Origin of the sequence: Pseudomonas jilinensis, from assembly GCF_003586265.1 — a bacterium.
Lineage (GTDB): Bacteria > Pseudomonadota > Gammaproteobacteria > Pseudomonadales > Pseudomonadaceae > Halopseudomonas > Halopseudomonas phragmitis.
This window is the reverse complement of record NZ_QJSA01000001.1, coordinates 288357-346027: the sequence shown is the minus strand read 5'-3', so window position 1 is coordinate 346027 and position 57671 is coordinate 288357. Positions and strand designations below refer to the sequence as shown.

The following is a 57671-nucleotide window of genomic DNA, read 5'->3' as shown; positions in this document are numbered from 1 at the left end:
CCGGCCAGCGACACCAAAAGACCGATGATCACCATGGTCATGGAGTCACTGGCCTGCTGGCGTTCCAGCTCACCCTGCAGACTCAGCAAATCACTCATCACCGCATCCAGCGGCAGGGTAATCAGATAGACCCAACGCGCATCCGTACCAGCAAAACGGATCGGCATGATCAGCTCGATATGCCCTCCCGCTTCATCAACCTCATAAATCAGGCTGTCGCCGAGACGAGCCAGGTTGGCAAGCTCATTGGCATCGAGAATGCGTTCGGCCGGGTCACCCGGCTGTGCATCATTGCCGGTATAGGCTACAAGGCGCTGATTAGTGCTGATCAATGCCTGTTTACCGCTACCGTTGTAGAGGCTGGCATTGCTTTGCTCGAGCATCCTCTGAATAAAGTTCAGCGACAAGTCAGCACCAACAATTCCCATGAACTCGCCATCGACCATGATCGGCACATTGAACGATGACAACAGCTGCATCTGCCCAGACATTTCATAAGCGGCCGGATCAATCACGCAGGGACGCAAGGTTTCCTTCGGGCACAGGTAATATTCACCTTCCCTGACCCCGGTTGGCAGCAGGTTAGTGCTTTCCAGTTCGGTCAATGCTTCCAGCACCAGGTTGCCGCTGTCATCACGGTACCACCAGGGCATGAATCGCCCTGAACCCTCATACCCATCCGTCGTGACCCCTTCATAGTATTCGTCCAGGTCATCCAGCGAGTTCGGTTCCCAGGCTACATACAGACTCAGCAGGTCAGAGTTGACTTCGAGCAGCTTACGCGTGACCCGATTCATTTCCTCGCGACTCATCATCAGACTGGGCAGGGCGTCATCCTGAACTTCACCCAGCATCTGGTTGAGCGTCGCCAACTGCCCGGTAACCACCAGCGGATACTCCAGGCGCCGGCGAATGCGCTCACTCTCCCCTTCGGCTATCCCTGCCAAACGCTCTTCGACCAATCCTTCCAGCAACTGCTGGCTATGCGCCTGGACAAATTCCTGGCTGCGGTCGGAGGCATACAATGTGTACAGCGTCATGGCACCCACGGCGACAAACAGACTGGCACCGGCCAGCACCGCAATGGATAACTGAATGGACTTGAACTTCATCGTCGACCCTCAATATTTCACCCCATACAGGGCTTATCGGCGGGGCGCAAAAAATCTTCAGGATTTTCCCCACCGTCAGGAATACTTTGGCCAGGCGACATGTCAAAGGATAAAATTCAGTTAAGGAATCTTTGAAAAACGTAGCCGAGGCAGGCAAGACAAGGCAAAAATAGCCGAAAGAGCGCAGTTTACGTGCTGTAAATGAGCATCTTGAGGCCATTTTTAACGCAGTATGGCCAACGCAGGTAGTTTTTCAGATGTTCCGAAATTCATGAAAGGAATCCACCCATGAGTATCCGTGCACTAATTCTGGGCCTGCCGCTAATCTGGCTGGCCGGTTGTGAAACTGTACAAACCACCGATGGCGGTGCCGTTGGTGTACAGCGCCAGCAGTACATGTTCAGCGCCCTGTCGAGCGCTCAGGTCGACCAAATGGCCGCCGAGTCCTATGCCAAGATGCTCGAAGAAGCCAGAGAAAAGAAAGTCCTCAATACCGATACCGCCATGCTTAACAGGCTACGCCGCATTTCCAACGACCTGATCCCACAGACCCGGCACTTCCGCGCCGATGCGCCGAACTGGAACTGGGAGGTCAACCTGATCAAGAACGACCAGCTCAACGCCAGCTGCATGCCCGGCGGCAAGATCATCTTCTATACCGGCATCGTTGAGAAACTGAACCTGACCGACGATGAAATTGCCCAGATCATGGGCCACGAAATTGCCCACGCCCTGCGTGAACATGGCCGCGAAGCCATCTCCCGCGCCTACGTAACTCAGACCGGCACCCAGGTCGCTACTGCCCTGCTGGGGCTGGGCGAAGTCAGCCGCCAGGCCGCCGACGCCGCCGTACAATATGGCCTGACCCTGCCCAACAGCCGCGGCAACGAAACCGAAGCCGACCTGATCGGCCTGGAACTGGCCGCCCGGGCTGGCTACAACCCGCAAGCCGCAGTCACTCTGTGGCAGAAGATGGCCAGCGCCTCACAAGGCCAGCCACCGGCCTTCCTCAGCACTCACCCGTCACACTCGGGGCGGATTCAGAACCTGCAGAACGCGATTCCACGCGTGCAGCCGTTGTACGAAGCCGCCAAGCGCTAAGGCACCCTCCTTGGTTGCCACAACACTTTCTCGCGGTGTCGTGGCAACCAAGCAAACCTCCTGCCTTACCAACCGCCCCAACGCCTGAGCTGCAACCCCAGCCATACTCCCAGCACGCAGAACAACGCAAACACCCAACCGGACACGGCGCCAGCCATGATGCCGGACAGCAGCGTGCCGACCGTACAGCCCAACGCCAGCATTGCCCCATACCCCAGCATGACCCCACCCAAGAGCCCGCGTAGCGCTTCTCCCAATCGTGGCCAGCGGGGCTGCCAATCGCCACTGAGCAGTGCCACGACCCAGGCACCCAACACCAGCCCAGCCACAAACACCCCGTTATTGGACAGCAGCGCCTGCTTGACCACTGTCGCGCATCCGGCAAACCCGTCCAATCCCAATAGCCGCTCCGGCAGCAGGCCCAGCCCGCTGGCCGCCGTGCGCGACAAACTGCCCAACTCGGCCGTCACCCCCAACGGCGCCACCCGCAGGTAACTGACCACCGCCAGCATGCCAATCAGAATGCCGCCGATATGCACAGGCCAACGCCGACGCCATAGCGCCTGCCCCAGACTCACTGGCGGCTCAGGCTCGGCGGGGCGCCCCAAGCGTGCCAGCAGCCAGGCCAGGGCCGCGAGCAAACTCAACTGCAGCAGCAATGAACCGCCATACCCCAGCCGCCCAGGCAGCCAGATGACCGGCCCCTGCTCAATGGCCAGCAGATACAACCGGTTCCAGCTCATAAACCCCAGAGCAAACCCCAGCAACGCACCGAACAGGGCAAAGGGCGCCACCGGCGAACCCTCACCCAAACGATACAGATGGGCGCTAATGCACGAACCAGACACAGCCATACCCAGGCCGAACACCAGCGCACCCAGCGCCAGTACCCAGCTCAAGGGACCGATATGGGCATCCGGCGGCAAGCGACCGGATAGAGGATCAGGTACAAAAGTGCCGAACAGCGCGTGATAACCGAGCGTACCAACTACCAACGCAGTCACTAGCCCCAGCAGGCCACGGGCATCGCCCTGTTCGAAGAAGTCACGGGTAATACAGAAAAAGCAGAATCGCGAGCGCTGTAACAAGACCCCGAACAACGCCCCGCTCAGCAGCGAGAAACTCAATGCCCGCCCAGCTGGAGTCGGAGTGGCCAGCAGCCAGGCCCAGAGCAATACCCCAAAGACCACCAGCGCAGCCGCCACCAGTGACAACCATGACGACCGCTGCACCGCCTCCGTCCGCAGCATAGGCATCCCCCGCCCCAGGCCGCAGCCAGGAGGAGCTACGGCGAACCTTTGGAACCTTTTAGCGGGCGGTGGGAATCAACGCCCACCGCCACAGCCTCGGCAGGGGCTATTTGCCGCCCCAGACGGTACCGGCCAGATTCACCACCGGCACCCCTACGGTGTTTCCATACTCGGTCCAGGAACCATCGTAGTTACGTACCTCATAGCCGAGGATCTTGCTCAGGGCAAACCAGGTATGACTGGAACGCTCACCAATCCGGCAGTAGGTGATGACCGGCTCGCTGCCATCGATACCCACCGCGGCATAGACCTTGCGCAGCTCATCGGCAGATTTGAAGGTGCCATCGGCGGCCACCGCCTCACCCCAAGGCACATTCACTGCCCCGGGAATATGCCCGGCGCGCACCGCCAGTTCCTGGACACCCGGCGGAGCGAAAATCCGGCCGCTGTACTCGTCGGGCGAACGAATATCCACCAGTTTGGCCTGATCACTACCATCGACCACCGCCATCACATCACTGAGCCGCGCACGAATCATTTCATTGCGCTCACCCAGGGTGATATTGCCCGGAGCATAACTGGCCACCCGGTTGGTCATGGGCCGGCTCTCATCCTCCCATTTCGCCCGGCCACCATCGAGCAGCTTGACGTTCGGCACGGCGTATACGTCGAAGATCCAGGCACCCCAGGCCGCAAACCAGTTGTTGGTGTCACCATAGAGAATCACTGTGGTGCCATCGGAAATGCCGGCCTCACGCAGCAGCTTCTGAAAATTTTCCGCCGATGCAATATCACGCTGAACCGGATCAACCAGATCGGTATGCCAGACGAAGTTCACCGCACCAGGAATATGGGCTCGCTCGAACTGGCCGGGGTTGACGCTGACCTCCACGATTCGGAGGTCAGGATTATCGAGGTTTTCCTCCAGCCAGGCGGTGCTGACCAGCACATCCGCCGCTCCGGCCAAAACCCGGCTGGCCTGAAACACCACAAACACCGTCCCCAACAGGACGGCAAACAGGGATTTGCAACGCATGACATGGCCTCCACGTGGACCTTGGCATATTCAAGCCTAGCCTGTCCCAGGCCCCACGTGGCGCCGACCCCAGATTATTTACCGATAAGCATATAACCGCAGATCAGGAAGCCAACCCCAACCAGAACACCAGCAAGCCCAGCAGCGCCGCACCGGCCAGAGTTTCCATCACCCCGCGCTTGAAGTGCAAAAGCGCCAGGGCCGCCAGAGCCGCAATCACGGCCGAAGCCCAATCGAAGCGCCCGTCAAAACCCTGCGGCCAGAGCACGTGGTAACCGAAGAACAGCGCCAGATTGAGAATCACCCCAACCACCGCAGCCGTAATCCCGGTCAGCGGTGCCGTAAACTTCAGCTCGTTATGAGTCGACTCGACCAGCGGTCCGCCGCCTAGAATGAACAGGAAAGACGGCAGGAAAGTGAACCAGGTAACCAAGGTCGCCGCCAGGGCACCGGCAAGAAACGCCTGCTCCGGGCCGAACAACTCCAGAACATAGCCACCGACAAAAGCGACAAAAGCCACCACCATGATCAGCGGCCCAGGGGTGCTTTCACCCAGCGCCAGACCATCGATCATCTGGGTTGGGGTGACCCAGCCATGACCGGTCACCGCCCCCTGGTAGACATAGGGCAACACCGCATAGGCGCCACCAAAGGTTAACAGTGCCGCCTTGGTGAAGAACCAGCCCATCTGGGTCAAGTGACCCTGCCAGCCATACAACGCCACCAGCAACGCCATCGGCAGCAGCCACAACACCCCGCCTACCAGCAACAGACGCGTCAACCGCCACCAGCTAAAGCGCGCATGCTCTGGCGGCGGCGTGTCATCATCGATCAAGGCCGGGCCATAGTGCTTGTCCGCGGCCCCATGACCGCCACCCAACTGGAAGTAGCGTGGTGCCAGCCAGCCACCCAGAGCCCCCAATACCCCGGCACCGATCACGATCAGCGGAAATGGCAGCCGGAGGAAAAAGATCGCCACAAAGGCCGCTGCGGCAATCGCCCACAACCAACGATTCTTCAACGCCCGTCCGCCAATCCGCCAGGCGGCCTGAAACACGACAGCCGTTACCGCTGGCTTGATGCCATAGAAAATCCCGGCCACCAGCGGCACATCGCCGAACGCCAGATAAACCCAACCCAACGTAATCAGAATGAACAACGACGGCAGCACGAACAGCACACCGGCAACAATCCCACCCCAGGTCCGATGCAACAGCCAGCCGATATAGATCGCCAGTTGCTGTGCCTCAGGGCCCGGCAGCAACATGCAATAGTTCAGGGCATGGAGAAAACGCCGCTCCGACAGCCAGCGGCGCTTCTCCACCAGCTCTTCGTGCATGATCGCGATCTGGCCGGCAGGGCCACCGAAACTGATGAAACCCAACTTCAACCAGAACACAAAAGCCTGATAAAAACTCACCGGCACCACTGCCCGCCCCCCAACAGCTGCATCATGCTCTGCCGTCACTTGCCTTACTCCAGACCATTGAACCGGGGCTAACTATGCCACACAACTGCTACGCGCTTGTGGCTGACACTTGGTCAATCACCAAAGTCGCGGCACACTGGTAACCACAAGCTGTTGTCCAAATGCAGGCAAGCGGCCTTGGAACTTCTGATAAAAGGACTTCATCATGCAAACACACCTTCGCGCCTACCTGACACTAGTTCTCCTGCTGCCATTGGCGGCTTGCGCCGAAAGCGGCCCACAGATCGGCTGCGAGGCCAAACAAACTGAACTGCAACAGCAGATCCGCGATGCGCGGGATCGTGATCAGCAGGGCCGGCTCAAAGGACTTGAACGCGCCTTGTCCGCCGTACAGGAACACTGCACCGATGCTGGACTGCTAGCCGAGGCCCGCGACAAGCTGCAAGAGTCCGAAGCAGAAGTAGCCGAACGCCAGCAAGACCTGCAGCACGCTCGTACCAATGGCGACAGCGACGACATCCGCAAGCGTGAGCGCAAACTCGAGGAAGCCTTGCAGGAGCGGGAACAGCACCGTGCAGAGCTGGAGCAACTTGAGCGGCTGATCAATGCTCACTAACCGCGCTACAGCGGACACCGCCGGCAATGAGCCCTACGGGCTCTCGATGACCTGAACATGCTTGAGCGACAGTGCAGCCATGATCGCCAGCCCTGTCGCACTGACACCACCGGCCATGGCGGTGATATTTATCCCGACAGTGAAAGCCACCTGCGCCTGCTCAAGAAAAGACGCCGGCAACTGACTGGCAACCGCAGTCGCAGCCCATAAGCTGTCGGCCATCGCTGCTGCCGCCTCTGCTGATAATTCAGAAGACATTGGAGTACCTATGTTCGCGCGGTAGACCAGTGTCGCCAGGCTGCCAAGAATAGCGACCCCCAGAGCGACACCCAGCTCTTGCACCATTTCCGACATGGCTGAGGCAGAGCCCGCCTTGGCAGCCGGCGCCGCGCTGACAACAAGATCAGTCCCCAGCGCGGCCATCACCCCCAGCCCCAGATAAACCAGTGAAAACCCTGTTACGGCAATAACCAAGCCAGACGCCGAGATATCGATTTGGCTGAGCAAAAAATAACCCAAGGCAGACAGCAATAACGCACCAGCAACCACGAAGCCGGGTCGAATGTAGCGTGCAATCAACGGGGCCGCGATACCAGCGCTTACCATTGCCAGAGCCGGAGGCCCCATCCACAGGCCCGCCGCCAAGGGGGAAAGGCCCGAGACAAGTTGCAGATATTGAGTGATCAACAGCATTACACCCGACACCCCGATCAACCCAACGAGCAGCACAAGAAGCGCCGCGCTGAAGGTCCGACTGGCAAAAAGCCTAAGGTCGAGCAGCGGCTCATCAAGATGATGTTGGCGCCGGATAAACAAAAACAAAACGGCAATACCAATACCCAGCACAAGGATTGGCACAAGCGCCACACCAGCTTTGGCCAGTTCCTTGATACCGTATATCAGTGCAAAGATGGCCCCAAGCGACAGCACGACACTGTAAAGATCAAGGCGCCCGCCATGAGATGCCCGGTATTCAGGTAGTAGCAGTGGTGCGGCCACAAGCAGAACCCCAGTCACCGGAACAGCGACAAGAAATGCCGCGCCCCACCAAAAGTGGTCTAGCAGAACGCCACCGACTACAGGCCCAGCGGCCATTCCCAAAGCAAACATGGTCGCCCAGACACCGATGGCAAGTCCTCGCTGACTGGGTTGCTTGAACATGTTGCTTATGAGTGCCAGGGTCGAAGGCATCAACGTAGCCCCGGCCACTCCCAGTGCTGCACGAGCAACAATCAGCATTGCTGCATTGGTGGCGAATGCTGCTACGACCGATGCCACTGCGAAAGCAGCAGCACCGATCATCAACAGACGCCGGCGCCCTATGCGATCCCCCAAGGTGCCCATGGTTATCAGGAAGCCGGCTATCATGAAGCCGTAGATATCCATGATCCACAGAGCCTGCGTGTTGCTGGGTTGCAGATCCAATGCCAGAACAGGCAGTGCCAGGTACAGCAAGGTGACGTCAAGCCCCAGTAGCATGGTGGGCAATGCCAGAACAGCTAGACCACACCACTCCTTTAACCCTGCTGCCGGTTCCGCCCCCGGAAACAGTTGCTTTGCGTAGTCAGTCATGTCACCCCTCACTATTCAATGAAGGTGACAATATTGGAACCCCTGTTATAGGGTTACAATATATCCATTTATCCTATTACCTGGAACACTACATTGACTCAACACAACCTATCTCGGGCGCGTAGCGAGCTCAGCGACTTTCTACTTCAGCACCGTGCCAAGCTAACACCAGCGGATGTCGGACTACCGACAACCGGGCGGCGACGCACACCCGGCTTAAGACGAGAGGAAGTTGCCGCGCTGGCAGGCGTGGGACTGACCTGGTACACCTGGTTCGAGCAGGGTCGAGATATCAACGTTTCTGAATCATTCCTGTTGAGCTTGGCCAAAGCCCTCAAGCTTGACGATGCAGAATGCTGTCATCTGTTCATGCTGGCTCACCGTCGACCACCACCCACCGAAGGTTGCCAGTGGTTAGAAGTACCTCCTCTAATTCAAACGATGATGGACGATTTAGAGATCAGACCAGCCTATGTCATGAATCTGCGCTGGGACGTAATCGCTTGGAATCAAATTGCCGATGAGTTGTTCGGTTTTAGCCACCTGGACCAACACGAACGCAATATTCTACGAATGGTATTTGCCAACCCAGCGCTGCGGAAAAGACTCCCTGCATGGCAAGAGGACGCCCAGCAGATTCTGGCGCTGTTTCGCTGTGATCTGGCCACAGCACCACAAGACCCTGCAATGCTGACTCTGATCGAAGACCTGAAAGTACTCTCAGCTGATTTTCGCCGCTGGTGGAAAAAGCCAGAGCCCGTATCCTACCGACGAGGGATAGCTTCGATCCTGGACTTTGAAGACAAGCGTCTGGACTTCATCCACGAAACGCTGATCGTAGATGAGCACAGGCACCTGAAGATGATTGCCTACTTTGCTCAAAAAGCACCGCAAATGACGACTCCAGAAATTTGAAATGCCTTCAAAACAACAAGGACAAGCAAATGATAGAGCACGCCTTCCATAAAAGCCGCCTTCTGGTCCTGGTTGCCGTCGCCGCAGCGGCGCTTTCTGCAGTGCTGCTGTACTTTGCCAGCCTGAGCGCTTTGACGCATATATTCATCGAGCTGTTCCAGGACATGCCAAGAAGCTCTGACGACGGCAAGATACTGGCGGTAAAGCTGCTTAAAGTGCTGGATCTGCTGCTGATTGCCATTTCATTCCAGATTATTGCCGTTGGTCTCTATCGGCTCTTCATCACGCCGGTCCACAAGGAGCAAAGCGCCTTTCTCAGCGCTCTGAACATCAAGAACTTTCACGACCTGAAAACTACCATCATCCAGGTTTCCGTAGTCATCATGGTGATTCTGTTCCTTGAACAGGCCGTAGAACACGGCGCTACACTAATGACTCTGTACTTCGGCGCAGCTGTGGCACTAGTGATCTTCGCCGCCATTTATGCCTCGAAAAACATGGAATGAATCAGGGCCGCACACATGTCCCGCACAACCCGCCTGTTTGAACTGATGCAGTTGCTGCGCCGCCATCGCCGACCAGTCAGCGGCCAGGCGTTAGCCCGTGAACTGCAAGTATCACTGCGCACCCTGTACCGCGACATCGCCGAGTTGAAAGCCATTGGGGCACAGATCGACGGCGAGCCGGGGCTGGGGTATGTGCTCAAACCGGATTTCATGTTGCCGCCACTGATGTTCTCCGGTGAGGAGGTCGAAGCGCTGACGCTGGGTCTTAAGTGGGTCGAACAGCGGGCTGATGAACAATTGGCCAGCGCCGCAACTGAAGTATTGGCCAAGGTGTCGGCAGTGTTGCCACGCGCATTGAATGCCCGGCTTGATGATGACGCACTGCTGGTCGGACCAGGTTGGGACAGGCCGCAGACCGTGGCGCTTACGGTCCTGCGTCAGGCTATCAGCGAAGAACGCAAGCTACAGCTCCACTACCGCGACGAGGCCGGCAACCCCTCACAACGGTTGATCTGGCCGATCAGCCTAGTGTTCTTTGAATCGACCCGGGTATTGGCCGCCTGGTGCGAGCTGCGGCAGGATTTTCGCCACTTCCGGACCGACCGGATCGAGGCTGCCAGACTGCTGCCGGAACACTATCCGCGCCGCCGCCATGCCCTGCGCCAGGAATGGTTAGCGACTCTGGACCATACTGACTCCTGCCCCGAAGCACACTGCTGACAAAATCTGTCAGCACCTCGCACTAAGCTGGGCCTTCTTTCAACGGAACGCTGGAGTGCAACATGGAACAGGACATCATTTTTTACACCAACCCCTACTCGCGTGGCGGCATCGTGCACTGGATGCTGGAAGAGCTGGGCATGCCATATCAGATCGAATATCTGGCATACGGAAAATCGATGAAGGCCCCGGAATATCTGGTCATCAACCCCATGGGCAAGGTCCCGGCGATCAAGCACGGTGAGGTTGTGGTGACCGAAGCCGCGGCAATCTGCGCCTATCTGGCCGACGCTTTCCCTGAGGCGCATCTGGCACCGGCGCTGTCTGAGCGTGGCGATTATTACCGCTGGCTGTTCTTCGTCGCCGGACCACTGGAGGCCAGCTTCGGACTGCGCACCTGCGGCATCGAGATGACCCCCGAACAGCAAATGCAACTGGGTTGTGGCCTACCTGAGCAGGTGCTGGATGTGTTGGCCGATGCCGTGCGCGGGCGCCAGTACATTGCCGGCGAGCGGTTTTCAGCGGCGGATGTGTATGTCGGTTCGCATATCGGCTGGGGCATGCAGTTTGGCACCATCGATAAACGCCCGGAGTTCGTGACTTACTGGCAAGGCCTTGAACAACGACCAGCTCATCGGCGCAGCATGGAACAGATTGAAGCGGCCATGGCCCGTTTTCCGTTCCCCGGGGCCTAGATTTGGGCAAGAAGATCAGCATACAGCGCGAGCGAATGCTCGCGCTGTATGGGATCATTCAGTTGAGGATGCGGGTGCCAGCCTGACCGTCGAGAATCGCTAAGGCATCTTCCAGGCGGCCAATGCCACTGAGGCCACCGCTAACGGCGAAATCGGCGGCTGCGGTCAGCTTCGGTCCCATCGAGCCGGCCGGCAGCTCCAGGGTGCGAGCCTGCTCAACGCTCAGGCAGTCAATCGCGGCCGCGCTGGGAGTACCGAAGCCCCGGTAAATGGCATCGACATCGGTCAGCAGCAATAACGCATCGGCCTCAAGCTGCTGGGCCAGCAAGGCGCTGGCGGCATCTTTGTCGATAACAGCCTCCACCCCCACGGTGCTACCGTCATCACGGCGCAACACCGGAATCCCGCCACCACCGGCACAGATCACCACCACGCCCTTGTCCAGCAACAGGCGAATGACCCGCATATCGGGGATTTCCAACGGTTTGGGTGACGGCACTACCCGGCGCCACTTGTCTCCATCCTGGGCGATATGCCAGCCTGCGGCCTTGGCCCGGGTCTCTGCCTCCTCACGCTCATACACCGGACCAACGAACTTGGTCGGCTTTTCGAACGCCGGGTCATGTTGATCCACCACAACCTGGGTCAACAGGGTAGCGACCGGGCGATCGTGGTTCAGAGCGTTTTCCAGCTCCTGCTCGATGATATAGCCAATCATTCCCTCGGTTTCCGCCCCCAGCACATCCAGCGGATAAGCCTCATCCGGCTTGTAGGCTGCGCCCTGCAGGGCCAACAGACCAACCTGCGGGCCATTGCCATGGGTCACAACCAGATCATGCCCGGCCCGCACGACCGCCGCCAATGACTTGGCGGCGATCTGGACGTTGGCCCGCTGGGTACTGGCGGTCAGCGGTTCACCACGTTTTAGCAGGGCATTGCCGCCCAAGGCGGCGACGACCAGCACGTCAGGCCCCCAAGGTGGCGACTAGCACCGCCTTGATCGTGTGCATGCGATTTTCCGCCTGGTCGAACACGATCGAAGCGGGACTTTCGAATACCTCCTCAGTCACTTCCATGGCGTCGAGACCGAACTTCTCCTGGATCTCTTTACCAACGGCTGTTTCGGTATTGTGAAAGGCCGGCAGGCAGTGCATGAAGCGCACCTGCGGGTTGCCGGTTTTGGCCATCAGTTCAGCGTTAACCTGGTAGGGCAGCAGCAACTTGATCCGCTCGGCCCACTTTTCCTCCGGCTCACCCATCGAAACCCAGACATCGGTGTAGACAAAATCGACCCCGGCCACGGCGCTGTCAACATCCTCGGTAATGGTGATCCGTGCACCAGTGGTGCGAGCAATTTCCTGAGCCTCCTGCTGGATCTCGGCTTGTGGCCAGCAGGCTCTGGGTGCACACAGGCGCACATCCATCCCCATCTTGGCGCCACCAATCAACAGGCTGTCCCCCATGTTGTTGGCAGCATCACCGATAAACACATAGGAGACCTCGCGCAGCGGCTTTTCGATGTTTTCCTGCATGGTCAGGAAGTCCGCGAGAATCTGGGTCGGGTGGAACTCATTGGTCAGGCCGTTGTAAACCGGTACCCCAGCGTACTGTGCCAGCTCTTCGACGATATTCTGACCAAAGCCACGGTACTCAATGGCGTCATACACACGCCCAAGCACTCTGGCAGTATCCTTGACCGACTCCTTGTGACCGATATGGGTACCGGTGGGCCCCAGGTAGGTCACCCTGGCCCCCTGGTCAAACGCCGCCACCTCGAAGCCGACCCGAGTCCGGGTCGAATCCTTCTCGAAGATCAGAGCAATGTCCTTGCCCTGCAGCAGCGGCATTTCGGTACCAGCATACTTGGCCGCTTTCAGGTCAGCGGCCAGCTTGAGCAGAAAGGCAATTTCCCGCGGGCTAAAGTCACGCAGGGTGAGAAAATGCCGATTTTTCAGATTGAAAGCCATCGTGGTGCTCCTTGCTGTCAGATAGCGTCGCGAATGGTTGGGCAGCTCATGCAGCGGCCACCACCTCTACCCCGGCCCAACTCTGCACCAGGAATGCTAAGCACTTCGATGCCTGCAGCCTCCAGCGCAGCGTTGGTGTCGTCATTACGGTCGTAACCAATCACCACGCCCGGGCTCAGCGCCAGAACATTGTTGCCATCGTTCCATTGTTCGCGTTCACGCTCGGCGGGATTGTCACCCCCGGTCGGCACTACCACCAACGAGTCATAACCGAGCACATCGGCCACAACATCGAACATCGGCCGCGGATCCTGGCTGAACGACAGATGCTTGCCGCCTGCACCCGGGCGCAGGTCATAGCAGACCATCTGATCGGCCATTTCCTTGAAGCTGGTAACCACATTGCCACCGCAGAAGGTAAATACCGTATCCAGATGCATCGCCGAGCGGGTCTTGGGGATCTGACAGGCAACCACCCGGTTGACCGTCCCCTTGGCAAACAGCGCGCTGGCCAACTGCCCAATCGCCTGTGGCGAGGTACGCTCACCCATGCCCACCAGCACCGCGCCATTGCCGACCGGCATGATGTCGCCCCCTTCCAGAGTGGCCAGGGCATGATCCTTAAGTGGATCACCCCACAGTACCTCGACCTTGCCAGCAAACTTGGGATGGAACTGGTAGATCGCCGCCATCAGCAGGGTTTCCGGCTTGCGGGCCGCCCAATACATCGGGTTCAGGGTCACACCACCGTAGATCCAGGCGCTGTTGTCACGGGTGAACAGAAAGTTCGGCAGCGGCGGCAGTACAAAACCATAGGGCCCCAGATGGTTGCCGAACAGCCCGGTTGGGTCGAACGGCAGATCGTTGACCTGTAGACCACCAATCAGAAACTCGGCCAGCCGTTGGCCTGGCAGTTCGTCCATCCAGGCGCGCAGGTCGGAGACCATGCCGACGCCAACATGATTCCAATTGATTCGATTATCAAGAATCCAGGCTCGCGCCTCTTCGATATCGAGGGTTTCGCCCAGTAGTTCATTGACGTCCAGCACTTCGACCCCTCGGGCTCGCATCAGGCTGGCGAAAACATCATGGTCCTTCTGCGCCTGTTTGACCCAGAAAACGTCGTCAAACAGCAGCGCATCACAATTGCTGGGCGTCAGTCGGCGGTGGGCCAACCCCGGGCGGCAAACGATGACCTGCCGCAGCACACCGGTTTCCGAATGGACACCTAGAGTAGGTTCTGTCATGTGAAAATTCCTTTTTTCAGTGAATTACAGGAAGGCGCCGATGCTGATTACCACGCTGATGAAGATGGTCAGAATCAGCAGCAGCGGCCAGATGAACACCAGCCACTTGTCATAGGACACCCTCCCTATCGCCAGGCCACCGATCACCACCGCGAACGTCGGATTGATCAGGTTCACCAGGCCATTGGCCGATTGATAGGCTGTCACCACCAGGTCGCGGCTGACGTTGGCAAAATCCGCCAACGGCGCCAGGATCGGCATCGACAGTACGGCAAGACCGGACGAGGACGGCACGAAGAAGCTCATGCCCACTTCGATCCAGAAGATCAGATTGATGAACCCCAGAGCCGACATGCCACCCAGCGTGGTTTCGGCGCTGTGCAGAATCGAGTCAGCGATCATGCCCTGCTCCATGATCACCACAATGCCCCGGGCCAGACCAACCACCAAGGCCACCCCGAGCAAATCGCGGGCACCATCGACAAAACAACTGGTCAGACGTTTTTCTCCCAGCCGGGCCACCAGACCAACGACTATTGCCGCACCTAGGAACAACGCGCCCATATTGGCCATCCACCAGTCCTGGGATGACACGCCCCAGACCATCGCCACAAAGGTCAGGACGAAGATCACCAGCACCAGTTTCTGGGTGAGGCTCAGAGTGAAATCGTCGATCTCATCATGCCCCTGCAAAAACAGCTTGCGGTGAGCTTCGCGCTGGCGCGCCACGATGGATTTTGACGGATCGTTCTTGACCCTCTGGGCATAGCGCATCACATAGGCGCAGCAGATCAGCAAGCCGCCGATCAACAGCACCAGGCGCAGCACCATACCGTCAGTAAAGGGGATACCGGCGGCATTGGATGCGATCACAGTCGCAAACGGGTTGATGGTTGAGCCCAGCACCCCGATCCCGGCGCCAATCAGGATGATCGCAACCCCGGTAACCGCGTCATAGCCGGCAGCAATGATGATCGGGATCAGAATGGCATAAAACGCCAGGGTTTCTTCGGCCATGCCATAGGTCGTGCCCCCCAAGGCGAACAGGAGCATCAGGATAGGAATCATCCAGATCTCTCGGCCCTCCAGTTTGTGCATGGCACTGCGGATCGCTGTGTCGATTGCTCCGGTGGCATTGACCACCCCGAGAAAACCGCCGAGAAACAGTACGAACAAGGCCACATCGATGGCGTTGGCGGCATAACTGTCCGGATCATAGAACCCTGCCGTCGGCGCCATCAGCACCTCGACAAAGCCCTGCGGGTTGGGTTCGACCACCTCAAAGGTGCCCGGTACGGCTACCTCTCGGCCAATCTCCTCGTTCATCACCCGTTCGTATTGTCCTGCGGGAATGATCCAGGTTAGTGCTGCGACCAGAATGATCAGCAAAAACAGAATGCTGTAAGCCGTGGGGAAACGGCTAGCCAGATCTTCTTCGAGATTTTGCGCGGACGCGCTGTCATCAGCCATAAGAGTTCTCCTATTCGTGGTGCCTCACGAAGGCTACTCCTGGGACTGCCAAGCCTGCGGTGCACCCACGAGGACAAGCCAGAGCCGGGCGCACTGTCTCAGCATAGAACAGCTCCTATGGCTGACAACTGATCTGAGTCAATTACAACCCCTCTTGAGGACAGTGCTTAACCCACACTGCAAAACAGTCGTTTTAGCCCTGTGATCGGCGCAACCAGCTTCATCACCAATATCACCGGTGCTCACTCAATGCTGGCATAATGCTGGGCGTTGACCCATTGAAGACCATAACCCCAAGCAAGGAGCTGTCATGTCCCAACTGCAAGAAAAACTCGGCCCCGCCGTCATTCAAGCGCTGATTGTCTGCGTCGTGCGCTTTTTCACCATTCCCTGGTCAATCTGGAAAGGTGCTGCCCTGCGTCTGGCTGAACGCCGCCAGGCAGCCGGCAATCCGGACGACGCCAGCAGTAAATCGGAATTTCCGGTATTTGACTGGATTCGCGCAGCCTGGGATGGTCTGATCTTCCTATCCTGGTTCGTCGGCGCAGTAGTTGCAGTGATTACCCTGTTCGGCGTGATGTTCCGGGTTGGCTTCTTCAGCGGCATCGGTAGCGCCATCGGAGTAGTGGTGTATTTCTACTTCGCCGTGATCCTGATGTCGTTCTTCAAGGAAAGTCTGATCCTGCTGCTGGCAATCGCCATGAACGTCGAGAAGCTGGCAAACAAGTCTGCAGCCCAGGCTCCAGCCGCTGTCGCGGCCCCAGAGCCGTCGCAGCAAACTCCATAACGCCATCCTGCGGGCACTGAAATATCAGTGCCCGCCTCTAGTCGCATCCATGGCCAAACCCAAGAATCCGCGCAAAGCATCCCGGCGCGCATCGACACCACGCATTCCACGCAACCTGCTGGAGAGTCTCGCTCTCAAGCTGGCTCAGGAACCGCTAGGCAACCGGATTATCATCCTGCCGTTCTTGCCAACCTGCATTTATCCGGCATCCTTCGTTCTTTATGGCAAAGCAGCGGGTTATCTCGGACTGGTTCTGGCAGCATTGTGCTTTCTGTATGCGGTATTCCAGACCGAACGCTTCATCAACCAGGTCACCGACGGCCACAATGCCAACAGCATCAGTGCCTTGCTCGTTAAACACCTGCTGTTGGCAACCTGTGCACTGGTGGTGGCTATAACCATTGAACAATTACTGAAAATTGGAACCGTCTAACCGCTGAATGCCAGCCAGCCGGCATACAGGCCCATCACCAGGAAGGCGCTGGCTGCAACGATCCGAATCAGCTTGAACGGCAGGCGCCCGGCCATCACATTACCCATGAATACTACCGGCACGTTAGCCAGCAGCATGCCCAGCGTGGTACCCAGCACCACCCAGACATAGGCATCGAACTGCGCCGCCAGCACCACAGTAGCCACCTGGGTCTTGTCACCCATTTCGGCCAGAAAGAACGCCACCAGGGTTGCCATGAACGCGCCATAGCGACTGATCGGCGGGGTATCTTCGTCATCGAGCTTATCGGGAATCAGGGTCCAGCCAGCCACGGCGATGAAACTCACAGCCAGGATCAAGTGCAGCCAGAAGTCACTCAGCAACACGCTGACCCATTGGCCAACGGCGCCGGCCAGTGCGTGGTTGAGAACAGTGGCAATCAGAATGCCCCAGACAATCGGCCAGGGCCGACGAAAACGGGCAGCCAGCAGCAGCGCCAGCAGTTGGGTTTTGTCGCCGATCTCTGCCAGCGTGACAATACCGGTTGAAACGAAGAAGGCTTCCACGGAATTTCCAGAGAGGGCGGGGTTACGATTCCATTGACACACGACTACCCCCGCCCTCGGCTGGTGGTCATGTGTCAAAGGTCTCGTCAAACCCCTGGGAACCTCTGAAAACTACCTGCGTTGCCTCAGCGGCGTTAAAAACAGGCTCAAAATGCTCATTTACAGTCTGTAAACTGCGCTTTTTCGCCTGTTTTTTCCTTGCTGTGGCTGCCTCGCCTACGTTTTCAGAGCTACCCAGTCACACGCGGTGACGGCGGGTCGCAGGTGCCATGATCTGCGGATCAATTATGTTGACACCTGCCTCATGAGAGAGACTACTCCCCTAAGACGGGCGCAACTTTAGCAAGTCATTGCAGTAGCTGCAACTGGGCTCAACCCGGCGCCACAGCAGAATACACTTTGAAGCGGCTGTTCTCGCGCAACACCCGGCACGGGCCAATATGCGACTCGATCTGCGGAGGATAACGCAAAAAGCCATTGGCAACGATGCGCAGCTCACCGCCAGGCAGCAGATGGCGGGTCACCTGATTGAAGAAGCGCTCGGCAATCCCGGTATCCTGACGGATCCCGGTATGGAACGGCGGATTGCTGATCACTGCATGATAGCGCCCGTGCACCTCACTGAGCCCATCGGAGGGGTATACCTCGGCCTCGACGCCGTTGCGCGCCAAACTCTGAGCGGCGCAGTACAGGGCCAGGGCATCGGTATCTACCAGTTCAAACCGGCACTCAGGGTTGCGCCGCGCCAGGGCGATCGACAGCACACCACTGCCGCAGCCAAAATCCAGCACCTTACCGACCGGCAACGGGGCGGGCTCCTCCAGCAGCAATTCACTGCCCTCGTCCAGCCGACCGTGACTGAACACACCGGGCAGGCTCAGCAGCTCAATCTGCTGGTCCGCCAGCTCGACCGTGAACGACTGCTGCCAGTCGGCCAGAGCAAAGGGCGCCGCCGGTGCGTCCAGCTGCACCCGCCAGAGCTGGCAGTGCCGGGCTGAGTCGAGCTTTTCCGGTTGGCTGCCAAACTGGCCAAGCAGTTTATCCGCACGGCTGACTCCGCCCTTTTTCTCCCCAACCAGATACAGCGGCTGACCGGAAGCCAGCAACGGAGCGATCTGGGCAAGAGCGTACTCCGCGCGCTCAATAGCCTTGGGCATAACCAAAATGGCAGCGTCGAGCTGTCCGACCTCTGGACATAGATGACTAAAGCTTAAGCAGGCCTCATCCAGGCGCCCCTTGAGCCCCAGCCAAGCGGCATAATCCCAGGTCCAGACCTGCCAGTCAGCTTCCAGGCTGGCGGTCAGACCGTCAGCCTGCGGATTGACCAGCAACACCCGCTTGCCGGCAAACAGCTCGGCACTGCGTTCGATGATCTGACTGGTGTTGTCCATGCACAGCTCCTGGCAGCGGGGTGGGCTGGCGATTGTACGGATTCGGGCCTGGGGGTGCCAGTTTGCGGCGGCTTACACCCAAGGTTTACACCCTGGGCTTGGCCCGCCGGGTCGGTTCGGCCTGCAGCGGATCATCGGGCCAGTAGTGTTTGGGGTAGCGGCCCTTCATGTCCTTCTTCACCTCGGCATAGCTGCCACGCCAGAATCCGGCCAGATCCTGGGTTACCTGCACCGGCCGTTGCGCCGGCGACAGTAGATGCAGCTTGAGCGCCAGCCGCCCGGCGGCAATACGCGGCGTATCGGCGCTGCCGAACAACTCCTGCAAACGCACCGCCAGCACTGGTGGATGTTCACTGTAATCGATACGGATTCGCGAGCCGGTCGGCACGGTCCAGTGGGTCGGCGCTTGCTCCTCCAGTCGCTGCGGCAATGGCCAGGGCAGCAGCGTGGCGAGAATGTTGTGCAGATCCAGATTGGCGAAGTGGCTGAGTCGGCTAACCCTGTCCAGATACGGCGCCAGCCAGTCTTCCAGACTGTCGAGCAGGGCCTGGTCGGACAGGTCAGGCCAGTCACTCGACTGCCCCGCCTCCAGATCCAGCTGGCGCAGCAGGGCAATGCGCGCCTGCCATTGGCGCAGTGCCGGGGTCCAGGGCAGCAGCACCAGGCCCTGCTTGCGCACCACCGCGCACAGGGCACGGTTGCGCTGGGCCGGATCGATACTGGTGAGCGGCTCGCGACTAACCACCAGGGCACCCAGTTTGCATTGGCGCTCGGCAACCAGCGTTTCAGTGCGAGCATCCCAGGCCAGGGTATCTTCGCTGTCAAGCAGCTCGGCCAGATGGCTGTGGATCAGCACCTCATCCAGCGCAGCGGCTAGGAAAATCCGCGCACTGCGCTGACTGGCATGTCCGCCCAGGCTGGCCACCACCAGCCAGCGTTGCTGTTGCAGCGAGTCGACCTGAGCAAAGGCGGCGGAACGGCCGTTGGCCAGCCGATAGTCGCTGCCGGACTCCCCACGACGCTGGGCGATCCGGTCAGGATAGGCCAGCGCCAGCAACAGCCCCTGCCAATGTTCATGCTCTGGCTCGCTGACCACTTCCGCACTGGGCTGACGCTCAATCAGCCGCTGCCATTGCTCGGCCAGTTGCCGGGCCCGTTGCAGTGCACCACGATCAACCGAGGGCTCGGCTTTGGGATCATCAAACAGCATCAGGCGCCGGGCAATATCGGCATCCTCAACCCCGCGTAACAGATCACGTTCACCAATCAATGCCGCCAACCGACAGGCCAGACGCCCAAGCCCCAGAGCCTGACCACGCAGTAGCATGTGCGCCAGACGTGGATGCATCGGCAGTTCGGCCATCGCCCGGCCATGCTCGCTCAACTGCCAGCCGCGCTCATCCCGGCTCAAGGCACCGAGGCGCTGCAACAGTTCGCGGCCCTGCTGCAATGCGGCCACTGGCGGTGGGTCCAGCCAGTCCAGGTCATCGGCTTGCTGCACACCCCACTGCGCCAGTTGCAGGGCCAGCGGCGCCAGATCGGCCTGGCGCATTTCCGGCTCGGTCTGGGCCGCCAGTTGCTCATGCTGGGTGGCTGACCACAGCCGGTAACATACCCCCGGCTGCAAACGCCCGGCGCGCCCGGCACGCTGCTCGGCCGCAGCCCGTGAGACCCGCCGGGTGTGCAGTCGGGTCATGCCGCTAACCGGGTCAAAGGCGGCCTCACGTGACAGGCCAGCATCCACCACCACCCGAATGCCCTCAATGGTCAGACTGGTTTCGGCAATCCGGGTCGCCAACACCACCTTGCGCTGACCGGACTCGGCCGGGCTGATGGCCCGACGCTGCTCGGTAAAATCCAGCTCGCCATACAGCGGCGTTAGCTGAATGTCGTCACGCCCCTGCAACGCCTCACTCAGTTGCGCCTGAACCCGGCGGATTTCCGCCGTGCCGGGCAGAAAAACCAGCAAGCTGCCAGACTCATCAGCCAACGCCTGTAACACCGTTTGCACCACCCGCGGCTCAATGAACTCGCTGGGCCGGAAGGCGGCGCCATAACGCACCTCAACCGGATACTGACGGCCCTCGCTGCGCACCAGCGGCGCCTGATCGAGCAACGCACAAATCGCCTCGGCATCCAGCGTTGCGGACATCACCAGCAGTTTCAGCGGCGGCTGATCACGCAGGTATTGCTGGGTCTGGCGACACAGCGCCAGACCCAGATCGGCATCCAGACTGCGCTCATGGAATTCATCGAAAATCACCAGCCCAACACCGGGCAGCTCCGGATCGGCCTGCAACAGCCGTTGCAGAATTCCCTCGGTCACCACCTCGATGCGGGTCGCCTGACTGACCCGTGTTTCCAGACGGATGCGGTAACCCACGGTCTGCCCGACCGGCTCGCCAAGCAATTGCGCCAGCCGTTCGGCCGCGGCCCGCGCGGCCAGGCGCCGGGGCTCAAGCAGAATGATTTTCTGCCCGGCCAACCAGTCAGCGTCCAGCAAAGCCAATGGCACCAGAGTAGTTTTGCCAGCCCCGGGTGGCGCTTGCAGCACAGCACAGGGCGCAGCAGCCAAGGTCTGCTTCAACTCGGGTATCACGGCGCTGACAGGGAGATCATGCATGCGCTACTGCCATCTGTTGGACAAAGTCAGGCATTATACTGACCATCGATCCAGCCTTGTTCAACGGAAGTCATCATGAATTTGAAACCCCTCGCCAGCATCATCCTGACCGCTACCCTGACCAGCCAACTGGCTGCCTGCGGCACCGTGTTCTACCCCGAACGCCGTGGCCAGATCAGTGGTGAGATCGATAGCGGCGTCGCCATTCTCAACGGCATTGGCCTGCTGTTCTATATCATTCCCGGACTGATCGCCTTCGCCGTGGATTTCGCCACCGGTGCGATTTACCTGCCCGACGCCCGCTACTCGCTGGCTCCGGAGCGGCTGAACCAGGCCGTTGATGAGCACGGCCAGGTCGACGCACAAAAGCTGCAGGCGATTTTGTACCAGGATTTGGGCATTGAACTGCCGTTGGAACAGGCCCAGCGCCTGAGCGCTCCCAGCACCCAGCAGTTGGCACTCCTCGGTTTGCCGCCCAGGGCCTGATGAACAACCGGCATCTAACTACCGAGCAACGCGCCCGGTTACTCAAACTAGCCACTTACGCGTCAGTGTCGGTGGCCTTGCTGCTGATCCTGCTCAAGACCTCGGTCTGGCTGATGTCGGGCTCGGTGAGTCTGCTGGCCTCGCTGATCGACTCGCTGATGGATGCCGGCGCCTCGCTGATCAACCTGTTTGCCGTGCGCTACGCGCTCAAGCCAGCCGATCATGATCACCGGTTCGGCCACGGCAAGGCAGAGGCACTGGCGGCCCTGGCGCAAGCGGCATTCATCACCGGCTCGGCAGTATTGGTAATGCTGCAAGGAATTGATCGGCTGCTCAACCCCAGGGGGCTGGAAGCAGCCTGGCTGGGCGTGGCAGTAATGCTGTTTTCGATCGCCGCAACCATGGGGCTGCTACTGATCCAGCGCCATGTGATCCGCCGTACCGGCTCCACCGCGATCAAGGCCGATGCCCTGCACTACCGTTCAGACCTGCTGCTCAATGCCAGCATCATCGTCGCACTACTGCTGGCCCATTATGGGATCGCCCGGGCCGACGCTCTGTTCGGGCTGGTGATCGCGTTATATATCGGATACGGCGCGCTGCGTATCGGCTGGGATGCAATCCAGATTTTGATGGACCACGAACTACCGGATTCCGTGCGCAACGAAGCCCTGGCACTTGCCCGTGCGATTCCCGGGGTGGTTGATGTGCACGACCTGCGCACTCGCCAATCTGGCCAGCAGTGGTTCATGCAGATGCATGTCGAGTTGCCCTCCAACCTTAGCCTGGCCCAGGCCCATGAGTTGGGCGAGCAGGTACGGCTGACAATCACAAAGCGCTTTCCCCAGGCCGAAGTACTAGTGCACAAGGACCCGGTCTAGTCTTTACAGGGCTGCACGAAAAAGGCCGACTCGCAAGAATCGGCCTTTTTCGGGGGTGTCCTCAGCTATCCTGATCGGCTAGTGCCTGACTCCCGAGCCTTGTGAGCGGGGTAACCGGCTGGTGCTGCACCTGGTAAGGTGTTTCACCCCGGACCACCTTGTGAGTGGGCCGGCTGGACGACCGGTCTCGGCGTTCAATCGATGTGTTTATGCTACGGCGATCGCTCCGACATTTCTTGCCTAAAATTGCACGAAACCACTATCATTCAGCAATACTCGACTACAAAATACACATTTTAAGCAATCAAGGCGCAGCAATGACTGAACACACGCTGGATCGCTACGATCTGAAGATCCTAGCCGAACTGCAACACGATGCCCGAATCAGCAATCAAGAGCTGGCCGAGCGCATCGGCCTGTCACCCTCGCCCTGCTCACGCCGGGTCAAACAACTGGAAGACGCCGGTTATATCAACCGCCAGGTCGCCTTGCTCGACCCGCGCAAGCTGGGCCTGACCCTGACCGCCTTCGTGATGATCGGCATGGACCGGCATACTCCGGAGCGCTTTGCCGGCTTCGAGCAGGTGATCAAGGACTGCCCGGAGGTGCTGGACTGCTGCCTCGTCACCGGGATGGAAGCCGACTACCACCTGCGGGTAGTAGTGCCTGACATGGAGCATTACCAGCAGTTTCTGCTCGGCAAGCTGACCCGTATCGAAGGGGTATCCAGCGTGCGCTCGAGTTTTGTCCTCAATCAGGTGGTGGCCTCTACCGAGCTGCCCCTCAAACATCTTGGGCGACACTGAGTCGCTGCGACGACCTGTCGCGCTCAGTCGGCCCACGCACCTGTATAATGGCCGCGCAGTCAATCTTTCTGGAGTCATCGCTTGGATTACGAACAGTTTGAAGCCATCGCCATGCCCGTGATGATCTTCGGCCTGGTAGCCTTCATGGGGTTTATCGTCTGGGATCTGGCCAAGCAGTCCAAGGCTGGACGTTACGGCACCATGGTGCTGTTCTTTGCCCTGGGCCTGGGCGTAGCCGCCTTTGTGATCAAAGAAGTGGTTATTGCCGTTATCGGCTGAAAAACTACCTGCGTTGGCAATACGGCGTTAAAAACAGCCTCAAAATGCTCATTTACACTATGTAAACTGCGCTTTTTCGGCTGTTTTTGCCTTGTCTTGCCAGCCTCGCCTACGTTTTTTCAGCGGTTCCTTAAGGACTGAACTGGCCAGTTCGACCAGCACTCTGACCGAAATCCCTCCTGCATCAAAGTCTGAATCCTGATTCACTACACCCATAATATGAACCAGGATTCAGACTATGGCCTACCGAGTGACCGAAGCCCGCCTGGAGCGAGACCAGGCTCAGCGTGAGCACATACTCGATTGCGCACTCCAGCAGGTCGCCGAGGGCGGCTTCGCCAGTCTGAGCATGACCGGTCTGGCCAGCGCTGCTGGTATCGCCACCGGTAGTCTGTACCGGCATTTTTCCGGCAAGGGTGCACTGGCTGCAGAAGTATTTACCCGCGCTACCCGTATTGAGTTTGAAACCCTGAAAAGTCAGTTCATGGGTACCGGCAGCGCCGAACAACGGTTGCGTCGAGGACTGGCCCAGTTTGCTGCCCGTGCCTGGCACAGCCGCCAACTGGCCTTTGCCCTGATTGCCGAACCGGTCGAAGCGGAAGTGGACACCCAGCGCCTGCGCTTTCGCGAAGCCTATGCCGAGATCTACTGCAAGCTAATCCGCGAAGGCAGTGCCGACGGCAGCTTTCAGGTCGACAACATTCCCCTGACCGCCGCCTGTCTGGTCGGTGCCGTGGCCGAAGCCCTGGTCGGCCCCCTCTCGCCCCAGGCACGCGCAGCCCGCGCCAGTGGCCTCCCCAGCGAAAGCCTGGAAAGCGTCACCCGGGCCATCATACGTTTCAGTCTGCGCGCCCTGGGCGCCAAGGAGATCAACGCATGAACCTGCACACCTATGCCGAAACCCATGAAGTCACCAACCAGGTGCCGCCGCTGGATGGCATCAACCTCTATCGCAGCGACCTGCCCTTGCAGGAGTGGGTACGACGCTTTAAGGGCGACTGGGCCGATGCCGAACTCAGCGCCTATGGCGAGTTGGCCGGCGGTCCCTTGATGCAGGCCGGATTCCTGGCCAACGAAAACAAACCGCAGTTCAAGAGCCACGACCGCTATGGTCACCGCATTGATCTGGTCGAGTTTCATCCGGCTTATCATGAACTGATGGGCGCGGCGATTGCCGCCGGCATCCCCTCGGCGCCCTGGACCGACCCGCGCGCTGGCGCTCAGGTGGCCCGGGCAGCAACCATGTACCTGCACAATCAGGCGGAATCCGGCACCAGTTGCCCGCTGACCATGACCTACGCCTGCGTCCCGGCCATCAAACTACAGCCGGACGTTGCCGAGCAATGGCTGCCGAAGATCCTGTCGCGCCAATACGACCCACGCAACCTGCCGATTGAGCAGAAAACCGGCGCCACTATCGGCATGGCCATGACCGAGAAACAGGGCGGTACCGATGTACGTGCCAACACTACCCGGGCCTACCCGGTTGGCGTCGGCGGCCCTGGCCAGTCCTACGAACTGGTCGGGCACAAATGGTTCTGCTCGGCGCCGATGTGTGATGCCTTCCTGACTCTGGCCTATACCGACAAGGGACTATCCTGCTTCCTGCTGCCACGCCACCGCCCGGATGGCAGCCGCAACCAGTTCTATATCCAGCGCCTGAAGAACAAGCTGGGCAATTGGGCCAATGCCTCCAGCGAAATCGAATACCGTGGTGCCCTGGCCTGGATGATCGGTGAGGAAGGTCGCGGGGTACCAACTATCATCGAAATGGTCTCGTTGACTCGCTTTGACTGCATGATCGGTTCCAGCTCGCTGATGCGCCAAGCCCTGACCCAAGCCACCCACCACTGCGCCCACCGCAAGGTCGGCGGCCGGGTGCTGGCCGAGCAGCCGTTAATGCAGAACGTACTGGCCGATCTGGCGCTGGAAAGCGAGGCAGCGCTAGCCCTGACCCTGCGCATGGGCAAGGCGCTGGACAACGCCCATGACGAGCAGGAAGACAAGTTCGCCCGGCTGGTCACCGCTATCGGCAAGTACTGGATCTGTAAGCGGGCCCCGGCCATGATCAACGAGGCTCAGGAATGCCTGGGCGGCGCCGGTTACGTGGAAGACACCATACTGCCCAGGCTGTACCGCGAAGCGCCAGTCAACTCGATCTGGGAAGGCTCGGGCAACGTCCAGTGCCTGGATGTGCTGCGCGCGCTGTCCAAGGAGGCCGGCGTACTTGATGCTCTATTCGCCGAACTGGGCGAAGGCCATGGTGACGCCCGCCTGGCAGCGCATATCCAGCGCCTGCAAACCGACTTCCGCAATACCGATGACATCCAGTACCGCGCCCGCCAGTTGACCGAGGACGTGGCCGTAGCGTTGCAGGCCAAGCTGCTGTTGGAGGCTGGCAACACCACGGTCTCCGACGCCTTCATCGCCAGTCGCCTGGATGGCCACGGCCGGGTCTACGGCACCCTGCCCCGCGGCCTTGATGTGGAGGCTTTGGTGGCTCGCGCAACGCCCAATGCAGGATGAAGCAACCGGCCCTGGCTGTACCAGGGCCGGCCCACAGCAATCGACAAGCACCCAGCAACACCAAACTACAAAAACAATGAGGTATGCCCCTCCATGCAGATCGCTGAACTGCTGGCCGTCAACGCCCGCAAATATCCTGACCATGAAGCCATCATCACCCCTGACAGCCGACATACCTGGCGGCAATTGCATCAACAGAGCCTGAAACTGGCAGGCTACCTGCAGCAGCATTACAACATTAACCCAGGCGACAGAGTCGCTCTGTTCATGACCAACAGTTACCCATGGGTATTGAGCTATTTCGCGGTGATCAACCTCGGCGCCATTCTGGTCCCGATCAACGCGCGGCTGAGAGGCGAAGAACTCGGATACATTCTCGGTGACTGCCAGGCCAGACTGCTGCTAAGCAGTGAACAACAGGCGTCAATCCTGGCCAGCAGCACCGCTCGCTGCCCCACCCTGCTGCTGGATACAGCGGACAGTATGCTGAGCTCGACCCGCGACGATTTTAAGCCGCCAGCGATACAGCCCCAGGACGCTTGCACCTTGCTCTACACATCAGGAACCACCGGTCGCCCCAAAGGCGTACTGTTTAACCACCTCAACATATTGACTGTGGCGACCACCACTGTGGTGGAAATGGGGGTAAATCACGACAGCCGGTTACTGCATATGATGCCGCTGACCCATTCGGCTCCGGTGCATGTGTTCCTGCTTGGCGGTACTCTGGTCGGCGCCTGTCACGTCGTTCTCAGTGAATTTCGCCCTGACCTGCTGCTGGACTGGGTTGAACGTGAGCGCATCACCCACTTCTTTGGCGCCCCGGTAGCTTTTCTGCTGACCGCCGCACAACCGGATATAGGTCAACGTGATCTGAGCTCCATGCAGGCCTGGATTTATGGGGGCGCGCCACTCTCCAGCGAACAGATCGGCAAGGTCAGCCAGGCTTTTGGTTCCAATCAGTTCTACTGTGTCTATGGCCTGACTGAAGCCGGCCCCAGCGGTACCTTGCTCGACCCCATGGAACACAGTGAAAAAGCCGGATCGATTGGCAAGCGTGGCGCCCTGCACACCGAGATCCGTCTGGTCGATGAACAGTTGAAAGATATAACCGACGACAGGGTTGGCGAAATTCTCATCCGCAGTGAAGCCATGATGCAGGGCTACTGGAACAACCCACAGGCGACCGCCGACTGCCTGACCGAGGATGGCTGGCTGCACAGTGGCGATCTGGCCCGGCGTGATGCCGAGGGCTATCTTTGGGTCGTCGGACGCAAGAAAGACCTGATCATATCAGGCGGTGTGAACATCTATCCGCGAGAGATTGAGGCACTGCTTGAGCAGCACCCCGCGATAGTGGAAGTGGCGGTGATCGGCGTTCCTCACGAGCAATGGGGTGAGACCGTCAAGGCCTGTGTAGTACTGCGCCAGCCGCTGACAAACCTGGCCGGCGAACTGCGCCACTACCTTGAGTCGCGCCTTGCCGACTACAAGATCCCGCACCTTTACCAGCTGTGTGAAGCCTTGCCACGCAACGCCAATGGCAAGGTCATGAAACACAAGCTCAGTTGAACGCACCTGGCGAGCCAGCTACCAGCACAAGAGGAACTAAAAATGAATGAACATCAACAGCCCAGCGCACGCCAGCGCGCCATCGTTGAAGCCGGTTTCGCCAGGGCCAACTTCATCGGTGACCTGGGGATTCGCATGACTGACTGCGGCGTGGGCTGGGTGGAAGCGGCAGTCGATATTCTGCCACGGCACGCCCAGCAAAATGGTTTCGTTCACGCCGGATTGCAAACGACGCTAGCCGACCACAGCGCCGGCGCTGCTGCCGGTATGCTGGCCCCTGAGGGCCACACCGTGCTGACACTGGAGTTCAAAGTGAATCTGCTGCGCCCGGCCCTGTGTGACAGGTTGCTATGCCGTGCCGAGGTACTCAAGGCGGGTCGGCAGGTCAGTGTTGTCGAGGCAGAAGTATTCGCCATGATCGGCGGCGAGAAACGCCTGTTCAGTAAGGCCACGGTGACCATGGCGGTGGTGGAAATTCCCACCTGAGACACGGCGGGTTGCCGCGAGCGGACACGGGCACTAGCATAAACAGCCATCCCTCGTCTGCAGGCCCTTACATGCCCAGAAAGCCCGCCCCGGCAGCATCGCGCCGTCCATCACACCCGCGCCGTCAGCGCACGCCAGCACCGGACCAGCCACGTTTGATCGCGCTGAACAAACCATTCGATGTGCTGACCCAGTTCACTGATGGCCAGGGCCGCGCCACCCTCAAAGACTTCATCGACATTCCCGGCGTGTACGCCGCCGGACGCCTGGATCGCGACAGCGAAGGGTTGTTGCTGCTGACCAACGATGGCCGCCTGCAGGCCCGGATCACAGACCCCAAACACAAACTGGCCAAGACCTACTGGGTCCAGGTCGAGGGCCTGCCCAGTACCGAGCAGTTGGCTCAACTGCGTGCTGGTCCGCTACTCAACGACGGCCCGACCCGCCCGGCCGAAGTGGAACTGATCGCCGAGCCAGTACTTTGGCCGCGCAACCCGCCGGTACGTTTTCGCAAGACAGTGCCGACCAGTTGGCTGGCGATCACCATCCGTGAGGGACGCAACCGCCAGGTGCGGCGCATGACCGCCGCTGTTGGGCTGCCGACTCTGCGGCTGGTCAGAGTGAAGATCGGCGAATGGGAGCTGGGCGGACTGCAGCCGGGAGAATGGCGCGAGATTGGCTGAACGTTAGTAGTCTATCCCCAGCCGGCGGAACACAAAGCCCAACAGCCAGATCGGACCGATCAGCAGAAACTGCACATCCTTGAAGAACGACGGTTTCTTGCCTTCGATATGGTGACCAATGAACTGGCCCACCCAGGCCAGCACGAAGATTGCCAGACACGGCCAGAACACGTAGGTCATCATGCTCAGAATCAGCAACATGACCAGACTGAGCACCAGCATCACCAGAGCAATGCGCCAGGACAGCATCACATAGAACACCAGCGCCACGCCCACCACCAGCATCGAGACCCAGGGATGAATAGCCCACAACATGCCCAGCACGCTGAAAGTAATCAGCGGTACGCAAATCCAGTGAAACAGCTTGTTGACCGGGTTCTGGTGACTTTCCGCATATTCGTCGAACCATTGATCGATAGGTTTCATCATCGGCCTGCACCTGTCCTGAGCATTGTTATTGTGGCTGTAATAAAGCGACAATCCTGCCATATAGCCGATCAGCGCCAATGGCCCTGACAGCCAGGCGACTGACCTGCAGTTCTATCCACCTTGATGATAAGCTTAGCCCATGACCACACCAATGCCCTCTCGACCCGTTGTTCTCTGCCTGTCCGGCCACGACCCCAGCGGCGGTGCCGGCCTGCAGGCCGATATCGAAGCGTTGCTGGCCCAGGGTTGCCATGCCGCCCCGACCGTGACCGCGCTGACCGTGCAGGATACCGTCGATGTCAGTGACTTCCGGGTGCTGGACCGTGAATGGGTCCTGGCCCAGGCTCGCAAGGTGATCGCCGACCTGCCGATTGCCGCAGTCAAGCTCGGCATGCTCGGCTCGGTCGACATGGTCGAGACTGTACTCGAACTGATGCAGCAACTACCGGGAGCGCCCCTGGTCTGCGATCCGGTACTGCGTGCCGGTGGTGGTGGCTCGCTCGGCAAGGATGATGTCGGCTATGCACTGCGCGAACGGCTATTCCCGATAGCCGCCATTGCCACTCCCAACCTGCCCGAAGCACGCATTCTTGCCGAATTGCCAGAAGGCAGCGCCGATGAGTGCGCCGAACGGCTGCTGCCGCATATCAGCCACCTGCTGATCACCGGCGGGCATGGCGACGAAAGCGAAGTACATAACCGACTCTACTGCGCCGACGGTAGCCGCCATGACTTCACCTGCCAGCGCCTGCCCGGCAACTACCATGGCTCCGGCTGCACCATGGCCAGCGCCCTGGCCGGCCGCCTGGCCCTGGGTGAAGGGCTGGTCAGCGCGGTCCGTTCGGCGCTCGACTACACCTGGCGCACCCTGCGCGATGCCGAGCAACCCGGCCACGGCCAGTATGTGCCACGCCGCCTGCCACTGGATGCCTGCTGATGGAGAACCAGCAATGAGCCTGCGCGGCCTGTACGCCATCACCGACAGCAAATTGCTGGCCGACGGCAAGCTGCTGCCCTGGGTTGACGCAGCCCTGGCCGGCGGCGCCCGACTGCTACAGTATCGCGACAAATCCACCGACAGTGCCCGCCGACTCGACGAAGCCACTCAACTGAAAAGCCTGTGCAGCTATTACGGTGCTGAGCTGATCATCAACGATGACCTGGCCCTGGCGACCGAACTGGGCGTCGGCCTGCACCTTGGCCGCGACGACGGTTCACTGCGCGAGGCTCGTCAGCAGTTGGGACGTGACGCGATCATTGGCGCCACCTGCCACGCCAGCCTCGACTTTGCAGAACAAGCGGCCGCAGCCGGCGCCAGCTACCTGGCCTTCGGGCGTTTTTTCCAATCAGTGACCAAGCCCGGTGCTCCGGCGGCCACCCCGGTGCTGCTGGAGCAGGCACGCAAGCGCTATAGCCTGCCACTGGTCGCCATTGGCGGCGTGACTTTGCACAATGGCCCACAACTGATCAGCGCCGGTGCCGACCTGCTGGCGGTGGTCAACGGCCTGTTCGGCGCCGATACCACCGCTGAAGTCGAGCGTCGCGCGCGCGGCTTTACCGAATTATTTTCCAGTCTTTGAATCCTGAGAGAGTACTCATGTCCCGTTCCGAAATCCTCTTTGCCAACGCCCAGAAACACATCCCCGGCGGCGTCAATTCGCCGGTTCGCGCGTTCAAGAGCGTCGGCGGTACCCCGCTGTTCTTCAAACATGCCCAAGGCGCCTATGTGATCGACGAAGACGACAAGCGCTACGTTGACTACGTCGGCTCCTGGGGCCCGATGATCCTCGGCCACAGCCATCCGGACGTACTCGACGCCGTGCGCCGCCAGCTTGACCACGGCCTGTCCTATGGCGCACCGACCGCACTGGAAACCGAGATGGCCGAACTGGTCTGTTCGCTGGTGCCGTCGATGGATATGGTCCGCATGGTCAGCTCCGGCACCGAGGCCACCATGAGCGCAATCCGCCTGGCCCGCGGCTACACCGGTCGCGACAGCATCATCAAGTTCGAGGGCTGCTACCACGGCCACTCTGACAGCCTGCTGGTCAAGGCCGGCTCTGGCGCCCTGACCCAGGGCGTGCCGAACTCTGCTGGCGTGCCGGCAGCCTTCGCCAAACACACCCTGACCCTGCCATTCAACGATATCAATGCAGTGGCTGAGTGCCTGACCCAAGTTGGTAACGAGGTCGCCTGCATCATCGTCGAGCCGGTGGCCGGCAACATGAACTGCGTACCGCCAGCACCCGGTTTCCTGGAAGGCCTGCGCGAACTGTGCGACAAGCATGGCGTAGTGCTAATTTTCGACGAAGTAATGACCGGTTTCCGCGTAGCCCTGGGTGGCGCTCAGGCACACTATGAGGTCACCCCGGACCTGACCACCTTCGGCAAGATCATCGGCGGCGGCATGCCGGTCGGCTGTTTCGGTGGTAAGCGCGCAATCATGGAACATATCGCTCCGCTCGGCCCGGTCTATCAGGCCGGCACCCTGTCGGGCAATCCGCTGGCCATGGCTGCCGGCCTGACCACCCTCAAGCTGATCAGCCGCCCGGGCTTTCACAGCGAGCTTGCCGACTACACCACGCGCCTGCTCGACGGCCTGCAACAGCGCGCCGATGCCGCCGGCATCCCGTTCGTCACCACCCAGGCCGGCGGCATGTTCGGCCTGTACTTCAGCGGTGCCGACGATATCGTCACCTTCGCTGATGTGATGGCCAGTGACGCCGAACGCTTCAAACGCTTCTTCCATCTGATGCTGGACGCTGGCGTATACCTGGCGCCTAGCGCCTTCGAAGCCGGCTTTACCTCGATCGCCCATGGCGATACCGAGCTCAAATTGACCCTGGACGCCGCCGAGAAGGCCTTCGCCGCCCTATGATCGCTATCAGCTATCTGCTCCTGACCCTGTTCCTCGCCGGCCTTAGCCTGTGGCTCTGGCCACGCCGGGTCGGACGGCATACCGGTGCACGGGGTGCATTGAACGCCGGCCTGGTCGCATTGCTGCTGGCGGCGCTCAGCAGCCTGCTGCTGACGCTCGGCCAGTGGGGAGCCAGTGGCACGGCAATGGCCGACGCCCAGCGGATCTTCGGCCTGGCCGCGCAGCACCTCAGCCTGCCGCTACTGGGACTGGTCAGTGTCTATCTGGCTCGGGGACTACGCTGGAAGCCGATGATCTGGGGCCAGGTCATTCTGGGCCTGATGGCCTGCTTCGAGCTGTCGCGCTATCTCGGCTGGCAACCCGGCTACCACTGGCTGGTCAACCTGCTCGGTGCTGCCGGCCTGCTGGCCAGCGCGGTACTGTACCTGGGCCGCGACAAGCGTATCGCCGGACTCTGCCTGATCGCTCCGGTCAGCCTGATCGCTCCTGCCCTACTCAGCCAGCAATTGCCATTGACCGCCCTGCTCAGCGCCGAGGCCAGCGCCAGTTGGCTGCTGCCAGGCTTCGTCGCTGCCGCACTGGCGGTTGGCCTGCTGGCCGAACAGGCGCACAATAGCGACAACGCGTGTCCCAGCAACGACTCGACAACGGCACCTCGGTGATGACAGCTTCCATACGCCCCCTGCTAATCCCCCTTGGTTTCGGTCTGCTGCTGCCAGCCCTGGCTCTGGCCGAATCCGGCAATCCACTACTGATCAGCACCGAAGAGCGCTGCGCGCTCAATCGGGTGGACGATGACAGTCTGCCGCTGGCGATTGAGCAGTGCACGGCGCTGGCCAAAGCCGGCGACGCCCAGGCCCAATTCGAGATGGGCGAGTTGTACAACAGCGGCGAACGTCTGGAGCGCGACGTGGAAATGGCGCTGGAATGGTATGAAGAAGCCTCGATCCAAGGCCATCCCACAGCCCAGTATCGACTTGGCCTGATGCACTATCAGGGCGAGGGGGTACCGCGCAACCTGCCCCAGGCCTTCATCATTCTGAAAATGGCGGCAGTCAACGGCGAAGATACTGCAATGGATGCCAGCGACCGGATTGCCGAAGAGATGGGACCGGAAGAGCTGGCGGTAGCCAATCAGGTACTCAGCACTCTGTTTCGAAACTACCTGGCCCAATTGCGTGAAGAGCAACTCAATCGCGCACTGGTACCCGAGCCCAGCCCGGCCCTGGGCCCGGAAACGCCGGTAACACCGGCCGACCCCGAACCGCTGGAATAGACGGAGAAGAGCGCTCAGCCCTGGGTCGGGCCTGGCGGCAGCGGAAACGGCATAACGTTGCCGCCCTTGGCTTCACTGATCTTGGCCTGACCGACACGCTCGACTTCGTCGATGCGCACGATCGCCTGAACCGGGATGAAGCTGCGCTTGACGCCTTCGAACTGGGTCTTGAGCTTCTCTTCGCCGGGATCGACCAGCACGCCAGAGCGCTCACCGAACACCAGTTCCTCGATCTCCATGAAACCCCAGAGCTCGCTCTGGAAGATTTGCCGGGCATAGAGTTCGAAAACCTGGCCCTGATTATTGAAAATCACCCGAAAGATCGGCTGTTTGTCTTTGCTCATGAGGATTGCGGACACGCTAATGATGAAGTGCGGGCGCGGATCATAGCATACCGTGTATAATCGCGCTTTTTTCCGAGAGCATTCTTTCGTAGACCCCATGGCCAAGAAACTCTTTATCCAGACCCACGGCTGCCAGATGAACGAGTATGACAGCTCGCGCATGGCGGACCTGCTCGGCGAACATCAGGCAATGGAGCTGACCGACAACCCCGAAGACGCGGATGTCATCCTGCTCAACACCTGCTCGATCCGCGAGAAGGCCCAGGAAAAAGTGTTTTCCGAGCTGGGGCGCTGGCGGCCACTCAAGGAAAAGAACCCGGAACTGATCATCGGTGTCGGTGGCTGCGTCGCCAGCCAGGAAGGCACCGCGATCCGTGACCGCGCGTCCTATGTTGATGTGGTATTTGGTCCGCAGACCCTGCACCGCCTACCGGAAATGATCGACGCCGCACGCAGTACCAAAACCGCCCAGGTCGACGTCTCCTTCCCGGAAATCGAAAAGTTCGACCGTCTGCCCGAACCCCGGGTCGATGGCCCGACCGCCTTCGTCTCAATTATGGAAGGTTGCAGCAAGTACTGCAGCTTCTGTGTAGTGCCGTACACTCGCGGCGAAGAAGTCAGTCGGCCACTGGCCGACGTATTGGCCGAAATCATTCACCTGGCCGAGAACGGAGTCAAGGAAGTCACCTTGCTTGGCCAGAACGTCAACGGCTACCGGTTTGACGGCACGGACTTCGCTGACCTGCTGCACGCAGTGGCGGCGATCGACGGCATCGAGCGCATCCGCTACACCACCAGCCACCCGCTGGAGTTTTCCGATGCGATCATTCAGGCCCATGCCGAGCTTCCTAAACTGGTGAAGTACCTGCACCTGCCGGTACAGTCCGGCTCCGACCGGGTGCTGGCGGCGATGAAACGCAATCATACCGCCCTGGAATACAAGTCACGGATTCGCAAGCTCAAGGCCGCCGTGCCGGACATTATCCTCAGTTCGGATTTCATCGTCGGCTTTCCCGGCGAGACCGACCGTGACTTCGAGCAGACCATGAAACTGGTGGAAGAGGTCGGTTTCGACTTCTCCTATTCGTTCATCTACAGTGCCCGCCCCGGCACCCCTGCTTCCGACCTCAAGGACGACACCCCAACCGAGGTTAAGAAGCAGCGCCTGCAAATCCTCCAGGCACGCCTCAACCAGCAGGGCTTCGAGAACAGCCGGCGCATGGTCGGTAGCACTCAACGCATTCTGGTCAGCGACTTCTCGAAAAAGGACCCAGGCATGCTCCAGGGCCGCACCGAGCACAATCGGGTAGTCAACTTCCGCTGCGACAACCCGGCCCTGATCGGCCAGTTCGCCGAAGTCGAGATTATCGAGGCGCTGCCGCACTCGCTGCGCGGACAATTGAAAAGTCACTGACAACCCAGGCTGGGAGCGACCTGCTTCCAGTCTACTTTGCATGACGCCGTCTGAGCGTTATGCTGTATTCAACTTGAGCCACATGGCGCCCCATAGACCACTTTGAACGCTCCCTTGCATATACACCGCTTCAGCATCGAACCCGTGGATTCCCGGCGTTTCGCCAGTCTTTGCGGGCAGTTCGACGAACATCTGCACCTGATCGAGCAACGTCTCGGCATTGAGGTGCGCAACCGCGGCAATCACTTCGAGCTTATCGGCGATCCGGCCATCACCCGCTCGGCCGAAGCCGTACTGCGCCAACTGTACCGCGAAACCCGCGGCAAGCAGGAGCTGACCCCGGACACCGTACACCTGTACCTGCAGGAATCTGGCCTGGAAAACCTCAGCGAAACGCTCAATGACGTCGACGGGCACCAGCCAGTGCTGCTGCGCACCAAACGTATGACGATTCAGCCGCGCGGACCGAACCAGCAAAGCTATGTACGCTCGATTCAGGAACATGACATCAACTTTGGTATCGGCCCGGCCGGTACCGGCAAGACCTACCTCGCCGTAGCCTGCGCGGTCGACGCCCTTGAGCGCGATCAGATTCGCCGCATACTGCTGGTCCGCCCGGCAGTAGAGGCCGGTGAGAAACTGGGCTTTTTGCCTGGCGACCTGGCTCAGAAAATCGACCCTTATCTGCGCCCGCTGTACGACGCCCTGTACGAGATGCTCGGTTTCGATCAGGTCGCCAAGCTGATCGAGCGCCAGGTTATTGAAGTCGCGCCGCTGGCCTATATGCGCGGCCGGACCCTGAACAACAGCTTCATCATCCTCGACGAGAGCCAGAACACCACAGTCGAGCAGATGAAGATGTTCCTGACCCGGATTGGCTTCGGCTCCACCGCCGTGATCACCGGCGACATCACCCAGGTCGACCTGCCACGCGGCACCCGTTCCGGACTGATTCATGTGATGGACGTGCTCAACGGTGTCAAGGGCATCGGCTTCACCCATTTCAAATCCAAGGACGTGGTCCGTCACCCGCTGGTGCAACGCATTGTCGAAGCCTATGATCGCTTCGATCACGCTCAGGAGAAGGCCCGCAAGGAGCGTCAGGAGCCAAGCGATGACGCTTGATCTGGACATCCAGCGCGCCACCGACCTGCCTGGCCAGCCTGACGACGACTGTTTCATACGCTGGGCCGGGCTGGCCCTGCGCGACAAGCCCGGCCATGAACTGACCATTCGTCTGGTCGATGCCGAAGAAAGCCAGGCACTCAACCGCGAATACCGCCAGCGCGACTATCCAACCAATGTACTGTCGTTTCCGGCCGACCTGCCGCCGGAACTGGATATCCCGCTGCTCGGCGATCTGGTGATCTGCGTCCCGGTGGTACTGCGCGAAGCCGCCGAACAAAGCAAGACACCCGAGGCCCACTGGGCCCATATGGTTATCCACGGCTGCCTGCACCTGGTTGGCTACGACCATATCGAAGACGCCGAAGCCGAGGTCATGGAAACCCTGGAAACCCGGCTACTGGCCGAACTGGGCTTTCCCGACCCCTATATTTCCCCCAACGAGTAAGGAACATGAGCGAAGATCGATCGACCAACGGACATAAGTCCTGGCTGGACAGACTGGTCCAGGCTTTTGTCCATGAACCCAAGAATCGCCAGGAACTATTGGAACTGCTGCGCGAAGCGCATCAGAACGAGGTCCTGGATATCGAGGCCCTGTCGATCATCGAAGGCGCTCTGCAGGTCTCCGACATGCAGGTCCGGGACATCATGGTTCCGCGCTCACAGATGACCACCATCAAATCCACCCAGGCCCCACGTGACTTCCTGCCGGCCGTGATCGAGGCTGCGCACTCGCGCTACCCGGTAATCGGTGAAAGCATCGACGAAGTGCTGGGCATTCTGCTGGCCAAGGACCTGTTGCCGCTATTGCTGGACGGCAATTGCGAACGCTTCAACCTCAAGGAAGTGCTGCGTCCAGCGACCTTCGTGCCCGAATCCAAGCGGCTCAACGTATTGCTGCGCGAATTCCGCTCGACCCGTAATCATATGGCCATCGTCATCGACGAATATGGCGGCGTCTCCGGACTGGTCACTATCGAGGACGTGCTGGAGCAGATCGTTGGCGATATCGAGGATGAACACGATGTCGACGAAGATAGCCAGATCAAGCCATTGCCCAGCGGCGACTTCCTGGTCAAGGGCCTGACCCCGATCGAAGACTTCAACGAGCACTTCGGCAGCGACTTCCCCGACGAAGAGTTCGATACCGTCGGCGGGCTGGTCATGAATGCCTTCGGTCATCTGCCCAAACGCAACGAAGTAGTTGAACTGGAAGGCTTCCGGGTCCGGGTACTCAACGCCGACAGCCGCCGTGTTCATCTGCTGCGCATCACCGTAATCGATCAATAAGGACAAGGACGCCGCATCGTGCGACACCCGCTTCACTGGCTGCAAGCCCCAGGCTGGACCGGCCATCTGCTCGCGCTGGCTGGCGGCGCACTGGGCACCCTGGCCTTCACTCCGTTCGATATCTGGCCCCTGGGCCTGCTCTCGGCCGCCCTGCTCTACCAGGGCCTGGCCCGAATTGAAGGTCGCCAGGCCTTCTTGCGTGGCTGGCTATGGGGGCTTGGCCTGTTTGCCAGCGGGGTCTCTTGGGTCTACATCAGCATTCATATACACGGCGACGCCTCACCAGCTCTGGCTGGGCTGCTGACAGCCGGCTTTGTTGCTGGTCTGGCGCTGATCTACGGCTTGATGGCCTGGCTCTGGAGCCGCTGGCTACGCCCAACGGGGCCCTGGCTGAGCGTGAGCGGCTTTGCTGCGTTGTGGGTTGGTCAGGAGTTTTTCCGCGCCTGGTTCCTCACAGGCTTTCCCTGGCTGTATCAGGGCTACGCCCTGCTCGATACCTGGCTGGCCGGCTGGGCTCCGCTGGGTGGTGTCTGGCTGGTCAGCCTGTTCAGCGTACTGACGGCCACCATCTTGAGCGAAACCCGGCTCTGGCACCTGCCACGCGCACTCGCTGGCCTGGGCCTGGTGCTGGCGATCTGGCTCGGTGGCTGGGCCCTGTACGGCCGGGAGTGGACCCAGCCGGCCGGCGAGCCGCTGTCAGTCGCCCTGGTTCAGGCCGACATCCCGCAATCACGCAAGTGGGACCCGGCCCATATCGAGCACACCCTGACCCTGTACCGCGACATGAGCTACGCGCACCTGGGCAGTGACCTGATTATCTGGCCGGAAACCGCAGTACCGGTACTGAGCAGCCGGGCCGAGCCGTTCGTCCAGGGCATCGCTGCTAATCTGGCCGAGCACGGCAGCACCCTGATCACCGGCATCCCGGTCGATGACTACAGCACCGGTAGTCTGCGTATCTATAACGGTATTCTGGTGGCCGGTGAAGACGCCAATCAGTACCTCAAGCACAAACTGGTGCCATTCGGCGAATATGTGCCACTGGAAGCCTGGTTGCGCGGCCTGATTGCATTCTTCGACCTGCCGATGTCGAGCTTCTCGCGTGGCGCAGCCGATCAGCCACCCTTGCGCGCCGCCGGCTATCGACTGGCACCGTTCATCTGCTACGAAGTGGTCTATCCGGATTTCGCCGCCCGTCTGGCGGCTCAGAGCGAACTATTGATCACTATCAGCAACGACAGCTGGTTTGGTGAATCGATTGGTCCGCTGCAACACTTACAAATGGCTCGTATGCGGGCACTGGAAAGCGGCCGCTGGATGATCCGCGGAACCAATAACGGCGTTACCGCCCTGATTGACCACCAGGGCGGTATTCGCGCGCAAGTTCCACAGTTCCAGCCCCTGACCCTGAAAGGCTGGGTTCAGCCCCACGAAGGTTTGACCCCCTATTTGCGCTGGCGCGGCTGGCCTGTCGGGCTAGCCGTGCTGGCGCTGCTGCTGTTGTGTGTCGTGCGCCGCCAGCGCTGAACTGCGGTATGACGCGGCCCGCTGCTCAGCTATGGTATCGAGAATCCGCCATAGCAAGCGCAAGTCCTCCGGACTCAATCCGTTGACTTCCAGCTCGGTCAGTCCCGGCGGCTGTCCGTCCAGCCACTGGCGCGTCCGTGCCATATCCAGTGCCTGATCCAGCCGCCGCAACAACCGATCATAGGAGGAATCCCGGTTCCGACACGCCAGTGGTTCCGGCTCCGGTGCTTTCATCAATCACTTACCTCTGTATATCGAGTTGCCAAGCCACCCCGGCCTCCATCAATGACCGGCGTCTACTCAAGAGCATAGACCCGGCATTGCTCTGCCATGCAGCCCGGCGACGAATGGCATACGACTACCTGAGCCGCCCCCGGTGGTGTATCCTGCCGCATTACTTTTCGAATCCGCGTCATCGAGATTGAAGCCCAACGCTATGCAAGAACAGTATTTCCCCCGTGAGATCGAAGCCGCCGCCCAGAACGCCTGGGACAGCACCCAGGCGTTCAAGGTTGAAGAAACCCCCGACCAGGACACCTTCTACTGCCTGTCGATGTTTCCTTACCCCAGCGGCAAACTACACATGGGGCATGTGCGCAACTACACCATCGGTGACGTGATCGCCCGCTATCAGCGCATGCAGGGCAAGAATGTCCTGCAGCCGATGGGCTGGGACGCCTTCGGCATGCCGGCGGAAAACGCTGCCATGAACAACAAGGTAGCCCCGGCCGCCTGGACCTATTCGAACATCGACTACATGCGCACCCAGCTCAAAAGTCTGGGCCTGGCCATCGACTGGAGCCGTGAAGTCACCACCTGCCGCCCCGATTACTACCGCTGGGAGCAGTGGCTGTTTACCCGGCTGTTCGAGAAAGGCGTGATCTATCGCAAGAATGGCACGGTCAACTGGGACCCTATCGACCAGACCGTACTGGCCAACGAGCAGGTGATCGACGGTCGCGGCTGGCGCAGCGGTGCGCTGATCGAGAAGCGCGAAATCCCGATGTACTATTTCCGCATCACCGACTACGCCGAAGAACTGCTCAGCTCGCTCGATGATCTGCCCGGCTGGCCGGAGCAGGTCAAGACCATGCAGCGCAACTGGATCGGCAAGTCAGTGGGCATGGAAGTGCACTTCCCCTACGACCGCGACAGCATCGGCGCAGACGGCAAACTCAAAGTCTTCACCACCCGCCCCGATACCCTGATGGGCGCCACCTACGTGGCGGTGGCAGCCGAACACCCGCTGGCTACCCTGGCCGCCAGCGGCAACCCCCGCCTGCAGACCTTCGTTGACGAGTGCAAGCGCGGCGGCGTGGCCGAGGCTGATATCGCCACCCAGGAAAAGAAAGGTCTGCCAACCAACCTGTACGTCCTGCATCCGCTGACCGGTGAGAAGCTGACAGTCTGGATCGCCAACTACGTGTTGATGGGCTACGGCGAAGGCGCAGTCATGGCGGTGCCGGCCCATGACGAACGCGATTTCGAGTTTGCCAGCAAGTACAACCTGCCGATCAAACCAGTGATCCGCACCTCAGTTGGCGACACTACCCCCGCCCCCTGGCAAGACGCCTACGGCGAAAAGGGCGAACTGATCAACTCCGACGAGTTCGATGGCCTGGATTACGACAGCGCCTTCACCGCCATAGGCGAAGTGCTGCAGCAAAAGGGGCTGGGCCAGCCGCGAACTCAGTTCCGCCTGCGCGACTGGGGTATCAGCCGTCAGCGCTACTGGGGCTGTCCGATCCCGATCATCCATTGCGACAACTGCGGCGACGTACCAGTACCAGAAGACCAGTTGCCGGTCGTGCTGCCTGAAGACGTAGTGCCCGATGGCGCCGGCAGCCCGCTGGCGAAAATGCCCGAATTCTATGAATGCACCTGCCCCAAATGCGGTGCTGCGGCCAAGCGCGAAACTGACACCATGGACACCTTCGTAGAAAGCTCCTGGTATTTCGCCCGCTACGCCTCGCCCCACTACGAGCAGGGCATGGTCGACCCCGAAGCTGCCAACCATTGGCTACCGGTCGACCAATACATCGGCGGCATCGAACACGCAATCCTGCACCTGCTCTACGCCCGCTTCTTCCACAAGCTGATGCGTGACGAAGGCCTGGTCAGCTCCGATGAGCCGTTCAAGAACCTGCTGACCCAGGGCATGGTACTGGCCGATACTTATTTCCGCCTGGATAGCAATGGCGCCAAGATCTGGTTCAATCCGGCCGATGTTGAAGTCGAACGCGATGCCAAGGGCAAGATCACCAGCGCACGTCTCAAGAGCGACGGCCAGCCGGTGGAAATCGGCGGCACCGAAAAGATGTCCAAGTCGAAGAACAACGGCGTCGACCCACAAGCGATGATCGATCAGTACGGCGCTGACACTTGCCGCCTGTTCATGATGTTCGCCTCACCGCCGGACATGAGCCTGGAATGGTCCGACTCAGGGGTTGAAGGTGCACAGCGCTTCCTGCGTCGGGTCTGGCGTTTGGCCAGCCAACATGTGGCTGCCGGAACCCCAGCAGCTCTGGACACAGCCAACCTCAATGATGAGCAGAAAGCCGTGCGCCGGGCCACCCACCTGGCTATCAGGCAAGCCAGCCAGGATATCGGCCAGCACCACAAGTTCAACACCGCCATCGCCGCCGTGATGACCCTGATGAACGTATTGGAAAAGGCCGGGCAGACCAGCGATCAGGATCGTGCCCTGCTGCATGAAGGGCTGGAAACCGTGGCCCTGCTGCTGGCCCCGATTACCCCACACATCAGTCATGCGCTGTGGCAGGCCCTAGGACATCAGGACCCGGTTATAGATGCCCGCTGGCCGCAGGTCGACGAGGCCGCACTGGTTCAGGACAGCCTGCAACTGGTGGTCCAGGTCAACGGCAAGCTGCGCGGCCATATCGAGGTAGCCGTGGAGGCCAGCCGTGAGACCATCGAAGCCTGCGCCCGCGACAACGAGAACGTACAACGCTTTACCGAGGGCCTGACTATCCGCAAGGTGATCGTGGTCCCCGGCAAGCTGGTCAATATCGTCGCCAATTGAGAAACGGAGAAAGCGGATGTCCCTGAATCGCCCCCGACGACTACTCACCGCCACCCTGCTGGGTATAACCCTGGTTCTGAGTGGCTGCGGCTTCCAACTGCGCGGCACTGGTAGCGGCGCCCTGGAGAATGTCGAGCTGCGAGAGCTGCGACTCAGCGCGATCGACAACCTCGGCCAGACTCACCAGGAAGTGCGCGACATGCTGCGCAGCAGCGGAGTTCGCCTCAGCGCCAGTGCACCTTACCACCTGCAATTGCTGGGTGAGCAGAACGAGCGCAGCGCGGTCAGCTACACCACTCGCGCCAGCCCGGCCGAGTTTCAGCTCACTAGCCGTTTGAGCTACCAGATTCTCGATCGCCAGGGCCGCGCCCTGGTTGGTCCCGAGACCCTGGAAGCCCAGCGCGCCCTGGTCCGTGATCGCGACAACGTGGTCGCCAGCAGTGAAGAAGAAGAACTGCTGCGCCAAGAAATGCGTCGCGACCTCAGCCGTCAGCTGCTATTGCGTCTGTCGAGCCTGAGTAGCCGCGAACTGCAAGCCCGCGAGCGCGAACTCGACCGGGCCGCCCCCTGAGCCGATGAAGCTCAACAGCGGGCAACTTGCACGCCAGCTCAAGGAAGAGCTGGCGCCGGTCTGGGTAGTCAGTGGCGATGATCCGCTGCTGACCGGCGAAGCCGCCGACAGCATTCGCCAGGCCTGCCGTAGCGCCGGCTGTGAAGAACGTCAGGTGTTCCAGGTCGAACGCGGTTTCGACTGGGCGCAGCTGTATGAGGCCAGCCACAGCCTGTCACTGTTCGCCAGCCAGCGTCTGCTGGAGTTGCGCATTCCCAGCGGCAAACCCGGCGATGAAGGCGCCAAAGCCCTGCTCGCCTATCTGCAGGAACCGCCAGCCGACACCACCCTGCTGATCAGCCTGCCCAAACTCGACGGCAGCACCCAACGCAGTAAATGGGCCAAGGCGCTTATCGAACACCCCAACTCGCGTTTCATTCAAATCTGGCCAGTGGAAAGCGCCCAGTTGCCCAGTTGGATGCGTGATCGGCTGGCCGCTGCCGGGATTCAGGCCAGCCCTGAAGCACTGGAATTGCTGAGCGCCAGGGTCGAGGGTAACCTGCTGGCCGCCGCCCAGGAGATCGAGAAGCTCAAGCTGTTTTGTAGTGGCGGGGTCCTGAACCTGGATACCGTGCAGCAGGTCGTCGCCGACAGCGCCCGTTTCGATGTCTTCAATCTGGTCGACGCCATGCTGCTGGGCCAGGGCGAACACGCCCTGCGAATCCTGCACGGGCTCAAGGGCGAAGGCGTGGAAGCGCCGGTGGTACTCTGGGCCCTGAGTCGCGAACTGCGCAGCCTGGCCGCCATGGCCCAGGACCTTGGCCGCGGAGTGCCTCTGGATCGGGTCTTCGCCAGCCAACGCCCACCGGTCTGGGACAAGCGCAAGCCGGTGCTGAGCCAGGCCCTGCAACGCCACCCGGCCAGCCGTTGGACCGGCTGGCTGCAACAGGCCCAACAGGCCGACGAGCAAATCAAGGGCCTGCAGCCCGGCTCAGCCTGGGATACCCTGGCGTTGATCCTGGTGCAGGCAGCCGGCGCGCGAATCAGACTGTAAGCCGGTGTCTACTTCCTGACATTGTCATACAGCATGTAGCGCGAAGTTTCATACAGGCCTCGGGTCAGCGGCAGCAGTCGCTGATATTCCTCAGGATATTGCTCAGCCACGTTATCCAGCGGGGTGTCCGAATGCAGATCGTGCAGACTCGGTTGAGTACCATCGTGATTCATCTGCAACAGAAAGTCCTTGCTCACCGCGCCAATCAACGGGAACGAGCCCTCACGCAACACCAGCGGCACCACTCGCTCGCCTTCCGGTGCGGTCGTCAATAGATCACGGCCCATGACCCGGGTTTCATACTCGATACCAAGCAGCCCGGCGAGAGTCGGCAACAGATCGGTCAAGCCTACCGCCTCTTCAAACTCACGCGGTTCAAGATAGCCCGGCGCATAGATCAGCAGCGGCACGTTGTTGCTTTCCAGCCCCAGTTTGTCGAATGCCGGTTTCATATAATCGATATTGGCGATCCGGGTATTGTGATCACCGAACATCACAAAGATGGTGTTATGCAGATAGCCGCTAGCCTCGGCCATTTCCATGAACCGGCCGATGTTGAAATCAAGCAGGCGCACTGCGTTGTACTGAGCAACACTGCGTGAGCCGGCGGCCTGAACTTCTTCCACCGAGCGCTCGATCACCTCGAACCCGTCATTGTCCCGGGGAATAGTGAACGGCCGGTGATTGCCGGCAGTCTGGATATAGGCAAAGAATGGCTTGTCCTTGGGCAGTTCACGCAGCAGCTTGTCCGTTTCCTTGAACAGATCAAGATCAGACACTCCCCAGACATCCACATTCCTGGCCTGCCAATAGCCCTCTTCATACAACTGCACATCATCAACCGACTGACGGATCAGCGCATTCATGTTGGCCCAACCGGAATTGCCACCGATGGTATAGAGCTTGTGGTAGTCCCTGAGCTCGTTGATCAGACTGTGCTGACTGGTGATCAATGGGTTGCGGGTGGCCGTCTCCTGACGCGACACATCGGGGATACCGGTAATACTGGCCCAGACAGTCTTGGCGGTACCTGTCACCGGCACATAGAAGTGCCGGAAGAACCAGCTTTGTTGGGCCAGTCGGTCGATATTCGGGGTCGGCCGCAAGGGATTGCCGTAGGCTCCCACCGCGGTGGTGCCGAGCGATTCAAGCATGATGAACACCACATTCGGGCGCTCACTGAGATCAAGCCGATGTGGCTGTACCGCCACCTGACGAGTGAAATTCAACTGATCGATATCCGGCTGGCTCACGCCCAGATACTCGCTCACCACCGAATAATGCTCACGCACCTGTCCCAGGTCATAGCGCTCGGCCGGTACCTTGAGGGTATCGTAGAAGAAAATCACCGGATTAAGCCCCAGAGCGCCCAACTGGCTGTCTCCGGCAAAAAAGGCATCATTCCAGCGCAGTGGCACCGGATTTTCCAGATTGATGTTGCTGGTGCGTCCAAGAATCGCCAGGAACACCACTACCGTCATCAGCGCACTGCCCCAGATCCGCGGCCACAGCGCAATCGACCTGGCCGGGCGATCCAGCGTCACCCGCTCAAGCAGACCCAGCAGCCAGAAGGTCAGCAGAGTCAGCGCCAGCCAGCCCAGACAAATCCATACCACCGGGTAGCTCTCCCACAGCATTTGCCGGGAGATCAACGCATCTTCGCTGAACTTGAGTACCGAGGCATTGAGCCGCACGCCCAGGTAGGCATAATGCCCAAAATCGAGAAAATACATGAAGAACAACAGCGCCAGCACCACTAACAGATAGCTGCGTCCCAGCCGGCGCAATACTTTGGACCTGACACTGTTCCACAGCGGCAGCCAGGCCAGGAACATGAACGGCAACATGACCAGAATCGCCAGGCGCAGATCAAAGCGCAAGCCGACCCCCAAGGTTTCCAGCACCAGCGACCAGGGCTGATCGACCCCAGGCTCTACCGCAGAAAAAGCGATCAGGAAAACGCCACGCAGAGCGGCGAAAACCAGAAACAGAATCAGCACCCCCCCCAGCAGGAAGTGCAAACGACGGGACTGCAGCCAGGCCATGTCGGCTCCTTGGAATTATTGTCACTAATCAAACGAAACCGCAGGTCGGCGCCAACCACTCCCCCAGATACCGACACACGGTCATACCGCCATCAGACCTAACGGCAATGAACTTGTTCCAATATGTTGCAAAAATAACTGGGATGACCATGCCGGACAATGTCTGCCCGGCATGGCCATCCCCGGAGCAAGTCCCAGGCTGCACATATGGGAAGGTTAGCGTAGCAGCAGCAACGGCCGGGTAGTTCTGGCCAGAATGTTGGTGGTAGTACTGCCGACGAAGAACTGACGAATCCGCGAGTGGCCGTAAGCACCCATAACGATCATGTCGATATCGTATTCCGCCTCATAGTCAAGCAGCGTAGCCTCCACTTCACCTGCACGAATGGCTGCCTCGACCTGATGACCGGCCTGCTCCAGTCGGGCTTTAGCCGCATTCAAGGCTTCCCATGCATCCTTGGTATCAGCCCCGACCATCAGCAGATGGATCGGCATCCCCTTGAACAAGAGGCTATCGGCAATCATGTCGACACCCTTGCGCGTGCTCGGACCATTGTCGAAGGCCAGCATTACGCTGCGCGGCGGACGGAATTCCCCGGCAGTCACCAGAATCGGCCGGTGCATGGTACGCACAACACTTTCCAGGTGGGTGCCGACATGCCGGCCCAGAGAGTCTGCCTCTTCGCCCTGGCGCCCCATGACCAGCAAGCGAATTTCCGGCTCCAGCTCCTGCAAAGTGTCGACCAGATCGCCATGCCGTTGCCGGCTGACCGGTTCAGCGACACCATCAGCCCGGGCACGTTCCAGCGCCGCCTCCAGCATCAACTGACCCTGCTCGCGCATCAGCCTGGCGCGCTTTTCGTCGAGATTGGCCAGCTCTTCAAGCAGGTGCTCACGGCTACCCAGGCCAATATTGCCCGACAGGTCGCCGTGCACCGGAAAACTCGAATGATCCAGCACATGCAGAAACACCAGTGGCGCATCCAGTCGCAGACTGGCCCAGGCGGCATAGTCGCAAACACCAGTGGCTGACCGGGAGGCATCGATACAGGCAAGCACATTCACTGTGGTCACACATTTCTCCTTGTTGTTTATCAGTGGCCCATCAGCTTGTCGACAGCATCAGGCTTATCGTGCACACCAAACCGATCTACGATGGTAGCACTGGCCTGATTGAGGCCAACGATCTCGACTTCGGCACCTTCGCGACGGAACTTGAGAACGACCTTGTCCAGCGCCGCCACCGCCGTGATATCCCAGAAATGCGCACGGCTGAGATCAATAACTACCTTATCAAGGGCTTCCTTGAAGTCAAAGGCCGTAACGAACTTGTCGGAAGAACTGAAGAACACCTGCCCAACCACCCTATAGGTCCGTTGCCGCCCACTCGGATCCACTTCACTAGCGATATGCAGGTAATGCCCCATTTTATTGGCGAAGAACAGCGCCGCCAGCAGCACACCAACAAAGACACCGTAGGCCAGATTGTGAGTCGCAACGGTGACGATCACAGTCGCCAGCATGACGATATTGGTTGATAACGGGTGCTTCTTCAGATTGCGCAACGAGTCCCAGCTGAAAGTTCCGATCGAGACCATGATCATCACGGCAACCAGAGCCGCCATCGGAATCTGCCCAACCCAGTCACTGAGGAACACCACCATGATCAACAACACCACACCGGCGGTCAGGCAGGACAACCGGGTGCGCCCCCCCGATTTGACGTTGATCACCGACTGACCAATCATCGCGCAACCAGCCATACCTCCCATCAGACCAGCACCGATGTTGGCGATGCCCTGACCTTTGCACTCACGGTTCTTGTCGCTGCTGGTATCGGTCAGGTCGTCAACGATGGTCGCAGTCATCATGGACTCCAGCAGACCAACCACCGCCAACGCCGCCGAGTACGGCAGAATGATCCACAGCGTCTCCAAAGTCAGTGGCACCTGCGGCCAGAGGAATACCGGAAGCGTATCCGGCAGCTCGCCCATACCGGATACGGTATTGATATTCAGCCCCAGGTACACGGCCAATCCTGTCAACAGCAGGATACATACCAGCGGAGAAGGAATCAGCTTGCCGAGCACCGGCACATAGGGGAAAAGGTAGATGATCGCCAGCCCACCAGCAGTCATGGCATAGACATGCCAGGTGACATCGATCAGCTCTGGCAATTGCGCCATGAAAATCAGAATCGCCAGAGCGTTGACAAAGCCAGTCACCACCGAGCGGGACACAAAACGCATCAACGAACCGAGCTTGAGATATCCGGCACCAATCTGCAGAACCCCACAGAGAACAGTCGCGGCCAGCAGATACTCCAGGCCGTGCTCGCGCACCAGAGTGACCATCAACAGCGCCATGGCTCCGGTAGCGGCGGAAATCATCCCCGGCCGACCGCCGGTAAAGGCAATGATCACGGCGATACAGAATGACGCATACAGCCCGACCTTGGGGTCAACCCCAGCGATGATTGAGAAAGCAATGGCTTCAGGAATCAGCGCCAGCGCTACAACCAGTCCGGCCAGTAGATCGCCACGAATATTGGCAAACCAGTTTTGTCTTACCGATTGGATAAGAGTCATACCACGTCCATTAACAAGATTCAGAAAACTGCAAGAAACCCGAAAACAACACATCAGCCGCTCTGTCACAGACGAGCGAAACAATGACAGTTTGAGGGGGCACGAAAAATTCCACCCGACCGCCAACAGCGTGGATGGGAGCGCGGCCTGACGGCCGGAAGGCAGAAAACTACGGTGGCGTAACGCCGGAGAGAGTCAACACGATGAACAGAGCCATAGTTCAATCAAAGGGGGCGGACTTTAGCATACTGGGTAGCCAACAGCTACCGAGCATGTTCCTTAGAGACCTGAGTGCTCCGCCAGCTCAGGCCGGCCAAAGGCGCCGGAACACCCCTAGCACCAGATCACGGCACAAGCTCCAGAGCGCAAACAAAACGATAAACGGATCCAGCAAATAATCCCAATAGTTGCCGGAGGCCTTAAGCTCCAGAGCGTAGCCCAGGGTGGCCAGCGTCAGCATCAGCACCGCGAGCAGGTTGCCCCGCCATAGCATCAGCAGCGTCAGGACCGCCACAACGAGCAACAACCCATCCGGGCTATAGCCCAAGCGATAGGGGTCCAGCATGCCTAGCCCCATGGCCGCCGGGTAGAGCGCCAACCCCATCAGGGCAAACAGCAGATAGCACTCCAGCTTGTGTTGCCGCACCGGAGATGACAGCCATCCCAGGCGCACCAGCGTCGCGGCAGACAGCGCGACCAGACTGGTAATTGCCAGATCATCAGTAAAAGCCCGCAGATAGCCTGCCAGCGACAAGCCATCAATCAATGGCAGTGCTCCCAGAACAAGCGCCACAACGAGTACGGCCCAGCGCCAGCCAACCGGCAAGCGGCTCACCGGCAAAAGCAAAAAAAGCAACAGAGTAAATGCCAGATAAGCAACCCAGGTGGTGAGAATCACGGTTGCACCTCCAGCCAGTCGGTATTGAAAGACACATGCTTGATGAAGCTGTTGTTCCAGGCATACACCAGATGGAACACGCCATTACCGGCATTGATCATGTAGGGGTACTCATACTCGAATACGCAGGCACCATCACGGCACAAGCGCTGATCCAGTTGCTGCATAAACTTGTTTACCAACGAGCGCCGCCGTTCTCCGCTAGAGGCAATAAACTTGGTAGCCAACAGAGGCTCATAGTCTTCCCGGGCAAAGGGTTGACCATCAGGATCGGGCGAAGAATCCAGATCCATGACCAGCGACCAGGTGCTAAGGCTTGGTGTTGACTCATCCAGGCTCAGACGAAAGCGGCCGTCGATCAGGTTGTTCTGCGCCACCAGCAGGGTATTGCGATGCGAGCGTACCGCCGCCAGCGAACTGTTGGGATTCCAGGGTGCAATGACCTGCTCCTCGCTCCAGGTGCGCCCGCCATCCTCGGTCACTGCCGCCAGGGCATGCCCGCGTCGCCCGGCATAGCGCAACAGCGCGATTGCCCTCTGCTCATCCAGAGGCACTACCGTTGGTTGCAGTGAATTGGTGCCGTCAGCAATCCGAAACTTGTCCTGAATCCGCCCATCGGCGCTCAGATAGAGATATTCGGGAAACTTGCCGAGAAACTCGTGATAGACCGGCAGACCGATTGAGCCATCCTGATGAAAGACCGGAGCAGCCCGCACCAGGGTACTGATATTGATAAAAGGGGAAGTCACCAGTTGCTGTGGCTCAGACCAGCTCTGGCCAAAATCCTCGGAAACCATGCTGTTGATCGCACTGCCAGCCCAGCCGCCCAGCGATACCGATACATAGAACAGCCACAGGCGTTGATCCGGGGCCAAAGCAATCACCGGGTTGCCCAGCTTGCGGATTGGTTTGCCAAGCGCCTGACGGGTCATTTCCCGGGTTACCAGGGCCTCTTCGTCTGACCAGCCCGTAGCCGGATCAAAGCGTGATGTACGTATTTCAACATCCGCCGCGCCCTCACGCGAGCCGGCAAACCAGGCCGCCATCAGCCCGCCATCAGGCAACGCGGTAATCGAGGGCGAGTGTACGAACTCGTCAAGATCCGATGAAGCAAAACGCTGCTCATAGACCGGCTTGCGCTCATGCCCAGACAATTGCTCACTGATCGCCTCCAGAGTGTTGCCCGAGACCTCCGGCACCTGAAATCCCGACCATTGGTAATCAGTCCGGGTCAGCGAAGCTGAAACGAACACAACTACCACCAGCGGCGCCAACATGGCCCGCCGGCCCAGCATCCCCAAGACCTTCATCACTCCTAAACCTCTTGTTATTTGCCCTTCCCTGGCAACTGGCATGAATTGTTCGACCTTGATCAACCTGTCAATCCCATCGATAACATCGGGTCGACACAATGGCACTCTCAAGACTCTCCTGGCACTGCGAATACGACCGGCAGGCAAGGAACTTAGTTCATTGCACAGCGATTTTTCGCAACCTGCCCGGCAAGACGGAACCGAGCTCAATCCCCACGACTCCAACAAGCACAGGTTTGGTTCGATATCCTCGACCTGACCAGCATGCTACAGTGAGGCAACACTACTGACTGCCTATGATCGAAACCCGGATTCTGCTGGAACTTTGAATGCTGAAAACCCAAACACTTCGCGCCACAGCAAGTCGCTTTCTGGCCATCGCCGGCGTTGGCATGCTGGCCCTGGCCGCCTGTGCCGACACCCCGATTCAGACTGCAAGCAGCGCCTCACCAACCAGCGCCGCTCTTACCCCCAGCGCCCCAGCCCAAAGCTTTGCCCATTGGCTGGGCGAATTGCGCCAGGATGCACTCCAGGCCGGCATCAGGGCCGACCTCTTCGACCGGGTTACCACTGGCCTGCAACCGGACCCAGGGGTTCTGCGCGCCGACCAGAGTCAACCGGAGTTTACCCGTCCCGTCTGGGAATACCTTGACGGCGCAGTGTCACCGCAACGGGTCGCCAGCGGCAAGCGTCTGCTGCTTCAGCAACACGATACACTGAATGCCATCGAGCAGCGCTATGGGGTCGACCGCCATATTCTGGTCGCCATCTGGGGGCTGGAAAGCAACTACGGCAACAATATGGGCGACCGCCAGGTAGTACGCTCGCTGGCCACCCTGGCCTATGAAGGGCGCCGTCCGGTGTTTGCCCGCACTCAGTTGTTGGCAGCCCTGGAGATTCTTCAGCGCGGTGACATCACCCCGGAGCGGATGCTCGGCTCCTGGGCAGGCGCCATGGGCCAGACCCAGTTCATTCCCACCACCTACAACAGCTATGCGGTGGACTTCGACGGCAATGGCAAACGTGATATCTGGAATTCTTCGGCCGATGCTCTGGCCTCTGCGGCCAACTACCTCAACGCTTCAGGCTGGCAAAGCGGTCAACCCTGGGGCCTGGAAGTCACCCTGCCGAATGACTTCGATTACGCTCTGGCCGACATGAATGTGCGCAAGCCATTGAGCGACTGGAGCACGCTGGGAGTACGTGATGGCAATGGCCGGGCTCTGCGAGCCAATCCTGGCGAGCACAGCGCCTCTTTGCTGTTACCGGCCGGCCATCGCGGCCCAGCTTTTCTGGTCATGAACAACTTTCGCAGCATCCTGCGCTACAACAACTCCACCAGCTACGCGCTGGCCATCGGCCTGCTCAGCGAACGCTTCCAGAATGCCGGCCAGATCAACGGCAACTGGCCGACCGACGACCGACCACTGTCACGTAGCGAACGTCTGGAACTCCAGGAACGGCTGAGCGCAGGCGGTTTCGAGCCGGGCGGCGTAGATGGCATCATCGGAGCCAATACCCGCCAGGCAATTCGCCGCTTCCAGCAAACTCTGGAATGGCCCGCCGACGGCTACCCATCTCCGGCGCTGCTGGAAAAACTACGCGAACTCTAGGGACCCCCTCCCCCTTTCGCGCTTGCGAAAACCCGACTCCGGCGGAGCGGCCTGCGGCCGCGAAGCGTGCGCCGCTCAGGCGACTCTGTGATAGAATGCGCCCAGGCCACAAGCCTCTTCTACGGCATAGCCGGAGCCTCTAACCAGGAGCCCTGATCCCCGATGTCTGACGCCGAGCAAAAAACTGTCGCCAGTGGTGAAAAGTTCCGCAATGCCCAGGGTATTGCCGCCATCAAGGACGGCCAGAAACGCCGTACCTCTGCCGAGCCTCAGGTTTTCGAGCCCAAACCCAAGTGGCTGCGGGTCAAGGCACCCGGCGGCGACCGTTTTGAAGCGGTCAAGCGCAACGTCTCCGAACATCGCCTGAGCACCGTCTGCCAGGAGTCGCATTGCCCGAATATGGGTGAGTGCTGGTCCAATGGCACCGCCACCATCATGCTGATGGGCTCGGTCTGCACTCGCGCCTGCCGCTTCTGCGCCGTGGATACCGGCAATCCGCACGGCTGGCTCGATCATGAGGAGCCGGAAAACACCGCCAAGTCAGTCGAGCTGATGGCGCTGCGCTACATCGTGCTTACCTCAGTTGACCGTGACGACCTGGCCGACGGCGGCGCCAGCCACTATGCCGCCTGTGTTCGCGCGATCAAGCAGCGTACCCCTCAGGTGGTGGTTGAAGCCCTGACACCAGACTTCGATGCCGAACTGAGTGCGATTGAGCTGGTGGTCGACTCCGGTCTGGAAGTGTTCGCCCAGAACGTCGAAACGGTGAAACGCCTGACTTACGAAGTCCGCGACCCGCGTGCCGGATACGAAAAGACCCTGAAAGTTCTTGAACACGCCAAGCGCCATCGCCCTCAAGTGCTGACCAAGACCAGTCTGATGGTTGGCCTGGGTGAAACCGACGATGAGATTTTCCAAACCTTCGATGACCTGCGCGCCATCGGTGTGGACATCGTCACCCTTGGCCAGTACCTGCAACCGACCCGCAACCACTTGCCGGTCAAGCGCTGGGTCAGCCCGGAAGAGTTCAACCGCTACCGCGAAGTGGGGCTTGAGAAAGGATTCATGGAAGTCGCTGCCGGACCGCTGGTACGCTCCAGCTACCGGGCCGACCGGGTATTCGAGAAGAACAACCTGGGCCTGGCCGCCCCTGCTCCGGTCCCGGGTCAGGACATCGACCCGAATCTGATTCCGGCGCTGAATATCAAGTAGAAGCGGCTCGCAGCCGCGAAACAAGACTGTTGATCCGGTCAAGTCAATCGGTGCGCAGATACCCCAATCGTCGGCGCAGGGCCTGTTCCAATCGCAGCGCCACTTCATCAATCGCTACCGACCGCCCCAGCAACTCGCTCATCTGGGTCATGCGCAGACCGGAATAGCCACACGGATTGATCCGGGCAAACGGTTCCATGTCCATATCGACATTCAGGGCCAGACCATGGAAAGAGCAACCCCGCCGCACCCGCAGGCCCAGTGAGGCGATCTTCGCGCCATCCACATACACCCCAGGCGCATCTGGCCTGGGCGCAGCCTGGATGCCATAACCGGCCAGTACATCGACCAGACTTTGCTCCATGGCCGTCACCAGCTCACGCACCCCCAGGCCAAGCCGGCGCAGATCCAGCATCAGATAACCGACCAGTTGTCCGGGGCCATGGTAGGTTACCTGACCACCGCGCTCGACCTGGATCACCGGAATATCGCCCGGCGCCAGCACATGCTCAGCCTTGCCAGCCTGTCCCTGGGTGAACACCTTGGGATGCTGCAACAGCCAGATCTCATCGACTGTCTGTTGATCGCGCTCGGCAGTCAGCTTGCGCATGGCCTCCAGGGTTGGCAGGTAATCAACCAACCCCAGATCACGGACGATCAGTTCCGGCATCACAACACCATGTGCACACGCCCGGTGGCCTTGAGTTCAGCATGCAGCGCCTGCAACTGATCCGGCCCGGTCGCGGTAATTTCCAGACGTACCGACAGGAACCGACCATTCTTGCTGTCACGCACCTCGACCAGCGTGCTATCCACTCCCGGCGCATGGCGCTCGACGATACTGATCACCAATTCGGTAAACCCCTCCCCGGCCTCACCAATCACCTTGATCGGGTACTGGCAGGGAAACTCGATTCGCGGGGCTTCAGGAGTTGTCTCGCTCATGCGCAGCTCCTCAGTTGAACAGGCCGTAGAAGAACAGGCGAATATTGTCCCACAAACGCGAGAACAGACCACCGCGCTCGACATCGGCCAGGGCAACCAACGGCGCGCTGTGGACCACACTGTCACCACGCTTGACTTCAACGGTACCAAGCACATCGCCAGCGCTGATCGGCGCTTTGATCGCCGAATTCATGCTGATACCGGCTTCCAGATCATCGAACTGACCACGTTGCAAGGTCAGGATCAGACCATCACTCAGACCAACATCAACCTGCTTGTTGGCACCACCCCAGACCCGGGCGCTGGACAGTACCTGACCCGGCTGATAGAAGCGCCGGGTTTCGTGGAAACGAAAGCCCCAGGTCAACAGCTTCTGGGTTTCGGCAGTTCGTACCGCATCGCCGCTGGTACCCATAACCACCGAGATCAGGCGCATGCCGTCACGCTCGGCCGATGCCACCAGGCAATAACCTGCCGCTTCGGTATGCCCGGTCTTGAGCCCGTCAACACTGGAGTCACGCCATAGCATACGATTACGGTTGACCTGGCGAATACCGTTCCAGACAAACTCCTTCTCCTTGTAGATCGGGTAGTACTCGACATCGTCACGGATGATTGCCTGGGCCAGGATGGCCATGTCGCGCGCGCTGGAATACAGGTTGTCGTCCGGCCATCCGGTCGAGTTGGTGAAGTTGGTGTTACGCATCCCCAGACGCCGGGCATGAGTGTTCATCACATCGGCAAAGGCGTCTTCGCTGCCGGCGACATGTTCGGCCACGGCGATGCTGGCGTCGTTGCCTGACTGAATGATGATGCCACGCTTGAGGTCGATGAACGGCACCCGGTTACCGACTTCGACGAACATCTTCGAACCACCCTTGCGCCAGGCGGTTTCGCTGATCAGCACTTCGTCCTGCTCGCCAATACGCCCTTCGATCAACTCAAGACTGGCGATATAGCTGGTCATCATCTTGGTCAGACTAGCCGGCGGCAGGCGCTCATCGGCATTGTGCTCGACCAGCACCACACCACTGTTGGCATCCATCAGGATATAGCTGCTGGCCGCCAGTTGCGGCGCGGCCGGCACGATCTGCGGCATAGCACTTGGGGTGGGGGTCGGAACCTGGGCCTGGGTCAGACCGGCGATACTGGCGACACCGGTAATCAGCAGGGTATTGAGCAGTTTTTTCAGCATGTTACTCACTAGTGATGTTGGACGTTGTTGGGCAACTTCAGTTGAAAGTCTCAATTGGCCGAGACCAGGGTCGGATTACCCAGATTGGCCAGGCGTACCGCGTCGATCAGTTGCTGCGCCTCGGCATGGCTGGCAACCGGACCCAGTCGCACCCGGTGCAGGGTTTGGGCATTCTGCTCAACCGGGCTGACAAACACAGTGGCATTGACCACCCCCTGTAGCCGTTGGCGCAGTTGCTCGGCGGCCTGGTTGGAAGAAAAAGCTCCAACCTGCAGATACAGCTCCTGGCCGCTTGGCAGGGTTTCCTGAGGCGGATTGTTACGCACCAGATAACCCGGGTTGTTCTGCTGCTGCCAGGCTACCGGGTCGATCCCCTCGACCAGTACCCGGGCCGTGCCTTGCTCGGCAAAACCGAGCTTCTTGGCCGCGGCGTAGGACAGGTCGATGATTCGATCCGAGTAGAACGGCCCACGATCATTGACCCGCACGATAATCCGTCGACCGTTGGCCTGATTGGTCACGTAGACGTAGGTCGGCAGCGGCAGAGTCTTGTGTGCAGCAGTCATGCCGTACAGATCATAGACCTCGCCATTGGCGGTATTCTGGCCATGGAACTTGGTGCCGTACCAGGACGCCAGACCGACTTCCCGATAATTGCGGCCATCCTGCATCGGCGTATAGGACTGGCCCAGTACGGTATAGGGCGAGGCCTTATAGGCGCCGGTATGCGGCGTTGGCACGGCATCGGGAATTTGCGATACATCCATGAAATAACTGGGCGGCCCATCCACTGCCGGACGGCTGCTGGGCGCACTCGGCTGACTCGGTGCCGGTGTTTTGACCGAAGATGATGAACAGGCGGTCAGCAACCCCAACAAGGAACCCAGCAAGACAACTCGAACAGACGGCATCGGCATAGGACTCATTGCTCCCTCGCGTCACGGATCAGATCGGCCAGTTGGTGCACCACCATGGCATACATCACGCTGCGATTATAGCGGGTGATCACATACAGATTGTTCAGACCCAGCCAGTACTCCATCTGTTCCCCGGCGTCGAACTCGTAGGTCATCACCTCGAGATCGTCATCCAGCGCCTGCTCGGGCTGCCAGCCCAGGGCACGCAGTTCACCGACCCGGCGGCGCGCTTCCAGCCCTTCGGGCACACTCAGCCCCTGGCTGAAGCGTTCACCCTCGACCTTGGCCGGGATGGCCACACGCTCACCATGGCGCCAGCCGTGCTCCTTGAAATAGTTGGCGGCACTGCCAATCGCATCAACCGGGTTGTTCCAGATATCAACCTTGCCATCACCGTCAAAATCCACAGCGAAGGCCTGGTAGCTACTGGGGATAAACTGCGGATAGCCCATGGCCCCGGCGTAGGAGCCGGTCAATGCCAACGGGTCCATCTGCTGCTCACGAGTAAGGACCAGATAGGACTTGAGCTGACGACGGAAAAAATCGGCCCGCGGCGGATAGTCGAAGCCCAGGGTAGTCAGGGCATCAATCACCCGATGACTGCCCTTGTTGCGGCCATAGAAGGTTTCCACCCCGATGATCGCCACGATCACCTCCGGCTCAACCCCATACTCCTGCTCGACCCGCTCCAAAGCATCACGGTGCTGATCCCAGAACGCCACCCCTTCGCGGATGCGCTGATCGGTAATGAAAATCGCCCGGTACTCGTGCCAGGGCCGCACTCGCTCAGCCGGACGCGAGATAGCGTTGAGGATAGCCTCCTTGCGCTCGGCCTGAGCCAGCAGGCTGCGTACATG

The 57671-nt window shown here is 59.8% G+C and carries 56 protein-coding genes and 1 riboswitch (1 of these 57 only partly in view); of the genes, 32 read left to right on the top strand and 24 right to left on the bottom strand.

Going from position 1 to position 57671, the window contains the following annotated elements; genetic code table 11:
• Positions 1 to 1400: 1400 nt before the first annotated feature.
• Complete coding sequence (locus C2846_RS01555; RefSeq protein WP_119700517.1) at positions 1401 to 2213, top strand: M48 family metallopeptidase; 813 nt, start codon at positions 1401 to 1403, stop codon at positions 2211 to 2213.
• Between the two features lie 65 nt (positions 2214 to 2278).
• On the opposite strand, the gene C2846_RS01550 is transcribed toward C2846_RS01555, so the two are convergent.
• The 3 genes from C2846_RS01550 to chrA all read right to left on the bottom strand — a co-directional run bounded on the left by C2846_RS01550 (position 2279) and on the right by chrA (position 5928).
• Positions 2279 to 3463 carry a YeeE/YedE family protein gene (locus C2846_RS01550; RefSeq protein WP_080049808.1) on the bottom strand — a complete coding sequence of 395 codons (1185 nt, stop codon included), beginning with the start codon at positions 3461 to 3463 and terminating at the stop codon, positions 2279 to 2281.
• A 106-nt stretch (positions 3464 to 3569) separates the two neighbouring features.
• Positions 3570 to 4499, bottom strand: coding sequence for a sulfurtransferase (locus C2846_RS01545; RefSeq protein ID WP_080049806.1), 930 nt, complete (start codon positions 4497 to 4499; stop codon positions 3570 to 3572).
• A 103-nt stretch (positions 4500 to 4602) separates the two neighbouring features.
• Complete coding sequence (chrA, locus tag C2846_RS01540) at positions 4603 to 5928, bottom strand: chromate efflux transporter (RefSeq protein WP_420848995.1); 1326 nt, start codon at positions 5926 to 5928, stop codon at positions 4603 to 4605.
• A gap of 205 nt (positions 5929 to 6133) precedes the next feature.
• Here chrA and C2846_RS01535 point away from each other — a divergent pair, with 205 nt between their 5' ends.
• Complete coding sequence (locus C2846_RS01535) at positions 6134 to 6544, top strand: DUF1090 domain-containing protein (protein ID WP_119700515.1); 411 nt, start codon at positions 6134 to 6136, stop codon at positions 6542 to 6544.
• A 33-nt stretch (positions 6545 to 6577) separates the two neighbouring features.
• On the opposite strand, the gene C2846_RS01530 is transcribed toward C2846_RS01535, so the two are convergent.
• On the bottom strand, positions 6578 to 8116 hold the full coding sequence (locus C2846_RS01530; protein WP_119700514.1) for an MFS transporter: 1539 nt from the start codon (positions 8114 to 8116) through the stop codon (positions 6578 to 6580).
• Between the two features lie 93 nt (positions 8117 to 8209).
• On the opposite strand from C2846_RS01530, the gene C2846_RS01525 reads away from it, so the two are divergent.
• The 4 genes from C2846_RS01525 (at position 8210) to C2846_RS01510 (ending at position 10952) form a co-directional block, all read left to right on the top strand.
• Positions 8210 to 9031 (top strand): helix-turn-helix transcriptional regulator, encoded by an 822-nt coding sequence (locus C2846_RS01525; RefSeq protein WP_119700513.1) that lies wholly within the window; start codon positions 8210 to 8212, stop codon positions 9029 to 9031.
• A gap of 29 nt (positions 9032 to 9060) precedes the next feature.
• Positions 9061 to 9537 (top strand): YqhA family protein, encoded by a 477-nt coding sequence (locus C2846_RS01520; protein ID WP_119700512.1) that lies wholly within the window; start codon positions 9061 to 9063, stop codon positions 9535 to 9537.
• Between the two features lie 15 nt (positions 9538 to 9552).
• Complete coding sequence (locus C2846_RS01515) at positions 9553 to 10257, top strand: helix-turn-helix transcriptional regulator (protein WP_119700511.1); 705 nt, start codon at positions 9553 to 9555, stop codon at positions 10255 to 10257.
• 62 nt (positions 10258 to 10319) lie between these two features.
• Positions 10320 to 10952, top strand: coding sequence for a glutathione S-transferase family protein (locus C2846_RS01510; RefSeq protein ID WP_119700510.1), 633 nt, complete (start codon positions 10320 to 10322; stop codon positions 10950 to 10952).
• Positions 10953 to 11010: 58 nt separating this feature from the next.
• Here C2846_RS01510 and arcC read toward each other — a convergent pair whose 3' ends face one another.
• Genes arcC through C2846_RS01490 form a run of 4 tightly spaced genes read right to left on the bottom strand, consistent with a single transcriptional unit; the run spans position 11011 to position 15636 of the window.
• Complete coding sequence (arcC, locus tag C2846_RS01505) at positions 11011 to 11916, bottom strand: carbamate kinase (protein WP_119700509.1); 906 nt, start codon at positions 11914 to 11916, stop codon at positions 11011 to 11013.
• 1 nt (position 11917) lies between these two features.
• Positions 11918 to 12919 carry an ornithine carbamoyltransferase gene (locus C2846_RS01500; protein WP_119700508.1) on the bottom strand — a complete coding sequence of 334 codons (1002 nt, stop codon included), beginning with the start codon at positions 12917 to 12919 and terminating at the stop codon, positions 11918 to 11920.
• 17 nt (positions 12920 to 12936) lie between these two features.
• On the bottom strand, positions 12937 to 14166 hold the full coding sequence (locus C2846_RS01495) for an arginine deiminase (protein ID WP_080049798.1): 1230 nt from the start codon (positions 14164 to 14166) through the stop codon (positions 12937 to 12939).
• A 24-nt stretch (positions 14167 to 14190) separates the two neighbouring features.
• Positions 14191 to 15636 (bottom strand): YfcC family protein, encoded by a 1446-nt coding sequence (locus tag C2846_RS01490; protein ID WP_119700507.1) that lies wholly within the window; start codon positions 15634 to 15636, stop codon positions 14191 to 14193.
• Positions 15637 to 15946: 310 nt separating this feature from the next.
• Here C2846_RS01490 and C2846_RS01485 point away from each other — a divergent pair, with 310 nt between their 5' ends.
• Together C2846_RS01485 and C2846_RS01480 are read left to right on the top strand one after the other, a co-directional pair.
• Positions 15947 to 16423 carry a hypothetical protein gene (locus tag C2846_RS01485; protein WP_080049796.1) on the top strand — a complete coding sequence of 159 codons (477 nt, stop codon included), beginning with the start codon at positions 15947 to 15949 and terminating at the stop codon, positions 16421 to 16423.
• A gap of 49 nt (positions 16424 to 16472) precedes the next feature.
• Positions 16473 to 16856 carry a hypothetical protein gene (locus tag C2846_RS01480; protein WP_080049795.1) on the top strand — a complete coding sequence of 128 codons (384 nt, stop codon included), beginning with the start codon at positions 16473 to 16475 and terminating at the stop codon, positions 16854 to 16856.
• On the opposite strand, the gene C2846_RS01475 is transcribed toward C2846_RS01480, so the two are convergent.
• From C2846_RS01475 to hrpB, 3 genes are all read right to left on the bottom strand, one after another.
• Positions 16853 to 17422, bottom strand: coding sequence for a TMEM165/GDT1 family protein (locus C2846_RS01475; protein ID WP_080049794.1), 570 nt, complete (start codon positions 17420 to 17422; stop codon positions 16853 to 16855). The genes C2846_RS01480 and C2846_RS01475 overlap by 4 nt on opposite strands.
• Positions 17423 to 17664: 242 nt before the next feature.
• Positions 17665 to 17757, bottom strand: a riboswitch (yybP-ykoY riboswitch).
• Between the two features lie 36 nt (positions 17758 to 17793).
• Positions 17794 to 18813 (bottom strand): methyltransferase, encoded by a 1020-nt coding sequence (locus C2846_RS01470; protein WP_080049793.1) that lies wholly within the window; start codon positions 18811 to 18813, stop codon positions 17794 to 17796.
• Between the two features lie 85 nt (positions 18814 to 18898).
• Positions 18899 to 21436, bottom strand: coding sequence for an ATP-dependent helicase HrpB (hrpB, locus tag C2846_RS01465; RefSeq protein ID WP_080049792.1), 2538 nt, complete (start codon positions 21434 to 21436; stop codon positions 18899 to 18901).
• Between the two features lie 75 nt (positions 21437 to 21511).
• On the opposite strand from hrpB, the gene C2846_RS01460 reads away from it, so the two are divergent.
• From C2846_RS01460 to C2846_RS01420, 9 genes are all read left to right on the top strand, one after another.
• A complete protein-coding gene (locus tag C2846_RS01460; RefSeq protein WP_080049791.1) occupies positions 21512 to 21922 on the top strand; it encodes a polyribonucleotide nucleotidyltransferase in 411 nt (136 codons plus the stop codon).
• On the top strand, positions 21922 to 22803 hold the full coding sequence (locus tag C2846_RS01455; protein ID WP_080049790.1) for a cation diffusion facilitator family transporter: 882 nt from the start codon (positions 21922 to 21924) through the stop codon (positions 22801 to 22803). Before C2846_RS01460 ends, C2846_RS01455 begins: the two co-directional genes overlap by 1 nt.
• 317 nt (positions 22804 to 23120) lie before the next feature.
• The gene (locus C2846_RS01450) at positions 23121 to 23609 is read left to right on the top strand and encodes an Lrp/AsnC family transcriptional regulator (protein WP_080049789.1); all 489 of its coding nucleotides are present in this window, start codon (positions 23121 to 23123) and stop codon (positions 23607 to 23609) included.
• 111 nt (positions 23610 to 23720) lie between these two features.
• On the top strand, positions 23721 to 23888 hold the full coding sequence (locus C2846_RS01445; RefSeq protein ID WP_119700551.1) for a DUF2788 domain-containing protein: 168 nt from the start codon (positions 23721 to 23723) through the stop codon (positions 23886 to 23888).
• Between the two features lie 238 nt (positions 23889 to 24126).
• On the top strand, positions 24127 to 24768 hold the full coding sequence (locus C2846_RS01440) for a TetR/AcrR family transcriptional regulator (protein ID WP_080049787.1): 642 nt from the start codon (positions 24127 to 24129) through the stop codon (positions 24766 to 24768).
• Positions 24765 to 26414: an acyl-CoA dehydrogenase family protein gene (locus C2846_RS01435; RefSeq protein WP_119700506.1), complete on the top strand. Its 1650-nt coding sequence runs from the start codon at positions 24765 to 24767 to the stop codon at positions 26412 to 26414. The genes C2846_RS01440 and C2846_RS01435 overlap by 4 nt, the downstream gene beginning before the upstream one ends.
• 93 nt (positions 26415 to 26507) lie before the next feature.
• Positions 26508 to 27986, top strand: a complete 1479-nt coding sequence (locus C2846_RS01430; RefSeq protein WP_119700505.1) for a class I adenylate-forming enzyme family protein — start codon at positions 26508 to 26510, stop codon at positions 27984 to 27986.
• A gap of 42 nt (positions 27987 to 28028) precedes the next feature.
• A complete protein-coding gene (locus C2846_RS01425) occupies positions 28029 to 28472 on the top strand; it encodes a PaaI family thioesterase (protein WP_080049784.1) in 444 nt (147 codons plus the stop codon).
• 71 nt (positions 28473 to 28543) lie between these two features.
• A complete protein-coding gene (locus tag C2846_RS01420; protein WP_080049783.1) occupies positions 28544 to 29155 on the top strand; it encodes a pseudouridine synthase in 612 nt (203 codons plus the stop codon).
• 3 nt (positions 29156 to 29158) lie between these two features.
• Here the strand turns inward: C2846_RS01420 and C2846_RS01415 are convergent, their stop codons facing one another.
• Positions 29159 to 29584, bottom strand: a complete 426-nt coding sequence (locus C2846_RS01415; RefSeq protein WP_205890064.1) for an Mpo1 family 2-hydroxy fatty acid dioxygenase — start codon at positions 29582 to 29584, stop codon at positions 29159 to 29161.
• Positions 29585 to 29723: 139 nt separating this feature from the next.
• Between C2846_RS01415 and C2846_RS01410 the strand changes: the two genes are divergently transcribed.
• The 5 genes from C2846_RS01410 to C2846_RS01390 are packed head-to-tail and all read left to right on the top strand — an operon-like array spanning position 29724 to position 33738.
• On the top strand, positions 29724 to 30521 hold the full coding sequence (locus C2846_RS01410) for a hydroxymethylpyrimidine/phosphomethylpyrimidine kinase (RefSeq protein WP_165443741.1): 798 nt from the start codon (positions 29724 to 29726) through the stop codon (positions 30519 to 30521).
• 13 nt (positions 30522 to 30534) lie between these two features.
• A complete protein-coding gene (gene thiE, locus C2846_RS01405) occupies positions 30535 to 31164 on the top strand; it encodes a thiamine phosphate synthase (RefSeq protein WP_080049781.1) in 630 nt (209 codons plus the stop codon).
• A 17-nt stretch (positions 31165 to 31181) separates the two neighbouring features.
• On the top strand, positions 31182 to 32462 hold the full coding sequence (hemL, locus tag C2846_RS01400; RefSeq protein WP_080049780.1) for a glutamate-1-semialdehyde 2,1-aminomutase: 1281 nt from the start codon (positions 31182 to 31184) through the stop codon (positions 32460 to 32462).
• Complete coding sequence (locus tag C2846_RS01395) at positions 32459 to 33124, top strand: hypothetical protein (protein ID WP_080049779.1); 666 nt, start codon at positions 32459 to 32461, stop codon at positions 33122 to 33124. The genes hemL and C2846_RS01395 overlap by 4 nt, the downstream gene beginning before the upstream one ends.
• Positions 33124 to 33738, top strand: a complete 615-nt coding sequence (locus C2846_RS01390) for a tetratricopeptide repeat protein (protein WP_080049778.1) — start codon at positions 33124 to 33126, stop codon at positions 33736 to 33738. The genes C2846_RS01395 and C2846_RS01390 overlap by 1 nt, the downstream gene beginning before the upstream one ends.
• 14 nt (positions 33739 to 33752) lie before the next feature.
• Here C2846_RS01390 and C2846_RS01385 read toward each other — a convergent pair whose 3' ends face one another.
• Positions 33753 to 34082: a DUF1820 family protein gene (locus C2846_RS01385; protein WP_080049777.1), complete on the bottom strand. Its 330-nt coding sequence runs from the start codon at positions 34080 to 34082 to the stop codon at positions 33753 to 33755.
• 97 nt (positions 34083 to 34179) lie between these two features.
• Between C2846_RS01385 and miaB the strand changes: the two genes are divergently transcribed.
• The 5 genes from miaB (at position 34180) to lnt (ending at position 39441) form a co-directional block, all read left to right on the top strand.
• Positions 34180 to 35496 carry a tRNA (N6-isopentenyl adenosine(37)-C2)-methylthiotransferase MiaB gene (miaB, locus tag C2846_RS01380; RefSeq protein WP_080049776.1) on the top strand — a complete coding sequence of 439 codons (1317 nt, stop codon included), beginning with the start codon at positions 34180 to 34182 and terminating at the stop codon, positions 35494 to 35496.
• 102 nt (positions 35497 to 35598) lie between these two features.
• Entirely contained in the window at positions 35599 to 36621 is a 1023-nt protein-coding gene (locus C2846_RS01375) for a PhoH family protein (protein WP_080049775.1), read from the top strand.
• A complete protein-coding gene (gene ybeY / locus C2846_RS01370) occupies positions 36611 to 37069 on the top strand; it encodes an rRNA maturation RNase YbeY (protein ID WP_080049774.1) in 459 nt (152 codons plus the stop codon). The genes C2846_RS01375 and ybeY overlap by 11 nt, the downstream gene beginning before the upstream one ends.
• A gap of 5 nt (positions 37070 to 37074) precedes the next feature.
• The gene (locus C2846_RS01365) at positions 37075 to 37914 is read left to right on the top strand and encodes an HlyC/CorC family transporter (protein ID WP_080049773.1); all 840 of its coding nucleotides are present in this window, start codon (positions 37075 to 37077) and stop codon (positions 37912 to 37914) included.
• Positions 37915 to 37932: 18 nt separating this feature from the next.
• Positions 37933 to 39441: an apolipoprotein N-acyltransferase gene (gene lnt, locus C2846_RS01360; RefSeq protein ID WP_080049772.1), complete on the top strand. Its 1509-nt coding sequence runs from the start codon at positions 37933 to 37935 to the stop codon at positions 39439 to 39441.
• Here lnt and C2846_RS01355 read toward each other — a convergent pair.
• Entirely contained in the window at positions 39391 to 39675 is a 285-nt protein-coding gene (locus tag C2846_RS01355; protein WP_080049771.1) for a hypothetical protein, read from the bottom strand. The two genes, lnt and C2846_RS01355, sit on opposite strands and share 51 nt — an antisense overlap.
• Before the next feature lie 202 nt (positions 39676 to 39877).
• On the opposite strand from C2846_RS01355, the gene leuS reads away from it, so the two are divergent.
• From leuS to holA, 3 genes are read left to right on the top strand one after another with little or no spacing between them, the layout of a single operon-like run.
• Positions 39878 to 42484 carry a leucine--tRNA ligase gene (gene leuS / locus C2846_RS01350; protein ID WP_119700503.1) on the top strand — a complete coding sequence of 869 codons (2607 nt, stop codon included), beginning with the start codon at positions 39878 to 39880 and terminating at the stop codon, positions 42482 to 42484.
• A gap of 16 nt (positions 42485 to 42500) precedes the next feature.
• A complete protein-coding gene (locus tag C2846_RS01345; protein WP_119700502.1) occupies positions 42501 to 43055 on the top strand; it encodes an LPS-assembly lipoprotein LptE in 555 nt (184 codons plus the stop codon).
• Between the two features lie 4 nt (positions 43056 to 43059).
• On the top strand, positions 43060 to 44088 hold the full coding sequence (gene holA / locus C2846_RS01340) for a DNA polymerase III subunit delta (protein WP_080049768.1): 1029 nt from the start codon (positions 43060 to 43062) through the stop codon (positions 44086 to 44088).
• Positions 44089 to 44096: 8 nt separating this feature from the next.
• On the opposite strand, the gene C2846_RS01335 is transcribed toward holA, so the two are convergent.
• The 5 genes from C2846_RS01335 to C2846_RS01315 form a co-directional block, all read right to left on the bottom strand.
• Positions 44097 to 46133, bottom strand: coding sequence for an LTA synthase family protein (locus C2846_RS01335; RefSeq protein WP_119700501.1), 2037 nt, complete (start codon positions 46131 to 46133; stop codon positions 44097 to 44099).
• 216 nt (positions 46134 to 46349) lie between these two features.
• Positions 46350 to 47207 (bottom strand): universal stress protein, encoded by an 858-nt coding sequence (locus C2846_RS01330; RefSeq protein WP_231705587.1) that lies wholly within the window; start codon positions 47205 to 47207, stop codon positions 46350 to 46352.
• A gap of 20 nt (positions 47208 to 47227) precedes the next feature.
• Positions 47228 to 48721 carry a SulP family inorganic anion transporter gene (locus tag C2846_RS01325; protein ID WP_119700500.1) on the bottom strand — a complete coding sequence of 498 codons (1494 nt, stop codon included), beginning with the start codon at positions 48719 to 48721 and terminating at the stop codon, positions 47228 to 47230.
• Positions 48722 to 49025: 304 nt separating this feature from the next.
• A complete protein-coding gene (locus tag C2846_RS01320) occupies positions 49026 to 49619 on the bottom strand; it encodes a hypothetical protein (RefSeq protein WP_231705586.1) in 594 nt (197 codons plus the stop codon).
• Entirely contained in the window at positions 49616 to 50929 is a 1314-nt protein-coding gene (locus tag C2846_RS01315; protein WP_240638127.1) for a sialidase family protein, read from the bottom strand. The genes C2846_RS01320 and C2846_RS01315 overlap by 4 nt, the downstream gene beginning before the upstream one ends.
• 332 nt (positions 50930 to 51261) lie before the next feature.
• Between C2846_RS01315 and C2846_RS01310 the strand changes: the two genes are divergently transcribed.
• Together C2846_RS01310 and lipA are read left to right on the top strand one after the other, a co-directional pair.
• Positions 51262 to 52545 (top strand): lytic murein transglycosylase, encoded by a 1284-nt coding sequence (locus C2846_RS01310; protein ID WP_119700499.1) that lies wholly within the window; start codon positions 51262 to 51264, stop codon positions 52543 to 52545.
• Between the two features lie 162 nt (positions 52546 to 52707).
• Positions 52708 to 53757: a lipoyl synthase gene (gene lipA, locus C2846_RS01305; protein WP_080049763.1), complete on the top strand. Its 1050-nt coding sequence runs from the start codon at positions 52708 to 52710 to the stop codon at positions 53755 to 53757.
• A 43-nt stretch (positions 53758 to 53800) separates the two neighbouring features.
• Here the strand turns inward: lipA and lipB are convergent, their stop codons facing one another.
• From lipB to mltB, 5 genes are all read right to left on the bottom strand, one after another.
• The gene (gene lipB / locus C2846_RS01300; protein ID WP_080049762.1) at positions 53801 to 54427 is read right to left on the bottom strand and encodes a lipoyl(octanoyl) transferase LipB; all 627 of its coding nucleotides are present in this window, start codon (positions 54425 to 54427) and stop codon (positions 53801 to 53803) included.
• On the bottom strand, positions 54427 to 54702 hold the full coding sequence (locus C2846_RS01295) for an HP0495 family protein (RefSeq protein WP_080049761.1): 276 nt from the start codon (positions 54700 to 54702) through the stop codon (positions 54427 to 54429). Before C2846_RS01295 ends, lipB begins: the two co-directional genes overlap by 1 nt.
• Before the next feature lie 10 nt (positions 54703 to 54712).
• Positions 54713 to 55873: a D-alanyl-D-alanine carboxypeptidase family protein gene (locus tag C2846_RS01290; RefSeq protein WP_373279490.1), complete on the bottom strand. Its 1161-nt coding sequence runs from the start codon at positions 55871 to 55873 to the stop codon at positions 54713 to 54715.
• Between the two features lie 74 nt (positions 55874 to 55947).
• Entirely contained in the window at positions 55948 to 56814 is an 867-nt protein-coding gene (locus C2846_RS01285) for a septal ring lytic transglycosylase RlpA family protein (RefSeq protein WP_080049759.1), read from the bottom strand.
• A gap of 5 nt (positions 56815 to 56819) precedes the next feature.
• On the bottom strand, positions 56820 to 57671 hold the 3' portion of the coding sequence (gene mltB / locus C2846_RS01280; RefSeq protein WP_080051683.1) for a lytic murein transglycosylase B. It continues 156 nt past the right edge of the window; the window shows 852 of its 1008 coding nt (coding positions 157-1008); its start codon lies beyond the right edge, outside the window — the gene reads right to left on this strand; its stop codon occupies positions 56820 to 56822.

Bases quoted from the DNA above. Each gene is read 5' to 3' on its own strand.
- thiE (WP_080049781.1), top strand. From the start codon at position 30,535: ATGAGCCTGCGCGGCCTGTACGCCATCACCGACAGCAAATTGCTGGCC.
- C2846_RS01345 (WP_119700502.1), top strand. From the start codon at position 42,501: ATGTCCCTGAATCGCCCCCGACGACTACTCACCGCCACCCTGCTGGGT.
- C2846_RS01535 (WP_119700515.1), top strand. From the start codon at position 6,134: ATGCAAACACACCTTCGCGCCTACCTGACACTAGTTCTCCTGCTGCCA.
- lipB (WP_080049762.1), bottom strand. From the start codon at position 54,427: ATGCCGGAACTGATCGTCCGTGATCTGGGGTTGGTTGATTACCTGCCA.
- C2846_RS01470 (WP_080049793.1), bottom strand. From the start codon at position 18,813: ATGGACAACACCAGTCAGATCATCGAACGCAGTGCCGAGCTGTTTGCC.
- C2846_RS01430 (WP_119700505.1), top strand. From the start codon at position 26,508: ATGCAGATCGCTGAACTGCTGGCCGTCAACGCCCGCAAATATCCTGAC.
- C2846_RS01555 (WP_119700517.1), top strand. From the start codon at position 1,401: ATGAGTATCCGTGCACTAATTCTGGGCCTGCCGCTAATCTGGCTGGCC.
- C2846_RS01445 (WP_119700551.1), top strand. From the start codon at position 23,721: ATGCCCGTGATGATCTTCGGCCTGGTAGCCTTCATGGGGTTTATCGTC.
- C2846_RS01385 (WP_080049777.1), bottom strand. From the start codon at position 34,082: ATGAGCAAAGACAAACAGCCGATCTTTCGGGTGATTTTCAATAATCAG.
- C2846_RS01480 (WP_080049795.1), top strand. From the start codon at position 16,473: ATGGCCAAACCCAAGAATCCGCGCAAAGCATCCCGGCGCGCATCGACA.
- C2846_RS01460 (WP_080049791.1), top strand. From the start codon at position 21,512: ATGAATTTGAAACCCCTCGCCAGCATCATCCTGACCGCTACCCTGACC.
- C2846_RS01520 (WP_119700512.1), top strand. From the start codon at position 9,061: ATGATAGAGCACGCCTTCCATAAAAGCCGCCTTCTGGTCCTGGTTGCC.
- C2846_RS01495 (WP_080049798.1), bottom strand. From the start codon at position 14,166: ATGACAGAACCTACTCTAGGTGTCCATTCGGAAACCGGTGTGCTGCGG.
- C2846_RS01415 (WP_205890064.1), bottom strand. From the start codon at position 29,584: ATGATGAAACCTATCGATCAATGGTTCGACGAATATGCGGAAAGTCAC.
- C2846_RS01440 (WP_080049787.1), top strand. From the start codon at position 24,127: ATGGCCTACCGAGTGACCGAAGCCCGCCTGGAGCGAGACCAGGCTCAG.
- C2846_RS01355 (WP_080049771.1), bottom strand. From the start codon at position 39,675: ATGAAAGCACCGGAGCCGGAACCACTGGCGTGTCGGAACCGGGATTCC.
- C2846_RS01530 (WP_119700514.1), bottom strand. From the start codon at position 8,116: ATGACTGACTACGCAAAGCAACTGTTTCCGGGGGCGGAACCGGCAGCA.
- C2846_RS01425 (WP_080049784.1), top strand. From the start codon at position 28,029: ATGAATGAACATCAACAGCCCAGCGCACGCCAGCGCGCCATCGTTGAA.
- C2846_RS01390 (WP_080049778.1), top strand. From the start codon at position 33,124: ATGACAGCTTCCATACGCCCCCTGCTAATCCCCCTTGGTTTCGGTCTG.
- C2846_RS01335 (WP_119700501.1), bottom strand. From the start codon at position 46,133: ATGGCCTGGCTGCAGTCCCGTCGTTTGCACTTCCTGCTGGGGGGGGTG.
- miaB (WP_080049776.1), top strand. From the start codon at position 34,180: ATGGCCAAGAAACTCTTTATCCAGACCCACGGCTGCCAGATGAACGAG.
- hrpB (WP_080049792.1), bottom strand. From the start codon at position 21,436: ATGCATGATCTCCCTGTCAGCGCCGTGATACCCGAGTTGAAGCAGACC.
- C2846_RS01515 (WP_119700511.1), top strand. From the start codon at position 9,553: ATGTCCCGCACAACCCGCCTGTTTGAACTGATGCAGTTGCTGCGCCGC.
- C2846_RS01550 (WP_080049808.1), bottom strand. From the start codon at position 3,463: ATGCTGCGGACGGAGGCGGTGCAGCGGTCGTCATGGTTGTCACTGGTG.
- leuS (WP_119700503.1), top strand. From the start codon at position 39,878: ATGCAAGAACAGTATTTCCCCCGTGAGATCGAAGCCGCCGCCCAGAAC.
- C2846_RS01500 (WP_119700508.1), bottom strand. From the start codon at position 12,919: ATGGCTTTCAATCTGAAAAATCGGCATTTTCTCACCCTGCGTGACTTT.
- ybeY (WP_080049774.1), top strand. From the start codon at position 36,611: ATGACGCTTGATCTGGACATCCAGCGCGCCACCGACCTGCCTGGCCAG.
- C2846_RS01410 (WP_165443741.1), top strand. From the start codon at position 29,724: ATGACCACACCAATGCCCTCTCGACCCGTTGTTCTCTGCCTGTCCGGC.
- lipA (WP_080049763.1), top strand. From the start codon at position 52,708: ATGTCTGACGCCGAGCAAAAAACTGTCGCCAGTGGTGAAAAGTTCCGC.
- hemL (WP_080049780.1), top strand. From the start codon at position 31,182: ATGTCCCGTTCCGAAATCCTCTTTGCCAACGCCCAGAAACACATCCCC.
- C2846_RS01455 (WP_080049790.1), top strand. From the start codon at position 21,922: ATGAACAACCGGCATCTAACTACCGAGCAACGCGCCCGGTTACTCAAA.
- C2846_RS01285 (WP_080049759.1), bottom strand. From the start codon at position 56,814: ATGCCGATGCCGTCTGTTCGAGTTGTCTTGCTGGGTTCCTTGTTGGGG.
- C2846_RS01450 (WP_080049789.1), top strand. From the start codon at position 23,121: ATGACTGAACACACGCTGGATCGCTACGATCTGAAGATCCTAGCCGAA.
- C2846_RS01395 (WP_080049779.1), top strand. From the start codon at position 32,459: ATGATCGCTATCAGCTATCTGCTCCTGACCCTGTTCCTCGCCGGCCTT.
- C2846_RS01510 (WP_119700510.1), top strand. From the start codon at position 10,320: ATGGAACAGGACATCATTTTTTACACCAACCCCTACTCGCGTGGCGGC.
- holA (WP_080049768.1), top strand. From the start codon at position 43,060: ATGAAGCTCAACAGCGGGCAACTTGCACGCCAGCTCAAGGAAGAGCTG.
- C2846_RS01435 (WP_119700506.1), top strand. From the start codon at position 24,765: ATGAACCTGCACACCTATGCCGAAACCCATGAAGTCACCAACCAGGTG.
- C2846_RS01310 (WP_119700499.1), top strand. From the start codon at position 51,262: ATGCTGAAAACCCAAACACTTCGCGCCACAGCAAGTCGCTTTCTGGCC.
- C2846_RS01295 (WP_080049761.1), bottom strand. From the start codon at position 54,702: ATGAGCGAGACAACTCCTGAAGCCCCGCGAATCGAGTTTCCCTGCCAG.
- C2846_RS01490 (WP_119700507.1), bottom strand. From the start codon at position 15,636: ATGGCTGATGACAGCGCGTCCGCGCAAAATCTCGAAGAAGATCTGGCT.
- C2846_RS01545 (WP_080049806.1), bottom strand. From the start codon at position 4,499: ATGCGTTGCAAATCCCTGTTTGCCGTCCTGTTGGGGACGGTGTTTGTG.
- C2846_RS01325 (WP_119700500.1), bottom strand. From the start codon at position 48,721: ATGACTCTTATCCAATCGGTAAGACAAAACTGGTTTGCCAATATTCGT.
- C2846_RS01420 (WP_080049783.1), top strand. From the start codon at position 28,544: ATGCCCAGAAAGCCCGCCCCGGCAGCATCGCGCCGTCCATCACACCCG.
- C2846_RS01365 (WP_080049773.1), top strand. From the start codon at position 37,075: ATGAGCGAAGATCGATCGACCAACGGACATAAGTCCTGGCTGGACAGA.
- C2846_RS01485 (WP_080049796.1), top strand. From the start codon at position 15,947: ATGTCCCAACTGCAAGAAAAACTCGGCCCCGCCGTCATTCAAGCGCTG.
- C2846_RS01315 (WP_240638127.1), bottom strand. From the start codon at position 50,929: ATGAAGGTCTTGGGGATGCTGGGCCGGCGGGCCATGTTGGCGCCGCTG.